The sequence below is a fragment of the Martinezella paranaensis genome (assembly GCF_014200235.1).
Classification (GTDB): Bacteria; Pseudomonadota; Alphaproteobacteria; order Rhizobiales; family Rhizobiaceae; genus Rhizobium; species Rhizobium paranaense.
In genome coordinates this window covers 1-55,738 of sequence record NZ_JACHBI010000001.1, presented here as the reverse complement: position 1 = coordinate 55,738, position 55,738 = coordinate 1, and the positions used below count along the sequence as shown (strand labels likewise).

At 59.5% G+C, this 55,738-nt stretch carries 59 protein-coding genes (1 of these 59 cut by a window edge); 9 read left to right on the top strand and 50 right to left on the bottom strand.

Annotation, left to right across the window (positions count from 1 at the left end; all coding sequences use genetic code 11):
* The 22 genes from GGD50_RS00295 to GGD50_RS00190 all read right to left on the bottom strand — a co-directional run.
* Positions 1-245: the 5' end (the start) of a WecB/TagA/CpsF family glycosyltransferase gene (locus GGD50_RS00295; RefSeq protein WP_107107017.1), read on the bottom strand. It extends 598 nt beyond the left edge of the window; the window shows 245 of its 843 coding nt (coding positions 1-245); its start codon is at positions 243-245; its stop codon lies off the left edge, out of view.
* 252 nt (positions 246-497) lie between these two features.
* Positions 498-1,037, bottom strand: coding sequence for a hypothetical protein (locus GGD50_RS00290; RefSeq protein ID WP_107107016.1), 540 nt, complete (start codon positions 1,035-1,037; stop codon positions 498-500).
* Positions 1,034-1,402 (bottom strand): hypothetical protein, encoded by a 369-nt coding sequence (locus tag GGD50_RS00285; RefSeq protein WP_028751231.1) that lies wholly within the window; start codon positions 1,400-1,402, stop codon positions 1,034-1,036. The genes GGD50_RS00290 and GGD50_RS00285 overlap by 4 nt, the downstream gene beginning before the upstream one ends.
* Positions 1,403-1,416: 14 nt before the next feature.
* Entirely contained in the window at positions 1,417-2,013 is a 597-nt protein-coding gene (locus tag GGD50_RS00280; protein WP_107107015.1) for a rod-binding protein, read from the bottom strand.
* A 185-nt stretch (positions 2,014-2,198) separates the two neighbouring features.
* Positions 2,199-2,618 (bottom strand): hypothetical protein, encoded by a 420-nt coding sequence (locus tag GGD50_RS00275; RefSeq protein WP_107107014.1) that lies wholly within the window; start codon positions 2,616-2,618, stop codon positions 2,199-2,201.
* 19 nt (positions 2,619-2,637) lie between these two features.
* Positions 2,638-3,390, bottom strand: coding sequence for a flagellar biosynthetic protein FliR (gene fliR / locus GGD50_RS00270; protein ID WP_107107013.1), 753 nt, complete (start codon positions 3,388-3,390; stop codon positions 2,638-2,640).
* Positions 3,387-5,474, bottom strand: a complete 2,088-nt coding sequence (flhA, locus tag GGD50_RS00265) for a flagellar biosynthesis protein FlhA (protein ID WP_107107012.1) — start codon at positions 5,472-5,474, stop codon at positions 3,387-3,389. The genes fliR and flhA overlap by 4 nt, the downstream gene beginning before the upstream one ends.
* A 118-nt stretch (positions 5,475-5,592) precedes the next feature.
* Positions 5,593-5,859, bottom strand: coding sequence for a flagellar biosynthesis protein FliQ (gene fliQ / locus GGD50_RS00260; protein ID WP_107107011.1), 267 nt, complete (start codon positions 5,857-5,859; stop codon positions 5,593-5,595).
* A gap of 30 nt (positions 5,860-5,889) precedes the next feature.
* Positions 5,890-6,399, bottom strand: a complete 510-nt coding sequence (gene flgD, locus GGD50_RS00255; protein WP_107107010.1) for a flagellar hook assembly protein FlgD — start codon at positions 6,397-6,399, stop codon at positions 5,890-5,892.
* A complete protein-coding gene (gene flbT / locus GGD50_RS00250; RefSeq protein WP_107107009.1) occupies positions 6,390-6,839 on the bottom strand; it encodes a flagellar biosynthesis repressor FlbT in 450 nt (149 codons plus the stop codon). The genes flgD and flbT overlap by 10 nt, the downstream gene beginning before the upstream one ends.
* The gene (flaF, locus tag GGD50_RS00245; RefSeq protein ID WP_107107008.1) at positions 6,836-7,183 is read right to left on the bottom strand and encodes a flagellar biosynthesis regulator FlaF; all 348 of its coding nucleotides are present in this window, start codon (positions 7,181-7,183) and stop codon (positions 6,836-6,838) included. Before flaF ends, flbT begins: the two co-directional genes overlap by 4 nt.
* Before the next feature lie 37 nt (positions 7,184-7,220).
* The gene (locus GGD50_RS00240; RefSeq protein WP_107107007.1) at positions 7,221-8,279 is read right to left on the bottom strand and encodes a flagellar hook-associated family protein; all 1,059 of its coding nucleotides are present in this window, start codon (positions 8,277-8,279) and stop codon (positions 7,221-7,223) included.
* A gap of 3 nt (positions 8,280-8,282) precedes the next feature.
* Positions 8,283-9,758, bottom strand: coding sequence for a flagellar hook-associated protein FlgK (flgK, locus tag GGD50_RS00235; RefSeq protein WP_107107006.1), 1,476 nt, complete (start codon positions 9,756-9,758; stop codon positions 8,283-8,285).
* 27 nt (positions 9,759-9,785) lie between these two features.
* Complete coding sequence (locus GGD50_RS00230) at positions 9,786-11,066, bottom strand: flagellar hook protein FlgE (RefSeq protein WP_107107005.1); 1,281 nt, start codon at positions 11,064-11,066, stop codon at positions 9,786-9,788.
* Positions 11,067-11,355: 289 nt separating this feature from the next.
* On the bottom strand, positions 11,356-12,027 hold the full coding sequence (rem, locus tag GGD50_RS00225) for a transcriptional activator Rem (RefSeq protein ID WP_104822015.1): 672 nt from the start codon (positions 12,025-12,027) through the stop codon (positions 11,356-11,358).
* A 280-nt stretch (positions 12,028-12,307) separates the two neighbouring features.
* Complete coding sequence (locus GGD50_RS00220; protein ID WP_107107004.1) at positions 12,308-12,934, bottom strand: transglycosylase SLT domain-containing protein; 627 nt, start codon at positions 12,932-12,934, stop codon at positions 12,308-12,310.
* Complete coding sequence (gene fliK, locus GGD50_RS00215; RefSeq protein ID WP_107107003.1) at positions 12,843-14,486, bottom strand: flagellar hook-length control protein FliK; 1,644 nt, start codon at positions 14,484-14,486, stop codon at positions 12,843-12,845. The genes GGD50_RS00220 and fliK overlap by 92 nt, the downstream gene beginning before the upstream one ends.
* Before the next feature lie 2 nt (positions 14,487-14,488).
* A complete protein-coding gene (motC, locus tag GGD50_RS00210) occupies positions 14,489-15,793 on the bottom strand; it encodes a chemotaxis protein MotC (RefSeq protein WP_107107002.1) in 1,305 nt (434 codons plus the stop codon).
* Positions 15,794-15,796: 3 nt separating this feature from the next.
* Positions 15,797-17,305, bottom strand: coding sequence for a MotB family protein (locus GGD50_RS00205; RefSeq protein ID WP_107107001.1), 1,509 nt, complete (start codon positions 17,303-17,305; stop codon positions 15,797-15,799).
* Positions 17,302-17,937: a hypothetical protein gene (locus GGD50_RS00200; RefSeq protein WP_107107000.1), complete on the bottom strand. Its 636-nt coding sequence runs from the start codon at positions 17,935-17,937 to the stop codon at positions 17,302-17,304. Before GGD50_RS00200 ends, GGD50_RS00205 begins: the two co-directional genes overlap by 4 nt.
* Before the next feature lie 250 nt (positions 17,938-18,187).
* On the bottom strand, positions 18,188-19,165 hold the full coding sequence (locus tag GGD50_RS00195) for a flagellin N-terminal helical domain-containing protein (protein ID WP_107106999.1): 978 nt from the start codon (positions 19,163-19,165) through the stop codon (positions 18,188-18,190).
* A gap of 257 nt (positions 19,166-19,422) precedes the next feature.
* Entirely contained in the window at positions 19,423-20,343 is a 921-nt protein-coding gene (locus tag GGD50_RS00190; RefSeq protein WP_107106998.1) for a flagellin N-terminal helical domain-containing protein, read from the bottom strand.
* Between the two features lie 322 nt (positions 20,344-20,665).
* Between GGD50_RS00190 and GGD50_RS00185 the strand changes: the two genes are divergently transcribed.
* On the top strand, positions 20,666-22,153 hold the full coding sequence (locus tag GGD50_RS00185) for a pyridoxal phosphate-dependent decarboxylase family protein (RefSeq protein WP_107106997.1): 1,488 nt from the start codon (positions 20,666-20,668) through the stop codon (positions 22,151-22,153).
* Positions 22,147-23,409 (top strand): ATP-grasp domain-containing protein, encoded by a 1,263-nt coding sequence (locus tag GGD50_RS00180; protein WP_107106996.1) that lies wholly within the window; start codon positions 22,147-22,149, stop codon positions 23,407-23,409. Before GGD50_RS00185 ends, GGD50_RS00180 begins: the two co-directional genes overlap by 7 nt.
* A 134-nt stretch (positions 23,410-23,543) precedes the next feature.
* On the opposite strand, the gene GGD50_RS00175 is transcribed toward GGD50_RS00180, so the two are convergent.
* Both GGD50_RS00175 and GGD50_RS00170 read right to left on the bottom strand, forming a co-directional pair.
* A complete protein-coding gene (locus GGD50_RS00175; protein WP_107106995.1) occupies positions 23,544-24,455 on the bottom strand; it encodes a flagellin N-terminal helical domain-containing protein in 912 nt (303 codons plus the stop codon).
* Positions 24,456-24,712: 257 nt separating this feature from the next.
* A complete protein-coding gene (locus tag GGD50_RS00170) occupies positions 24,713-25,624 on the bottom strand; it encodes a flagellin N-terminal helical domain-containing protein (protein WP_107106994.1) in 912 nt (303 codons plus the stop codon).
* 330 nt (positions 25,625-25,954) lie between these two features.
* Here GGD50_RS00170 and GGD50_RS00165 point away from each other — a divergent pair, with 330 nt between their 5' ends.
* Entirely contained in the window at positions 25,955-27,898 is a 1,944-nt protein-coding gene (locus tag GGD50_RS00165) for an O-linked N-acetylglucosamine transferase, SPINDLY family protein (RefSeq protein WP_107107056.1), read from the top strand.
* 110 nt (positions 27,899-28,008) lie between these two features.
* On the opposite strand, the gene fliP is transcribed toward GGD50_RS00165, so the two are convergent.
* The 13 genes from fliP to flgF form a co-directional block, all read right to left on the bottom strand.
* Positions 28,009-28,767, bottom strand: a complete 759-nt coding sequence (fliP, locus tag GGD50_RS00160) for a flagellar type III secretion system pore protein FliP (RefSeq protein WP_107106993.1) — start codon at positions 28,765-28,767, stop codon at positions 28,009-28,011.
* Entirely contained in the window at positions 28,764-29,255 is a 492-nt protein-coding gene (locus GGD50_RS00155; RefSeq protein WP_107106992.1) for a flagellar basal body-associated FliL family protein, read from the bottom strand. The genes fliP and GGD50_RS00155 overlap by 4 nt, the downstream gene beginning before the upstream one ends.
* A gap of 43 nt (positions 29,256-29,298) precedes the next feature.
* Complete coding sequence (flgH, locus tag GGD50_RS00150; RefSeq protein WP_107106991.1) at positions 29,299-30,012, bottom strand: flagellar basal body L-ring protein FlgH; 714 nt, start codon at positions 30,010-30,012, stop codon at positions 29,299-29,301.
* Positions 30,009-30,545, bottom strand: a complete 537-nt coding sequence (locus GGD50_RS00145) for a MotE family protein (RefSeq protein WP_107106990.1) — start codon at positions 30,543-30,545, stop codon at positions 30,009-30,011. The genes flgH and GGD50_RS00145 overlap by 4 nt, the downstream gene beginning before the upstream one ends.
* Positions 30,542-31,660: a flagellar basal body P-ring protein FlgI gene (locus GGD50_RS00140; protein ID WP_107106989.1), complete on the bottom strand. Its 1,119-nt coding sequence runs from the start codon at positions 31,658-31,660 to the stop codon at positions 30,542-30,544. The genes GGD50_RS00145 and GGD50_RS00140 overlap by 4 nt, the downstream gene beginning before the upstream one ends.
* Positions 31,657-32,142 carry a flagellar basal body P-ring formation chaperone FlgA gene (gene flgA / locus GGD50_RS00135; RefSeq protein ID WP_414124413.1) on the bottom strand — a complete coding sequence of 162 codons (486 nt, stop codon included), beginning with the start codon at positions 32,140-32,142 and terminating at the stop codon, positions 31,657-31,659. The genes GGD50_RS00140 and flgA overlap by 4 nt, the downstream gene beginning before the upstream one ends.
* 35 nt (positions 32,143-32,177) lie before the next feature.
* Positions 32,178-32,966, bottom strand: coding sequence for a flagellar basal-body rod protein FlgG (gene flgG / locus GGD50_RS00130; protein ID WP_107106987.1), 789 nt, complete (start codon positions 32,964-32,966; stop codon positions 32,178-32,180).
* Between the two features lie 97 nt (positions 32,967-33,063).
* Positions 33,064-33,414, bottom strand: coding sequence for a flagellar hook-basal body complex protein FliE (gene fliE / locus GGD50_RS00125; protein WP_107106986.1), 351 nt, complete (start codon positions 33,412-33,414; stop codon positions 33,064-33,066).
* A complete protein-coding gene (gene flgC, locus GGD50_RS00120) occupies positions 33,411-33,830 on the bottom strand; it encodes a flagellar basal body rod protein FlgC (RefSeq protein ID WP_107106985.1) in 420 nt (139 codons plus the stop codon). The genes fliE and flgC overlap by 4 nt, the downstream gene beginning before the upstream one ends.
* A 16-nt stretch (positions 33,831-33,846) precedes the next feature.
* A complete protein-coding gene (flgB, locus tag GGD50_RS00115; protein WP_107106984.1) occupies positions 33,847-34,239 on the bottom strand; it encodes a flagellar basal body rod protein FlgB in 393 nt (130 codons plus the stop codon).
* A gap of 117 nt (positions 34,240-34,356) precedes the next feature.
* Positions 34,357-34,923, bottom strand: coding sequence for a flagellar protein (locus GGD50_RS00110; RefSeq protein WP_210318705.1), 567 nt, complete (start codon positions 34,921-34,923; stop codon positions 34,357-34,359).
* Between the two features lie 79 nt (positions 34,924-35,002).
* Complete coding sequence (gene fliI / locus GGD50_RS00105; protein WP_107107055.1) at positions 35,003-36,394, bottom strand: flagellar protein export ATPase FliI; 1,392 nt, start codon at positions 36,392-36,394, stop codon at positions 35,003-35,005.
* Positions 36,395-36,406: 12 nt separating this feature from the next.
* Entirely contained in the window at positions 36,407-37,141 is a 735-nt protein-coding gene (gene flgF / locus GGD50_RS00100) for a flagellar basal-body rod protein FlgF (protein ID WP_107106982.1), read from the bottom strand.
* A 229-nt stretch (positions 37,142-37,370) separates the two neighbouring features.
* On the opposite strand from flgF, the gene motA reads away from it, so the two are divergent.
* From motA to GGD50_RS00070, 6 genes are all read left to right on the top strand, one after another.
* Complete coding sequence (motA, locus tag GGD50_RS00095) at positions 37,371-38,243, top strand: flagellar motor stator protein MotA (protein WP_107106981.1); 873 nt, start codon at positions 37,371-37,373, stop codon at positions 38,241-38,243.
* A 5-nt stretch (positions 38,244-38,248) separates the two neighbouring features.
* On the top strand, positions 38,249-39,193 hold the full coding sequence (locus tag GGD50_RS00090) for a FliM/FliN family flagellar motor switch protein (protein WP_107106980.1): 945 nt from the start codon (positions 38,249-38,251) through the stop codon (positions 39,191-39,193).
* 66 nt (positions 39,194-39,259) lie between these two features.
* Positions 39,260-39,796: a flagellar motor switch protein FliN gene (gene fliN, locus GGD50_RS00085; protein ID WP_107106979.1), complete on the top strand. Its 537-nt coding sequence runs from the start codon at positions 39,260-39,262 to the stop codon at positions 39,794-39,796.
* A 49-nt stretch (positions 39,797-39,845) separates the two neighbouring features.
* Positions 39,846-40,889: a flagellar motor switch protein FliG gene (gene fliG, locus GGD50_RS00080; protein WP_107106978.1), complete on the top strand. Its 1,044-nt coding sequence runs from the start codon at positions 39,846-39,848 to the stop codon at positions 40,887-40,889.
* 93 nt (positions 40,890-40,982) lie between these two features.
* A complete protein-coding gene (gene flhB, locus GGD50_RS00075; RefSeq protein ID WP_107106977.1) occupies positions 40,983-42,062 on the top strand; it encodes a flagellar biosynthesis protein FlhB in 1,080 nt (359 codons plus the stop codon).
* A 5-nt stretch (positions 42,063-42,067) separates the two neighbouring features.
* Positions 42,068-42,505 carry a hypothetical protein gene (locus GGD50_RS00070; protein WP_104821987.1) on the top strand — a complete coding sequence of 146 codons (438 nt, stop codon included), beginning with the start codon at positions 42,068-42,070 and terminating at the stop codon, positions 42,503-42,505.
* Between the two features lie 225 nt (positions 42,506-42,730).
* Here the strand turns inward: GGD50_RS00070 and visR are convergent, their stop codons facing one another.
* The 13 genes from visR to GGD50_RS00005 form a co-directional block, all read right to left on the bottom strand.
* Positions 42,731-43,477 (bottom strand): transcriptional regulator VisR, encoded by a 747-nt coding sequence (gene visR, locus GGD50_RS00065; RefSeq protein WP_107106976.1) that lies wholly within the window; start codon positions 43,475-43,477, stop codon positions 42,731-42,733.
* An 11-nt stretch (positions 43,478-43,488) separates the two neighbouring features.
* Positions 43,489-44,226, bottom strand: coding sequence for a transcriptional regulator VisN (gene visN, locus GGD50_RS00060; RefSeq protein WP_107106975.1), 738 nt, complete (start codon positions 44,224-44,226; stop codon positions 43,489-43,491).
* A gap of 540 nt (positions 44,227-44,766) precedes the next feature.
* The gene (gene fliF, locus GGD50_RS00055) at positions 44,767-46,446 is read right to left on the bottom strand and encodes a flagellar basal-body MS-ring/collar protein FliF (RefSeq protein ID WP_107106974.1); all 1,680 of its coding nucleotides are present in this window, start codon (positions 46,444-46,446) and stop codon (positions 44,767-44,769) included.
* 166 nt (positions 46,447-46,612) lie between these two features.
* A complete protein-coding gene (cheT, locus tag GGD50_RS00050; RefSeq protein ID WP_107106973.1) occupies positions 46,613-47,002 on the bottom strand; it encodes a chemotaxis protein CheT in 390 nt (129 codons plus the stop codon).
* 17 nt (positions 47,003-47,019) lie between these two features.
* Positions 47,020-47,574 (bottom strand): chemoreceptor glutamine deamidase CheD, encoded by a 555-nt coding sequence (gene cheD, locus GGD50_RS00045; protein ID WP_028751183.1) that lies wholly within the window; start codon positions 47,572-47,574, stop codon positions 47,020-47,022.
* Complete coding sequence (locus GGD50_RS00040) at positions 47,571-47,960, bottom strand: response regulator (protein ID WP_107106972.1); 390 nt, start codon at positions 47,958-47,960, stop codon at positions 47,571-47,573. The genes cheD and GGD50_RS00040 overlap by 4 nt, the downstream gene beginning before the upstream one ends.
* The gene (gene cheB, locus GGD50_RS00035) at positions 47,960-49,003 is read right to left on the bottom strand and encodes a protein-glutamate O-methylesterase CheB (protein ID WP_107106971.1); all 1,044 of its coding nucleotides are present in this window, start codon (positions 49,001-49,003) and stop codon (positions 47,960-47,962) included. Before cheB ends, GGD50_RS00040 begins: the two co-directional genes overlap by 1 nt.
* Positions 49,000-49,908, bottom strand: a complete 909-nt coding sequence (gene cheR, locus GGD50_RS00030) for a protein-glutamate O-methyltransferase CheR (RefSeq protein WP_107106970.1) — start codon at positions 49,906-49,908, stop codon at positions 49,000-49,002. Before cheR ends, cheB begins: the two co-directional genes overlap by 4 nt.
* Positions 49,905-50,372 (bottom strand): chemotaxis protein CheW, encoded by a 468-nt coding sequence (locus GGD50_RS00025; RefSeq protein WP_107106969.1) that lies wholly within the window; start codon positions 50,370-50,372, stop codon positions 49,905-49,907. Before GGD50_RS00025 ends, cheR begins: the two co-directional genes overlap by 4 nt.
* Before the next feature lie 4 nt (positions 50,373-50,376).
* Positions 50,377-52,677, bottom strand: coding sequence for a chemotaxis protein CheA (locus GGD50_RS00020; RefSeq protein ID WP_107106968.1), 2,301 nt, complete (start codon positions 52,675-52,677; stop codon positions 50,377-50,379).
* Between the two features lie 15 nt (positions 52,678-52,692).
* Positions 52,693-53,058: a chemotaxis response regulator CheY1 gene (cheY1, locus tag GGD50_RS00015; protein WP_028751177.1), complete on the bottom strand. Its 366-nt coding sequence runs from the start codon at positions 53,056-53,058 to the stop codon at positions 52,693-52,695.
* On the bottom strand, positions 53,055-53,351 hold the full coding sequence (locus tag GGD50_RS00010; RefSeq protein ID WP_107106967.1) for an STAS domain-containing protein: 297 nt from the start codon (positions 53,349-53,351) through the stop codon (positions 53,055-53,057). The genes cheY1 and GGD50_RS00010 overlap by 4 nt, the downstream gene beginning before the upstream one ends.
* A gap of 62 nt (positions 53,352-53,413) precedes the next feature.
* The gene (locus tag GGD50_RS00005; protein ID WP_107107054.1) at positions 53,414-55,060 is read right to left on the bottom strand and encodes a methyl-accepting chemotaxis protein; all 1,647 of its coding nucleotides are present in this window, start codon (positions 55,058-55,060) and stop codon (positions 53,414-53,416) included.
* Positions 55,061-55,738: the final 678 nt, after the last annotated feature.

Below are 55,738 nucleotides of genomic sequence, written 5' to 3'. Positions count from 1 at the left end.
GCGATATCCAGGCCGACGCCGTCGGGCAGGACAAGATTTTTCGCCAGCACATCGCGATATTTGGCGTCGCGCAGCATCATCAGCATGTTGTGGGCATTGACGAAGGAGATGACGGTCTGGCCGACCGGAAGCGACGCCAGCTCATTGATGAAGTTCAGCGCATCTTCCCAATCGAGGTCGCAGACCGGCAAGTCGAAAATCATTCGACGCGACGTCAGCACGGCAAAATTTGCGACCAGATTCACCCAAAACCTCCTGCCGCGAACGTTCCTACGCTCGACGCCGGCAAATTTCTCGACGCAAATCCTCCACCGCCTGTCCGTTCGGTGACATCGGACGCATCGCTAAGCATGCTTATAGCAAGGCGATCCCAAGCTTCCGTTAGGAAAATCGATCGGAATTGCGGGAGGAAAACAGGGATTTGTTAACGCTGTTTCGGGCGATAGACGCAGCAGGCCGCTCCATGAGGGGAGCGACCATCACTGTGGTCAATAGGTTTAATGCGCCTGTTTGGGCTCTGCGTCGGGCGCCGCATCGCCCTGGACGATCTTTACGGGCTTAACGGTTCTCTTGCCGGAGCCGTCGCCGCCGCTATTGATCTCGTCCTTGGAGAGGTAGTCGAGCTGTTCGACCAGAACGTCGGCAACATAATCGCCGCCGAGACGTTCGTTCATGTTCTTCTTGATATCGTTGCGGAAACTGACGACATCGAAGCTGGCGGTATGGCCAATGTCGATCGCCTTATTGCCCACCAGCAGGGAATAGAGCTGGTCCGTCGTCAATTCCGTCAACGGCGTTTGTATTTGAGCCACCTTGCCCTTCTCCATCATGAAGGAGATGCGCGTGATGAAATAGCCGCTCACCTGACCGTTGGCGATGACGGGCACGTTGATCGATTCGCCCTTGACGAATTCCTGCTGCGCCTTCTTGGCGTCGTCAGGATTGATCGCGGGCGCCGTCGCCATCTGCACCGAAAAATAGACAGAGGCCAGCGTTACGATGCAGACCCAGAGGCCGGTGAGGACGAGCTTGATCATCCGGCCTCACGGACGCGGAACTGCTCCTGCGAATAGGTGCCGTCCGCATCGGCGTTCTGCACCGCGTTCTTCAGGATATCGGCAACGGCACGCACGGCTTCGAGATGGGCTTCGACGCGGCGCGCGTTCAAGACCAGCTTCTTCTTCAGCCCGTGCAACTGCTCGATATGCGCGACCGCAAGCTCGGCCGGATTGGTATCGCGAAACAGCATCGACAATTCGTAGAGGCAGCGGCTCTTATGCGCGTTCGATACCTTGAGATCGAATTCCGGATCGGTGCCGATCCGGCTGTTCTCGTTATCGATGATCATCTCCAAGCGGCCAAGGACCGACTTGATGCGGTAGTCGTTCGAAATCACTTCCATGTCCATCCCCCAGGTCATACTTTCTTGGACGTCAGCGCATCTTGATTGGTGACGGTCGTATCGCTGTCACCATTGGTCTCAGCCGCCGCAAGCGTCTTGCGCTGGAAATCGGTAATTGCGCTCAGCGCCATCTTCTTGTCGTTCTCATTGGTTGCCGAGTTGACAGCGCCGGTGTTGCGCATCTTGTCGACCTGTTCCTTGTACATTTGCTCGGCAATGCCAACGCCGCCATTCTTGGCCAGCGTATTGCCGAGCTGTTCGGCCATCATGCCCTTCCAGATCTCGCCGGCGGAGCCCTTGCCGTAGAGTGTTTCGCTGTTTGGCAGCATGTTCTTCACGAAGTTCTGCAGCACCATCGCTTCGAACTTGTGATAGGCCTGCGGCACCTTTGTCTGTGCCGTATGCGTGTTGGCGTTGCTGAGGCCGGCCTTCGTCGCGGCGCTGTCCAGCGCACTCACGGTCGAGGCAAAACCATTGCCATTTTCCGCCAGGCTTGTGGCGGCAAAGGCAGCCCTGTTGGCCGCGAGCTTTTCCTGGGCTGCCTGAACGTCGGCCGGATTGGCGGCCTTGACGACATCCAGGACCAAATCACTCGGAGGCGAAATAGCCACGTCACGTTTCCTTTCACTAAAGCATGACCCTGCGACGCGTGAAGCAGCCATCGAGCAAGATTATGCCGAAATCGAGCGGTTAGAGCGTCATGGTTCATTTGAACGCATGAAGATCATCTAATCTTTTGAATCCGGAGCAAGGTGGCGATTCGGGGAGGAGCCATCTTGTTCTAAGATCGCGACGATTATGGTTTTTGAACCTTGCTGGAGGCTGGCGTTGCGCCTGCGAAGCGCTGATCGATGATGTCGTAGACGGCATTGTCGTCCGCCTCGCGCATTTCCAGCTCGCGAGCGTCCTTCATATGCTCTTCCAACCGGTCCGCCTTGGTGCGCTCTTGCAAGACTTTTGTCTCGATCAGCTTCTGGATGCCATCAAGCTGCTGATCCTTGAGCGTCAGGCGGCCATAGCGCCCGGCATAGTGCACCGAAAATGCCATATGGATCGGATCGGCCGAGCTGATCGCATCGATCAGCTTTTCCATCGACTGGCTGACCTCGTTGCGCTGGCGGGTAGTATCCGCAAGCTCGTTTTCCGCTATCCGCTCGAGATGGCGTTGCACGGCGACGAGGCGCTTCAGTTTTTCGGACCGGCTCTTTTCCGCCATGGCTTCGGCTTCGCCCTCGCTAATGCCCGTTGAAGACGCGGAGGAAAGCGCCGGAGAACTGGCTGACGATCGCCGCGATACTGAGATAGAGCATGAACAGCCCGCCCATCAGCAGATAGGGCGTGGAGATGAAATAGATCGGGATCTGCGGCGCGAGCTTATTGATGAAGCCGATCGAAATCTGGAACATCAGACCATAGAGCAGGAAGGGGCTCGTCAACCGCAGCATGATGAAAAAGGTGGCCTGCAGCGTATCCGCCACCGACACTAGCGAGGCGCGCGCATCGACATGGCCACCAAAAGGCAGGACCGAATAGGAATCGACCAGCGCCTGTAGGACGTGGTGGTGAAAGTCCAGGATGAACAGCATCATCAGGCCGCAGAAGCTGATCAAGCTCGTCAGCGTCGTCTCGTTCGTCTCTTCGATAACGTCCATACCGCCTGGCGCATTGAAACCGATCAACATCGATATGGCCGTGCCGGCAAATTGCAGCCCAAGCGTATAGAGCCGCGCAATCATGCCGTACATCAGGCCGATCACCGTTTCGGTGAAGATCAGACCGATATAGGTGCCGCTGCCTTTGGATACTTCCGGATAGATCGTGTTCCAGAGCAGCGGCAGGATCGCCATAGACAATGCCGCGGCCAGCAGCACCCGAACCTGCGGCGGCACACGGCCTGACGAAAACCCCGGTAGCACCATGATGCAGCCGCCAATGCGGCAGAAGGCGAGAAACAACGCCAAAATGGTGCCCTGGGGGTCTGTTATCATGAAATGGAACCTAGAATCTTGATCTCGATCCCCTTGGCCAATTCCACATGCGACAAGACCGGCAGAGTCGCGAACAGGCGTTCGATGATCATGCGCACATAGGAGCGTGTTTCCGGCGAGGTGACAAGCACGAAGGGCAAGCCGCGGTCCATGTATTCACGGATAACTTTGCCTGCCTGCTCGCTGAATTCTTCCAGATTGCGCGGATCGATGTCGAACTCGACGATTTCGCCCTTCTGGTCGCGCTTCAGTGCCTGATGGAAGATGAGATCCCACTTGCTGCCGAGACGGAGGACGCGCAGCACGCCATTGTCCGCGAGGTCGCCGCAGAGCTGCTGCGCCATGCGCACGCGCACATGCTCGACGATCTGCTCCGTCTTGCGCACATGCGGTGCGAGTTCCGCAACGGCTTCGAGAATGAGGTGCAGGTTGCGGATCGAGACACGCTCGGCAAGCAGCAGCTTCAGCACCGCCTGCAGCCCGGAATAGGACATGTGCGACGAGCAGATCTCATCGGCGAGCTTCTTGTATTCCGGATCGAGGCGCTCGATCAGGATCTTGACGTCCTTATAGGAGAGAAGTGCCGGCAGGTTGTTGCGGATGACTTCGCTCATATGCGTCAGCACGACGGAGACATTGTCGATCGGCTGGAAGCCTTCGCGCTTCAAATCCTCGGTGAAGGCTTCGAGGACGGAGACGGCGGGCATGCCGAAGGCGGGTTCGCGGATCTCATCGCCCGGCACGGTCGGCTTGCGGCCCGAACCGGTGACGACGAGCACCTCGCCGACACGCAGCATATTGGAAGCGACCGTCGTGCCGTGGATGCGGATCTGATAGGATTTGTCGGCAATGGCGATGTCGTCGGTGACCTTGATTTCCGGCACCACGAAACCGTATTGCGTCGCGAATTTCTTGCGCATTTTGCCAACGCGGAAGGCCAGCTCCTGATGCGCGCCGAGCAGCCGGGTGGAGACGATCTTGCCGAGCGCCAATTCGATTTCCGAGGTCGTCAGAACCGACTTGACCGAATCCTTCTCCATTTCCTTCGACTGCATCACCTTCTTTTCTTCCGCATCGCGGCGAAGCTTGTTTTCGGCTTCGACCTGCCGCGGAATGAACCAGGCGCCGCCCGCCATGAGGCCGCCGAGAATGAGGAAGGGAAGGAATGGCATGCCCGGCATGACGGCCAGGATGCCCATGAGGATCGCGGCGACAGCGAGCGCACGCGGATAGCCGCTCAACTGGTTGATAACGGCCTGGTCGGTGGAGCCGGCGGTGCCGCCGCGCGAAACGAGAAGGCCGGCGGCGAGCGAGACGATGAGCGCCGGCATCTGCGATACCAGACCGTCACCGACGGAAAGCTTGACGAAGACATCAGCCGCCTGGCCGATCTGCATGCCATGGCGGAAATAACCGATAATGATGCCGCCGAAGATGTTGATGCAGGTAATAAGCAGGCCGGCGACGGCATCACCGCGCACGAATTTCGAAGCACCGTCCATCGCGCCGAAGAAGGAGCTTTCCTCTTCCAGCTCGCGGCGGCGGCGCTGAGCCTCTTTTTCGTCGATCAGGCCGGCCGACAGATCGGCGTCGATCGCCATCTGCTTACCCGGGATGGCATCGAGGGTGAAGCGCGCGCCGACTTCGGCGATACGCGTCGCACCCTTGGTGATAACGATGAAATTGATGGTGATCAGGATCATGAAGACGATCAGACCGATCACGAAATCGCCGGACATTACCAGGCTGGAGAAACCCGCGATCACGCCGCCGGCCGCATCATGCCCTTCATAGCCGTGCGAAAGAATGACGCGTGTCGTCGCGATGTTCAGCGACAGACGCGTCATGGTCGCGATCAGCAGGATCGTCGGGAAGGACGAGAATTCCAGCGGCTTCTTGATCCACAGCGCCACCATCAGGATCAGCACCGAGAGCGCGATCGAGAAGGCCAGACCCATATCGATGAGGAATGGCGGGATCGGCAGGAACAGCACGCAGAGGATGACCATGATACCGAGGGCAAACCCGATATCACGCATGCTGGGATTGGCTTTGGGAAGTGCTATTGCGGGTGGTTGCGCCATCGACCGGTTCCGTCTCTTCATGAGAGGGGGCAAGCGGCTGACCCGTTTGCCCTATTCGGTCAAATCCTTAAAAGGCGAAGCTTGCGCGAGAATGGCCTCGCGCTGATCGCCCGCCGTCCTAAAACCCCGACTGAATTCGGGAAAAGACGAGGTTGGTGAAGATCGAAATCTGCGAGCCGACGAAGGGAGCCGTGATGCCGACGGTCACCATGACGGCAACGATCTTCGGAACGAAGGTCAATGTGGCTTCCTGCACCTGTGTCAGCGCCTGGATCAAGGCGATGACGAGGCCGACGAGCATGGCGGCGAGAACGGCCGGGCCCGAGGAAACGAGCACCGTCCAGATCGCCGCCTGGAAGATATCCAATGCATCGGCTTCATTCATAATATCTTCATCCTTTAGTTCAGCGGCTCCTCATGAGCCGCTGGTCGAGCTGCTACTGTCAGTCGAATCGCTGCTGCTAGTATCCGTCGTTGACGTCGGCGCATCAATGGTCGTGCCCGAAGGAGCAACAGTAACGCCGGCCTGCAGCAGCACTTTGTCGCCCGCGTCGGTTTCTGCGATGATACCGTCCGAATAGACGGTTACTTCCTTGATCGTACCGGTCACAGTGCCGTCGGCACTCATGATCTCCTTGCCGATATAGTCCGACGCATTCGAAATCCATTGGTTCTGCAACACCGTTTCCAGGTGCGAGTTCGTCTGGATCTGCTGTTCGACCTGAGAGAAGCTGGCGAGCTGCGAAATCTGCTGGCTGGCATCCATCGGGTCGGTCGGGTCCTGCGTCTTCATCTGGGCGATGAGGAGCTGGAGGAAGTCGTTATAATTCAGAGTGGCGCTTGTAGACGCCGCTGCAGCACTGCTCGAACTGCTACTGCTGGTACTACTGCTGCTGCTGAGCACACTGACCGGATCTACCGCCACGGAGCGATCTCCCGGCGGATGTGTTCGATCGTTGCCGCCGGCATCTCCTGGCTGTTAAGGATGTTGTCCTCGACCGGATAAAGCCCCCGGATTGCCTTCAGCGCATCGAAGGCGCGGCCCGTGGCAACGAGGCCGTCGATACGCTTCAGCTCGGCCAGCACTTCCTCGTTGCGGAAGCATGTGAGCAACATGACGATCGACTTGCGGAACATTGCCGTCGATTGTTCCTTGCCTTCCGGATTGATGAGGATCATCTGCGCGATGAAATAGAGCTGGCGCAGCGGCGTCGTCGCATCCTCCGGCTGGAGAACGTGGTTCTCGAGCAGGAAGGTCACATCATTCAGGAATTCCAGGGCGACCTTGCGGTCAACACGCAGCACGGCCCCGTTGATAAAAATTCTTTCCCCGGCTTTAAGCGATATGCGAAGCGTACTTTTCATTTAAGTCCATCCCTGATGATGGTGGTGACATCGATGATGCCTTGATAATTTTCCGACTGGCGCCTACGGATCCGATCGCATTCCTTCAAAATCCAGATTGCGATGGAGATCAGATTGGCACGCAGTTCGACGTTGAGCTGGTTCTCCGGGCTTTTCAGATCCTCAATAAAGCTGAGCCAGACGCGTCTTGTGTAGAACAACGCCTCGATCGCTTCGCGGCCGTACTTCCCCTTGTCACGGGCCGCTGAGAGAAGAGCTACCGACCGGTCCAGTACTTGCCGTTCTCTTTCTTTGGCGTCGGCCACCGCATCCTGCATGACTTCCGCATATGAGAACTGATACATTCATGCATCCTTCCTGGTCATTACATCCCTTTGATCATCAAAGGTAATTTACAAGGCTCAGCTGCTGTATCTTGGAGACGATAGTATAGGCCGTCTCAAGCTGAGTTTCGAGGCTATTGACTTTGGTCGAAGCCTCATAAGGATCGACTCCGGTAAGGTCCCCGATATTAGTGTTAATGATGTCTTTCTGAGCATTCAGCGATGTGTTCGCATCTGAGAGACGCGATTGCGACAGGCCGAGCTGGCTCGACTGGTCGTTGATCCCGTCGATCGCCTGACGCGTATAGCTGGTGGCCTGGTCGTTGACCGCGTTCAACGCGTCCTGGCTCAAGTTCAATGACGAGTCCATCAGCGAATTGACCACGGTGGTTGCGAGCGCCAGGTAGCGCATGCCGGGTTCATTGGCGTTGGTCGAGGAATCGATCACTTCCGAGTTGCTGATGCGGCTCGACATGTTCTGATCCGAAGCGGCCGACCAGCTTGCCCAGCTATCCGGCGCAGTAGCGCTGTCCGACGTGAACATCGGCTCGACCTGGGTGGTGATGAAATCCGTCATCTGGTCGCCGGTGAGCTGATCGACGGTCGTGCCGTTGTCGCTGGCGTATTGTGACAACGCCGCCTGGATAGACGTTGTTGCTTCGGAGGTGTAGTCGGTCATCGGCTGCACGTCGGTATTGGTGCCGGCAAAGAGATACTCACCGTTGACCATGGTATTGGCATCGGAAAGGAAGCTCGAAAGTGTCGCACTCGCCGTCTGCTGCGTCAGCGACACGCTGCTGCCATCGGTGTTGCCGCGCAACGCCACCAGTTGGTCCATCAGCTTCTGGGATTGGGACGACATATCGCTCAGGGCCGTCTGCGAGGACGACATGCGCTGGTCGGCGATCGAGTTGCTGCTCAGCAGGGAATCGATGCGCGTCACTTCCCGTGTGAGATTGACGCTGAGCGCGGTGTTGCTGCCCAGCGCGACACCGATATCGGCATAGACACCGGTCGTCGCTTCTGTCGAAGCATCCGTCATCTCATTCTGCGACTGACGGATCGTCTGGCGCATAGCGTTCTGAATGGCTGCGCTTGAAATGAAGGAAAGTTTCATGGCTTAGCTCGCAATATCCAGTACCGATTGAAGCATTTCGTTCACGGCGTTCAATATCTTCGTTCCCGCCTTGTAGGATTGCTCGATGTCCATCATCAGCGTCAGCTCTTCATCGAGGTTGACCCCGGTCTCGTTCGAATAGACTTCGGATGACCGAGACAGTGCCGCCGAGGTATTTTCCGCCGCCGTATTTGCCGAGCTGCGCTGATCTTCCAGCCAGCCGATAGAATCGGACGCGTAATTCATGATGCTGGCTGTCGTGTCGGAGCCGGCATCGGCGTCGAAGTCCATCTTCGTGTCAAAGCCGGTGACGTAGGAGTCGAGCAGCGTGGAATAGCCGCTGTCGCCACTGGAGTTGACGACATAGTCGGAACCGTTGATGCCGCCATCCCGCAAGAGGGTTGGATCGCCGCCTTCCGAGGTGATCAGTGCGGAATTGACCTCAATCGTACCGGCCATGCCGGAGACGGTGGTGGCATCGGTCGGCACCGTGCCGCCACTCCATGTGAAAAGGCCGGGCAACGGATCTTGAGTGGAGTCGGACTGGTTCTTTTCCGAAAACATCGACACAAGGCCGCGGGCGATTTCGTTGAGCTGCTTCTGGTAGGTCGGGGCAATGTCGTCGCGAACCTGAAGTGCTGCCTGAAGACTGCCCTGAGCCGTCGTGTCAGCGCCCTCGCCGGGATCGACTGCCACACCGTCGATATAAACATTGTTGCCGACGGTGCCATCCGTGTAGGAATTCGTCGGCGAGAAGGTCACCTGACGCGGTATCGTCTCGAACAGTGTCGTGCCGCCGCTGGTATAGAGCGCCATGTCGCCGTTCGATCGTGTTACCGTGGTGACACCGACGATCTGGGAAATCTGCTTCAGAACCGCATCGCGTTGGTCCGTTGCATCCGCCAGCGCGGAAGAGGTTGGACCGGCGGTCGCGGTCGCTGTCTTGACCGCATCATTCGCCTGCTCGAACTGCGAGAGCAGGCTGTTCAGCGAGTCTACATCCGAGCTGATTTCCTTGTCGGCATCGGTGCGAATTCCGTTGACGGCCGTGGTGGCGTTGTTCAGGGAATTTGCGAGATCCTGGGCAGCGTTGACGGCCGATTGCGCCGCGGTGGTGCTGGCCGGCGAACCAGCATAGGTCTGCATTGCCGTTTGCAGGGCGGCAAGGTAGGTGGCCGGCGCGATCTCGTTGTCGTTGCCGCCGATCGTTCCGGATTGAATATCCTCATAGCCCTTCAGCAGGCGTTGCTGAGCAGCATCGTCGGACGTGCTGCCCAGGAACGCTTTCTGCAAGGAAGGCTCGTCGGCGCGGGCGATCTTTACGACCTGTGCGCCAGTCATGTCCGTCGTCAACATCGCCTGGCGACGGGTATAATCCGTGTTGCCGGCATTGGCGATATTGTTCGATACGACACTGCTCTGCGTGCCGGTATTGTTGAATATCGCTTGAGCGTTATTGAGTGCTGTGGTGAGCGACATGGCTGGCTCGTTACCCTATCGTACTTATTAACGTTGCAGGTTGACCAGAACGTCCAGAAGGTCGGAACCGGCTTGGAACACCTTGGAGTTCGCGGTGTAGCTTTTCTGCGCCTCGATCATGGTCGTCAGTTCGGTCGCGAGGTCGACGTTGGACTCTTCCAGCGCGCCGGACTGAATATAGCCAAAGCCGCCAGTCTGCGGGAAACCGGTCACCGTAACGCCCGAGTCACCATTGGCCGAATAGACGTTGCCGCTCTCAAGCGTCAGATTGTCGGGGCTTGCCACCGTGGCGAGCGGGATACGATAGAGGGCCTTGGTGGAGCTGTCCTTATAGACTGCATTGACCGTGCCATCCTTACCGATGGTGACACTCGTCACCGGGTTCGGAGCCTGGCCGTTCATGCTGCCCGTCGCGTTGAAGTCGGTAGCGACCTGGGTGAAGCCCGTCATATCCATTGAGATGGTTTGCGTCGTCGATCCACTGGTGAAGCTGAGATCGAACGTTCCGCCGCTCGTCAAAGCGCCAGTGTCGTCAAAATCCAGCTCCGTGCTGCCGACGGGATCGCTGCTATAAAGAGCACTGCCCGATGTCGGATTGGAGACCAAGTCTGCTTGATTGTAGACCGTTACATCCCACGTATTGTCGGCTGTCTTGGTATAGTAGACGTCGAAGGTGGTGGCATTGCCCTGGCTGTCATAACCGGTGACCGAGACCTTGTTCGTGTCGTCGGTTACCGGCGCCAGATTTTCGGACGGCAGATGACCGGTGGAGCTGGTGGTCGCGATGGTGGCATTAGAATTGAGGTTGCCTTCCATCTCGCCGGTCGTCGTAGCGACCGCGGTCACGCCGTTCTGGCTGACATTGATCGGTTCCAGGCCGCTGAAGCCGTTGACGACCACAGAAGCCGTCCCGGACGAGCTAGCGGGATAGCCCATCAGCGTGAAGCCGGCGGAATTGACGAGGTTGCCCGAGGAGTCCGCAGAAAAGTCGCCGGAGCGGCTGAGGAACGTCTGTCCGGACGAGCTCTGGACGACGAAGAAGCCGTTGCCCTGGATTGCGAGGTCGGTGCTCGAGGTCGTGTAGGATATGGTGCCCTGCTGCGAGATCGCCTGATGCACCGACGTCTGGACGCCGCCGGAACTGTAGCTGCCGGCCGAGGAAGGCAGGACGAGGGAGGAAAAGCTCGCCGTTGATTCTTTGTAGGCGGTGGTATTGGCGTTGGCGATGTTGTCAGAAACAGTGCCCAAACGGTTCGCCTGGGCGTTCATCCCTGAAACCGCGGTTTTCATGCTGCCGAAAATGCTCATCTGGAATCCTCGTTTTCCTCGTAAGGCTGAGAGTATGGGGCGGGCCTTGCGTGAAGCTGTCTGAAAAGAGGAAAAGCCGGTCATCATGATGCAGCTTTTCGAAGATTGCTGCGACGCGTCAAAAAGAACGCTCAAGGGTCGCAGTGACGGTAAGAGTTGGCGCACCTTCTCATTCGAACACCGCCGTCGATGTTCGGGCCCGCGTATAATTCTGGGGAATTGGGAGAAATTCTGGGAGGGAATTACACGCGGGGTTCGAGCGTTGCTACGCCAAATCCCGATCGATGGATCAATTCCAATCGATGCAGTAGCCAAGGAAGCGCTTGGAATCGACGGGGTCGAAACCGAGCTTCTTGCGCAACTTCTTGCGCAGCTTGGAGATGTGGCTTTCAACGACGTTCTCTTCGACTTCCTCGTCGAAGATGCCGTAGATCGCGTTGAAGATCTGCGTCTTGGTCACCCGGCGGCCGCGGTTGGAAATCAAATATTCCAGGATGCGCCGTTCGCGCCGCGGAAGGGCGAAGACATCGCCGTTGATCTCCGGGTCACGGCCGTCCGCGAAAACGCGAATCGGGCCGATGTCGGTGTAGCTGGTGATCGCCTTCAGCCGCCGGCGGATCGCTGCCGCACGGGCAAGGATCTCGCGCGGATGCACCGGCTTACGGACGACATCGTCGACGCCGCAGTCGAAGAGCGCCAGCGTCGATTCCAGCGAGGGCTGATCGCTAACGGCAATAACCGGGGCGACAGAGCGGTCGCGAATTGCCCGCGGCAATTCGTGCACATGCTGTCCCTGTCCGATCAGAAATGCTTCGACGGCGGCAATATCGCCGTCTGCAGCGGTCGTGACCCATTCGCCGAATTCCCGGGGATCGAACCCCGTCGACGGGATGCCCTCGCGCCCAAAGAGAGAAGTGTAACCATCCTTAACGAGCTCTCGCTCATCAACCACTACGATCATTCGTCCGCCTCCGAATCAGTGTGGTGTTTCGATGGACTATGGGTACGAATCGGGCGAATCACGAACAACTGAAGGAAATGAGTGACGGGAATTAATAATTGATTAAGATTTAGGGTACGATTTGCACTATATGTAGTGGGTGCTCTTCGTTTTACACCGATAAAAATTTGGTTAGTTAGTATATTATGAATATATGTAATTCAGGCAATCTGCATGTTGTCAACCATGCCAAATAGGTTAGCGACGACGCACGAAAAGCCAAATGCAACTTTCGGTTATTTTAGTTTTGACAGAAGGTCGCCGCGTTGGGCGTCCATTTCCCATATCCGGTGGCGACCAGATTGGCGATGACACGACAGACATAGACCTTTTGGGCGGGGTCGTTGTTCGGTCCGGCATGGTATCTTGCTACCGCCATCGTCCAGGTCTCATGCCTGTCGTGGAGGTCGCGGAGGAACTTGGCGGCATATTCGACATTGCGATGCGGGTCGAACATATCGGCAACGGAGGCGAAGTTTTCGCCGTGAAAATACTGGTTAATCTGCATGCAGCCGATATCGATCAGCTTCGCTCCGCTCTGTCTCGCCGCCACAAAGGTCTGCAAGGCGGCGCCTTCCGAAGGCGGGAAAACCGGCTTGCCTTCGATATTGAGGGCGTAGGGATAGAGCGAGCCCTTGCGTCCGGTCTCCGTCAAACCGACCGAATAAAGAATCCCTTCCGGTATTCCGAATTTCGCTGCAGCCGACTGGATTTCGCGCTCGCACAGGCCGGCCGCGCCGTTGTCGGGCGGAGCACCATTCGCAGAAGCAAGGGCGTCAGAGGTAAACGTCGCCAGAGCGCAGACGCTGAGCAGTGCCAGCAGTGCTGTCTTCCATGCTGCGGTCGCCCGTGCTGCGATTGCCGTCATTGCCATTTGCCTGCTGCCCCGAATAGCTCTGCCCCTTTGGTCGCGCGTCCCCGCCCTGCCCCTGATTCAATAGGGATTGCTGTTGGGACTGTCCTTGCGAGCCGGATTGCCTGCCGCTATCCGATTGCTGATCCGCGTTCGAGGCCAGGGTCACAGTGATATTATCGACCTGATATCCCTGGGCGCGCAACGCGTCGATCATATGGCTCTGATCGGCATGGAGCTGCCGATAGGCCTCGCTGGTCTGCACTTTGAGATCGACACTCAACTGATCGCCAGAAAGCCGCATGGTAGCGGTGACCTGGCCGAGATCGTTGGGATGCAGTTGGATCTTGAGCGTATTGACGACCTTACCGGTGCTTGTCCAGCTCGCGGCGTTGGAGAGCGCCGAACTCGACTGCATCGCACCCGACCACTCCCCGTCTCCCGCCAGCGCGCTTGTGACGAGCGTCGCGCTGGAATTGGTGGCAAGGCCGAGGTAGCGGCGGGAATCGAGCACCGTAACGGTCTCCGCATTGCCGCCGCCCGATGCCTTGACGTCGACCTGTGCCGTATCGTCGCTGCCCTTGCTGATCGACATGTCGAGCGAGCCGCCGCGGCCATCGGCGCGCACCAGCCGGAAGGTCTGTGCGGTAGCGGTGGCATCGGTAGCAACAGAAGGTGTTGCGTCGGCGTCCGTGGCATTCGCCGATGCATCCTTGAGCGCCGTCACATCGCCAAGTTTTGGCAACGACTGATCCGAATCCGCCTGCGTCTTTGCGTCGGCGCCGGCAAACACATTCGCTACACTCTGCGGCGCAGCCGCAACCGCGTTGGCCGCCTGCGGCACATTCAGAAGCGACAGCGCGTCCGACACCGCGCCGCTGGCCTGAGCGCCTTGCGTTATCGTAGACTTACCATCGTCGTCGGTTGACGTCGTCTTGCCTGTCTTGCCAGGCGCCTGCGTCTTGCCGTCGCCATTACCTTGCATCGGCTGATTGCCGGCGATCGCGTCCGAGAATTGCTGCGCAATATCATCAAGCTGATCCGAGGTCTGCGCCTGAGCCAGAATATCGGTTGGGTCCGTATTGCCAGCCGGGTCGGCCGCCTGAGCCTGATCGGCGGATGTGGCATCTGCCGGGGCCTGCTTCTGCAGATCCATCAGCGATTTTGAAAGATTTGCTGCGTCCGCTCCCTGCGGGAACTTCGCACCGCCAGGCTGTTTGGAGCCTTTGGCCAGCTCAGCGAGGGCGGCAATATTGGCGGCGGACGGATCGATCATGCCGGCTCCGGTGCTGCTATCATCCGTGGGCGGAGTGGTCGCGGTCGGATCGCCTGCCGAAGTTTGCACCGTATCGGCATCGGTGTTGCTATCGGCGCCACCAGCGGTATCGGTTGTGTCCGCATCGCCCTGCGCGGACGCGTCGGATCTTCGCCCGTTGCCGCGCGAACTCGTCAGCGCATCCAGAAAACCTTTGCCGTCACCGTCATCCTGCTTGGCCGAACGCCCGCCCTTGGCAACAGCAACCAGATCGGCCCCAGATGGGGCACTGGCAATACCGATATCCATCATGATCAATGACTTTCCTGCTTCAACAGGCCGTCGATGGCGTCAAGCTTCGAGCGGCTCGTCGTGACGAATGCGTTGAATGAAGAGTCGGCCTCCTGCCTCCCTTCCTCCGGGGCGGGAGCCGCCTTTGCCGGGGCTCCCTCCTCAACACCCGCCGTGCCAGGGGGCTTGGCCCCAGGTGGTTTCGTCACAGCAGCATCGTGTTCAGTATTATCTTGATTAGGCAGATTAAGGGGTGAGACTTGCGTCAGGCTTGACGGGTCTGGCGCCCGCAGAATTTCGTCCGCCACCACCTTGGCGGCGTCGCGCAGGGCGCGATCCTGCACGTTCAATTCGCCGGCTGGCATCTGATCTATGTTGCGAACCGCGGTCCCCAGCTCAGGTGTCGATACACCGGCAACGCCGCCGTAGAAGCCCGCCAGAGCGCCGAATGCATCGCCGCCGTCGTTAGAGATCGCCTGGGCACGACCGGAAGCGAGGGCGGCAAGATCGGCCTTGCCGGCGATCGCGGCGCGACGCGCCATCCGCAGATAGATTTCCCGCTGCCTCGGCGGGTCCATGAAGGACAGGATGTCGACAATATCCTCTTGCTTGACCTCGGCGTTATGATCGACGACGAGCTGCACGAAAAGGTTGGCGAACTGGCTGGCATAGGGCGAATGCAGGAAGCGCCTCGTATAGCGCTGCGCATAGGCGAGCCCCTCCGGCACCATCCCACTATCGGTGCAAAGAGCAAGGGAACGACGCAGCGCCGATTCCTCGACAATGGTGCCGGGCGACGTCAAGCGCGCCCAGTCATAAAGCTTCAGCGCCGCCTTCGGGTTTTTGGAGGACATGACGTTGGCGGCAACGAGCGAAATATAGGGGCCGATTTTCTTGTCACGATATTCCCGGGCAATATCGCTGAGCGTATTGACCACCAGCAGCCCTTTGCCGTTCAGATATTTCCTCAATACATCGGCGACGCGATTGTCGAAATTGCCGTTGAGGTCGCGCGACATCAGAAATTCCAGCGTCGCAGGATTACCGCCGCTCATCGCGTAAATCAGCGCGGCGTCGACATTGCGGCTATCGTCGAAGGTGGATTTATCGGCGGTGCGCAGACGCTCGTCGATGGTCGCCAGCATGAAACGCTGCATCTCGCCGGCCGAACTGTCACCTGCCACCACGGAGTCCTGGATGAATTCGAGCGAGCGCAGCATCTTATAGGGCGGCAGGCTGTCCGCATCCTCAGCACCAGCGATCCCCGGCATTGACATGCCGAGGGTCAGAGCGAGCGCGAGGCGATGACGATGCTGAATGCGCGCCATGGACTATCCCTGTTTGCCTTGTGTCGGCTTGCCTTGGCCCTTACCCTGCTTGCCTTGGCTCGGCTTGGCCGGGACTGGCTTGACCGGCTCCTGATTTCCGCCATCGGTCTGGCTCTTGGCAGCCTGGTTCGAAGCGCCCTGAATCAGGATTTCGATGCGGCGGTTGGCGTCGTTGAAGGGATCGTCGGGCAGTTTCAGCCGGCGGTCGGCAAACCCCGAAACCTGCGCTATCCGTTTCTCGTCCAGCCCGCCGTTAGTGAGCATGTAGTAGGCGCTCTGAGCGCGGTCGAGCGACAGGCGCCAATTGTCATTGTGGCCATCGACCATATAGGGGCGCCCGTCGGTGTGGCCGCGGATCAGGATCGACCCTTTGCGGTCCGCGAGGACCTTGCCGATCTTCGCCATCGCCAGCACCATCTCCTGGCGTGGAACGGCCGAGCCGATGTTGAACATCGGATCGTTGGTCTGATCGGAAATCGTCACGAGAAGCCCGCCCTCAGCCGGCGTGACCTGCAGACCCTCGGCGAGCTGACCGGCGACGCCGCTGATCTGCTTCTCGATCGCCTGCTGCAGGTCTTTGGCATCCTGCTGCTGATCCTTCGTCGGGGCGGCGTCCTTGTTCTGCGCCGCTGCGGTGCTGTCTTCGGTCGTCGAAGCATCGCTTTGCTCGGCGGCGGTAGCGGCGGCTGCACTGGCGCTCTGTTGGTTCGCGGTTTGCTTCGTAGCCTGCTTGTTCTGCTGGTCCTTGGCCGGGGTCTGCTGATCCGTCGGCGCCTGTTGATCGCTCAGAGTCGGCTGGTCTTCAGGAGTCTGTGGCTGAGTAGCCGGCTGACCGGTATCGGCGGCAGTCGCCTTGGAAAGGGCAATCACTTCGCCCTTCGGCGACTGGTCGGATTTTGCGGATTGCTCTTCGTTGGCCTTCTTCGAGGCACTCGAGACCTGAACCTGCTTGGTCCAGAAATCCGGATCGAAGGGATCGCGATAGGCCTGGCCGCCATCCGCACCTGTGGCGGGACCGGATTGGGCAGCGCCCCCCTCGCCCTTGGCGCTGACATTGGCCTGCTGACCGACCTGCTGAGCGATTTCGGCCAGAACCGAATAGGGATTCTCGAAGAAATCGGCTTCGGAATAATTCGTCTGATCGCCCGACGTCGAGGTTTGGTCCTCGCCGGTCTTGGCGGACTTGCCGTCGTTCGGATTGTCTTCCTTGTTCTTCGACTTCGCCTGGTTCTGTTGCCCGTCCGCCTTATCGACAGGCTTCTTCAGCCCCTTTTCGGTCGGCTTTTCGTCGGCGAGCTTGATCGGATTGAAATAGGAGGCAACGGAGGCCTTCGTCTCTTCGTTTGCGGCATTCACCAGCCACATCACCAGAAAGAAGGCCATCATTGCCGTCATGAAGTCGGCATAGGCGATCTTCCATGCGCCGCCATGACCACCTTCATGATCACCGCCGCCATGCCGCTTGACGATGATGATTTCGTGTTTGCCCTGATTGTGATCGCCGTCGCTCATTTCAGAATCTCTTTCAGACTAGCGGCCCAGGCAGACATACGGGTCACGAGAACGCTTTCTCCGATCGTTACGGTGAGATCGACATCGCGCGCCTCGATGTGGCGCAGCAAAACGCCGTTTTGGCCGAGACTGTCATGCAGGCTCTCGAAGAGATGGCGGGGACCACTGACCGTAATCGGGCCGGCCGCGCCATCAAGAATCGCTGCCTCCACGCGTTCAGCGAGATCGGCGACAGCCCTGGTCGTCAGCTCCTCGGTCATGATCGGCGCAAGTGCTGCGGCAGCCTCCGCGCTGATCGCCTGCCCAAGTATCGTGGCGACCTTTGTCAATCCGTTGACGATCTTCTCCGCGGCGCGCTCTTCATATCGGGTGCGCAAGGCGTCCATCTCGCCTCGGTGCGTTTCGGCGATGGTCTCCAACTCGGTCTGGTGCTTTTGCGTCAATTCCTGCGTTGCGGCTTCGTGCCCCTGCGCATAGGCTTCGCGACGTTCCGCCTCGATATCGATCGGCTGTACAACCGGAGCTTCCGGGAAATCGAACGTCTCTTCGAACGACATGTCCGGCACGACTGGAGACGGGGGCGGCGATTCGGCGCTGAAATCCTTGAGATAGCGGGAGAGTGTCGGGCTCATGCTGACATCCTCCCCTTTTCATCCGCAGAAGACCGCGAGCTGATTTCTCGACAGGTCCCTTGAATTCCCATGCTCAAAACGTCGATCATCACGCTTCCGGTTTCCGTCCTGCGGCAGCGCTTTCCGGACGTGACGCCGAACGTCACCGGAAAATAGCGCAGCCATGCCATTGCGATGGACCGTAGGGGGTCAAACTTGTGCGAGGATGAATGCGGCGGGCGCGAGCCTCTCGGCCGCGCCAACCCGGAATTTACTTTGCCTGCAGCAGGATCAGCATCTTGCTCGACATGGTATTGGCGATCGACAATGCCTGAATGCCCATCTGCTGTGCCGTCTGTAGTGCGCTCTGACGCGCGGATGCCTCTTCCATGTTGGTATCGACGAGATTGCCGACGCTGGTCTTGAGGGCATCGCTGAGCTTGGAAATGTAGTCGGACTGGTCGTCGATACGGGATTTCATCACACCCAGCGTCGAATCCGCTGACGTCACCGATTTCAGGATCGAGTTCGTCACATTGATCATATCGGTGAGCTGATCGTCCGTCGTGCTTTCGGAAATGGAAATTTCCGTGCCGTCGGAGGGAGCCGTGCCGGAATCCGCAGCGAGGAGATAATAGTTGCGGGATGTCGACGTTGAACCTGATGTATCGAACGCGCTGGCGTCGATGTCCTTCGTCAGCAGTCCGCGGCTCGCATCGGCGGTATCGATCATCAGCGTTTGCGAACTATCGTAATTGATCGTCACGAGATTGACTTGGCCATCCGAACCACGCGTGAAATTGCTGATGACGGATTGCTTGGTATCTGGCTGCGAAGCGGTGTTGTAGAGCCAGTTCTCACCGGAGAAGGACGCGGATTGCGTGACCGACTGCAATTGGTTCTTGAGCTGTTGAATGTCCGCATTGACCGCGGTCTTATCGGTGCCCGGCTCCTTGGCCGAAACCAGTTTGGCCTGGATCTGGGTCACGAGATCGACGACCGAATCCATGGCGGTGGAGGCGGTATCGACTTTCGAGGCGCCGAGGCCGAGCGCGTCGCTGATGGTGGAAAGACTGCTCTGGTCCGACTGCATCGTCTTCGACATCGACCAATAGGTCGGATCGTCACTCGCGTTCTCGACGCGATACCCGGACGAAACCTGTTCCTGCACGACACCAAGATCTTTGTTGACGCCGCGCAAAACGGTCAGCGCGGCCAAAGAGGAGGGGTTCGTCGTCAGACTGCTCATCGGAAAATCCGTAATTCTATTGGAAACGGCAGACCGGACGATCCGGCAGCAACGAACGGCTTCATGCCAGCCAGCGGAAGAGATCCCAACGCGGCCCGTCGCTAGATAAAGCCCTGACGGTTCCGACGAAAAAGGCCGGACACCGGGGCTTTGCGCAAATACTGCAAATCAGTACCCCGGAAGGCTAACAAAAGCTTATGCGCGGCGGCAAGAGAGAAATGCCGCCGCGCTTTCCTAACGTAAGCTCCGGTCAAGGCTCACTTGAAGAGCGCCAGAACGTTCTGCGCGCTGTTGTTTGCGATCTGCAGCGACTGGATCGCCAATTGCTGCTGTGTCTGCAGCGCCGAGAGCTTGCTTGATTCTTCTTCCATATTCGCATCGACGAGCTTGCCGACGCCGGAGTCGATCGTGTCGCTCAGGGTTGAAACGAAGCTAGTCTGCAGGTCGATGCGGGTCGACAGCGAGCCGAGCTGCGAAGCGGTGCTCGTCATCGTGTTGAGGGCCGACTGCACCAGGTTCATCGCCAGGGAAATGTCGCCGCTCGTCATGTTGGTAATGTCGAGGCTGAAGACGGAATAGGCCGTGCCGTTGATATCCTGTGTGGTGCCGAGGATACCGGAGCTCGTGTCGATCGTGCCGTCGGAATTGGCGCCGAACATCACGTTGCCTGCCGATCCCGTATCAAACGTGTAGCTGGTGCTGTTGACCGCGACCGTACCGTCGTTGTTGCGGACAAAGGAGGACACGACCGATGCGGAGGCGCCGTTGGCTCCGATCATCCAATTCTGCCCGGAGAACGAAGCGGACTGCGCGATGCTCTCAAGCTGCTCCTGGAGCTGCGAAATCTCCTCCTGAACGTCAGCCTTGTCGACGCTGTTTTCCGTTGCCGCGACAAGCTTGTCCTTGATCTGCTCGACGACGCTGATGGAATTGTCCATTGCCGTATAGGCGGTGTCGACCTTGGCAGCACCGAGACCCAGAGCATCAGAGACAGCCGAAAGCGCGCTGTTGTCGGAACGCATGGTGGTCGCGATCGACCAATAGGCGGCGTTGTCGGAGGCCTTGGCAACACGATAGCCGGAGGAGACGCGGTTTTGGGTATTTTCCAAATTGTTGTTGATCGAGCGCAGAGTCTGGAGAGCAGACATTGCAGCATCGTTGGTCAAAATACTGGTCATGGAGAGGTGCCCCTTGTGGCTGAAATTAGAAGGGACATTCCGGTCTTCGGCCGGGAACGGCAGTCAGCGTCATGCCTGTTAACCGGCTCTTAGGAGAAGTTAACCAACCGTTGCGTTAGCCGCAGATGACAACATTAGGCTTAATAAAAAGTTAACAAGGAAACCGGAAAGTTAACAAAATCATATATCCCGGAAGAGGCGAGCCGCGCGTCAGGTCAGCCTCGCGCCACCTTGGGCGGCATAAGATTGTCACGATCGGACGACTGTCCCGCCGCAAACGGCGTGATCGCGACGTCGACAATTCAGCCAATGCGGGATCGGCATGTTAAGTTTACAAGACGGCGGATTGCCGGGGGATGGACCTCCTCAACGGACAAGCCTCGACCCCGACGACTGGCAAACCCTGCGCAAACAGGGTCACCAGATGCTGGACGATATGCTCGACCATCTGGAAACGCTCTCCGAGAAGCCCGTCTGGCAACCGGCGCCGTCACCCGCACGCGCCCTGTTTGACGCACCGCTGCCGGTCGAACCGACGGATTTGGCGGATGCCCACGCCATATTCCGCGACAACATCCTTCCCTATGGCAGCGGCAATATCCACCCGGGATTCATGGGCTGGGTGCAGGGCGGCGGAACGGCCGCTGGTATGTTGGCGGAGATGCTGGCTGGCGGTCTGAATGCCAATCTCGGCGGGCGCGATCATATGCCGATCGAGGTCGAGCGTCAGATCATCCGATGGACCCGGCAAATATTTTCATTTCCTGAGACCGCCGGCGGCCTGTTCCTGACTGGCGCCTCGCAAGCCAATTTCGTCGCCGTCCTGCTCGCGCTAAGCAGAAAGCTTGGTGCGGATGTCCGCGCAAAAGGCTTGCCGAATGGGTCACGGCTGGTCGCCTATACATCGAGCGAAGTGCATGGTTGCGTGCCGCGCGCCTTCGAGATGTCGGGGATCGGCAGCGAGCAGCTCAGGCGCATCCAGGTCAATGCGGCCGGGCAGATCGATATTGCGGCTCTCGAACGTGCCATCCTGCGCGATAAGAACGAAGGACACACACCGTTCCTGGTCATCGGAACCGCGGGGACGGTGAATACAGGAGCGATCGACGACCTCAGTGCCTTGCGCGGTATCGCTGACGCCAATGACCTGCATTTTCACGTCGATGGCGCGCTCGGGGCACTGGGCATCCTGTCCGATGATCTGGCGCATCTGTTCACCGGCATCCAGTCCTGCGATTCGCTTGCGTTCGATTTCCATAAATGGGGCCAGGTGCCCTACGACGCAGGCTTCCTCCTCGTGCGGGACAGCGCATGGCAGCGTCAGAGGTTTGCTTCGGATGCAGCCTATCTCAGCCGCGCGGCCTCCGGTCTGGCCGGCGGCGACTGGTGGCCTTGCGACTACGGCCCGGACCTGTCCCGCGGCTTCCGCGCGCTCAAAACCTGGTTCACCCTCAAGACCTATGGCGTCAAGGCATTGGGCGATTCGATGGCTGCCAACTGTGCCCTGGCGCGCGGCCTGGCAGGCCGGATCGAACAGGAACCCGCCTTGCGGCTCCTCGCGCCGGTTGCGCTCAACATCGTTTGCTTTGCCTATGTCGGCGCCGGCGACGACGTGCCGCCGCAGGTCAATGCAAGGATTATCGAACATCTCCACGCCGAGGGGCGCGTTGCCCCTTCCCTAACTCACTTCAACGGACAACCGGCAATCCGCGCCGCGATCGTGAACCATCGCACGCGGCAGGCGGATATCGATGCGCTGATTGACGGCGTTCTCAAACTCGGTTCTCGACAGGATTTGCTCCCATGCTGATGACATCCGGCCTCGTGGCCGACCGCGCCTCTGACGAAATCGGTGGCGCTGGCCGAATTCTGGGCATGCAGAGGATCGTGTCGCTCATCTATGCCGGCGCGGATGTGACGCCGCTCTGGAACGAGCTGATGCAACGCGTTGGAGCCGATGGCACGGATGCGGCGGCGATTTTCGACCTAGCGACGATCCTGCAAACGCTTAACCGCGCCGAGGAGGCGCAACAGGTCCTGCGGGGCGCCGTCGATCTCAGCCGCAACTTTTGCATCGTCCATGGAAATGGACAGGGACCACGGCTGCTGGCCTTCGTGACACCGGGCAACTTCATGGCGAACACGCCGCTGGATTTCCTACTGGCGGATAGCGACTGTGTTCTTTGGCTGCACTATGTGGATCCTGAAACGACCGCGCTCGCGGATTTGCCGGAGCATGACGTGGCGTTCATGGCGATCGGCGAATCCACGGAAAACGGCCCCGTGCTTGAACGGATGCAGAAGGTGCTGGCCGATTTTAACGGCCCGATCATGAACAACGATCCGGAACTGATCAGCAGGCTGACGCGCGATGGTGTCAGCGGCATGCTGGCCAATGAGCCCTCCATCCTGTCGCCGAGCACGTATCGCGTGCCACGAGCAGATCTTGTCGCCATCGGTGCGGGCACGAAGACCCTGGATGATTGCGCACCGGGGCTCTCCTTTCCGCTGGTCGTTCGCCCGATCAGCACCCATGCCGGCAACGGAATGGAACGCATCGCCGATATCATAGAACTTTCCGCATGGATTGCCACGCAGCCGGCTCCCGAGCTTTACGTCGCGCCCTTCATCGATTTCCGCGGGCCGGACGGCCTCTACAACAAGCAACGCATCGTATTCATCGACGGTAAGGCCTTTGCCAGCCATATGGCACTCTCCGAGCATTGGATCGTGCATTATCTGAGCGCCGGCATGGCGGAGAGCCCGGCGAAGCGCGCTGTCGAACAGGCTTGGATGGAGAATTTCGATACGGATTTCGCGATCCGCCACAAGGAGAGTTTCGCGGCTCTCTATCGGCACATAGGGCTTGATTATTTCGGTATCGATTGCGCCGAACTTCCAGACGGGCGTCTGCTGGTTTTCGAACTCGACGTGGCAATGGTCGTCCACAACATGGATAGCGCGACCGTCTACCCCTACAAGCAGGTTGCCATGCGCAAGTTGTTTGATGGCTTCATCGATGCCGTGCAGAACAGGAAGACCGGCGTAACGACGGACGCCTCCTGAGCAAGCCGAGCTGCTCGCGAAAGCAGCAAGAATACGATAGAGGCTACCCTGAAAAGCATAACCGCGCCTCTTGGGAGGCGCGGTTAAATTGTTGTTTCGGAATTTCAGTCGGCGCCAGGCGCCGGCTCTTCCTATTAACGGAACAGCGACAGGATGTTCTGCGAAGAGGAGTTGGCGATCGAGAGCGACTGAACAGCGAGCTGCTGCTGCGTCTGCAGAGCAGAGAGCTTGCTCGATTCCTGTTCCATGTCGGCATCGACGAGCTTGCCGACGCCCGATTCGATCGAGTCCTTCAGCGACGAAGCAAAGCTCGTCTGCAGGTCGATACGGGTCGAAATGGAGCCGAGGCGCGAACCCATGCTGGTCATGGAGTTCAGAGCGGTCTGAACCATGTTGAGGGCGCTGGAGATCTGGCCGCCGGTCATGCCGGTGATGTCGAGGCTGAAGACCGAGGCATTGACCGTGCTGTCCACGGTGCCGAGAATGCCGGACGTGGTGTCGATCGTGCCGGAATTCGAGCCGAACAGAACGTTGCCCGTTGCGCCGGTGTCGAATGCGTAGGACGTGGTGCTGACCGAAACGGTGCCGTTGGTGCCGCGGATGAACGAGGAAACGACCGAGGCGGAGTCGTTGGCGGCAGCCACGACCCAGTTTTCGCCGTTGAACGAAGCGGACTGAGCGACGCTCTCCAACTGCTGCTGGAGCTGACCGATTTCTTCCTGGACCTGACCCTTGTCAACCGAGCCTTCCATGGCGGTTACAAGCTTGGACTTGATCTGGCTGACGATGTCGAGGGCGCTCGTGACAGCGGTCGTTGCCGTGTCGACCTTAGCGGCACCGAGGCCGAGGGCGTCGGAGACGGCGCCGATAGCGCTGTCGTCAGACTTCATGGTGGTGCCGATCGACCAATAGGCGGCGTTGTCGGAAGCCTTGGAGATGCGCAGGCCGGAGGAAACAGCATTCTGAGTGGACTGCAAGTCGCTGTTGATGCCGCGCAGCGTCTGCAGGGCGGACATTGCAGCGTTGTTGGTAAGGATGCTCGTCATAATATTTTGCCCCTTTGGCAGCGGTTAATTAAGGGACATTCCGGACCTAAAAACCGGTAACGGCACTCAGCATCATGCCTGTTAACCCAATCTGTTAAGGTTAACTCGCCGTTTCAATGGTGTTAGAAAACAGCAATATGGTTAAGAAAACCTGAACCGAGGCCAATCCAAAAATATAAAAAAAACCGCGCCTTAGGAAGGCGCGGTTAACTTGGTGTTTAGAAATTTCGGCTGGCGTCTGGCGCCAGTCCTTCTTCTTAACGGAACAGCGACAGGATCGACTGCGAGGAGGAGTTCGCGATCGAGAGCGACTGGATAGCGAGCTGCTGCTGTGTCTGCAGAGCAGAGAGCTTGCTCGATTCCTGCTCCATGTTGGCATCGACGAGCTTGCCAACGCCCGATTCGATCGAGTCGGAGAGCGACGAAGCGAAGCTCGTCTGCAGGTCGATACGGCTGGAGATCGAGCCGAGCTTCGAACCCATGCTGGTCATGGAGTTCAGAGCGGTCTGAACCATGTTGAGGGCGCTGGAGATCTGGCCCGAGGTCATGTTGGAAATGTCCAGGCTGAAGACCGAAGCGCCAACCGTGGAGTCCGTGGTGCCAAGGATACCCGAAGAGGTATCGATCGAACCGCTGTTCGAGCCGAACAGAACGTTGCCCGTTGCACCGGTGTTGAATGCGTAGGACGTGGTGCTGACCGAAACGGTGCCGTTGGTGCCGCGGATGAAGGACGAAACGACCGAGGCCGAGTCGCCGCTTGCAGCCATGACCCAGTTTTCGCCGTTGAACGAAGCGGACTGAGCAACGCTCTGGAGCTGCTGCTGGAGCTGGCCGATTTCTTCCTGGACCTGGCCCTTGTCAACCGAGCCTTCCATGGCGGTGACGAGCTTGTCCTTGATCTGGCCGACGATGTCGATCGAGCTGGTGACGGCGGTAGATGCCGTGTCGACCTTGGCAGCACCGAGGCCGAGGGCGTCGGAGACGGCGCCCATAGCGCTGTCGTCGGACTTCATCGAGGTGGCGATCGACCAATAGGCGGCGTTATCGGAAGCCTTGGAGATGCGCAGGCCGGAAGAAACGGCTTCCTGCGTGTTCTGCAGGTTGCTGCTGATGCCGCGCAGAGTCTGCAGAGCGGCCATAGCGGAGTTGTTGGTTACAATGCTGGTCATAAGTGTGTCCCCTGGAAACTGAATACGAAAAGGAGGACATACCGGACTTCAAATACCGGCGATGACGGAGCGGCTTCATGCTCCTCGGTCCCATTTCCTAGAGGACCAAACCCGTCATGTCGCAGGTAAACTCGCATGCATTGCTTGCGAATTCCTTAAACGCGGAACTCCCAAAAGCGGCCAACCGTAACGTAGCTAACGATACGTAAAGGAGCGTTCAACATTGCTTCGGTTTCAGGCAAGCTACGCGCGCGATTATCCCACGAATCCATGATGACGGACTTCGGCCATTGCCGGAGACTGGTCAAAGTTCGCTCGGAGTTCTCGCTCGTGAATACGAAAAACGCCTATGTGACAGCGTCCAACCTCTATCAAAAGGGGCAATATACGCGCGCGCTCGAAACACTGAACGAGCTGCTCAATACCGACACATCGCCAAAGACCTACGCGCTGCTGGCAAAAACGCTCTTGAAACTCGGCTTCAGATCGGACGCGGCGAGATCGTTTGAGCTGGCAGGCAGACAAAAGCCGTATCGCGAAGACTATCTGCGGGAAGCCTTGCTGTTGCATTTTGCGACAGGCAACGAAGACGCGACGCTCTCGATCGGAAGCCTGATCCTGCCCCAGGCGTTCAAGGATCCGGAACTCGCCTTTGCCCTTACCAGCATCTTTCTAAGCCGACAGCAAAGGGACCTGCTGGCCGGCTTCAAGAGCGTCCTCGTTGAAGGACCGGAGCTCCGGCATCGGCTGCTGGCCTCGAAACTGTTGACCGATGATCTTTACGACGACGGCAACCGGCACATCGTTGCCACCCTGTTCAAGAAGCATCCCGACAATATCATCTTTCGCACGCTCCATTTGATCTTTGCTCGCGAATTGTCCGATCTTGCGACGGTGGACAAACATATGGGGCCGATCCTGACATCCGTAGCTGCGGGCAGCCTCGACTATGTCAGGCCGGACAATCCATTCTTCCATCTGCACTGGTGCGGCGACGAAGCAATCAACAAGTTCGCTGTGCACGACACGATGCCGCTGCCGGCCGGACACGCCGAAGCGCGCCGCAAGGCGCCGCATACTTGGGCCGGCAAGATTCGCATCGGCTATCTCTCATCGGACTTCTGGCCGGGCCATGCGACGATGAAGCTCCTGCAGCGGACATTGGAACTGCACGACAGGGACAAGTTCGAGATTACCCTCTTCGACCACTCGTCCCTGTCATCTCAGCGCGAGGAAGAATTCGACTATTCGAGATGGGGCACCATGGTCGATATCCGCAGCCACTCCGATCAGGCAGCGGCGGAGGCGATCCGCGCCCGTGGGATCGACATCCTGGTCGATCTCAAGGGACATACCAAGGATAGCCGCGTCCGTATCCTCAATCACAAGGCAGCGCCGATCCAGACGGCCTGGCTCGGCTTTCCGGGCTCGGCCGTCAACATCGACCTCGACTACATCATCGGCGACCCCTACGTGTTGCCGGATTATTCCAAGCCGCATTTCCATGAGAAGTTCTGCCGTCTGCCCGAATGCTATCAGCCGAACGATCCGATGTATCGTCCGAAGGCACGGCCGACCACTCGAGCGGAGCATGGATTGCCGGAAGATGCCTTCGTCTTTGCCTCGTTCAACGGCAACCGCAAGATCACCTCTCAAATGGTCGATGTCTGGTGCAACATACTGAAGCGCACCAAGAACAGCGTGCTCTGGCTGCTTTGCAACGGTCCGCGCGCCGAGGCCAACCTTTGGTCACGCCTGGAGGCGCGCGGCGTCAACCGCAAGCGCATCGTCTTCACCACCCGTATCCGCTATGAGGATCACATCGACCGCCAGCAATTGGCCGATCTCGGTCTCGATACCTTCCCGGTGAACGGCCATACGACGACCTCGGAACAGCTCTGGGGCGGTTTGCCGGTGTTGACGATGAAGGGCACGAACTTCGCCTCGCGCGTCAGCGAAAGCCTGCTCGCCGCCATCGGCGTACCGGAGCTGGTGGCCGCTGATGTCCAGGCCTACGAAGATATGGCCGTGGAACTTGCCAGGCAGCCGGAGCGCATTGCCGCGCTCAAGGAAACGCTGACCGTCAACCGCTATATCAAGCCGCTCTTCGATGCCGAACGCATCACCCGTCACCTCGAGACCGCCTACGAAATGATGGTCGAACGCGCCAGGAAGGGTCTCGGCCCGGATCACATGGACGTACCGGCCCTGCCGGTGCGCACCGAGCCGTTCCTGGTCGAAGATCAGAGTGCTGCGGCGATCGCCGCGGAATAAGCATCTCGCGTCATCGGAAGCTCCGCTCCCGATGACGGTCCGCCCAGTGGCAAGCGATTAAAGCATCCCGCTTTCAGGTGGAATCACCCGCAAGCGCAACGCACGGCGCTCTAGTGGAAAGATCGTACAAGGCTGCCGACCAGCAGATTCCAGCCGTCGATCAGCACGAAGAAAAGGATCTTGAAAGGCAGCGAGATCGATGTCGGCGGCAGCATCATCATGCCCATCGCCATGACGATGGTCGAGACGATCAGGTCGATGACCAGAAACGGCAGAACGACCAGGAAGCCGATTTCAAAACCACGGCGGATTTCCGAGATCATGAAGGCCGGGATCAGCACGCGGTAATCGATCTTGTTGTCGATCACCACCGTCTGCCCCCGCTCCTGCGCCAGATCGACGAAGAGCTTGATGTCCTTTTCGCGCGTGTTGTTCGACATGAAGGTACGGAAAGGCTCGGCGATGCGCTGGACGGCATCGGCCTCCGAAATCTGATTGGCAAGCAGCGGCTGCGCGCCATCCTTCCAGGCCTGATCGAAGGTCGGCGACATGACATAGAAGGTCATGAACAGCGCGAGGCTCAGCAGGATCATGTTCGACGGCGTGGTCGCGAGGCCCATGCCCGAACGCAGGATCGAGAAGGCGATGATGAAGCGCGGAAAGCTCGTCACCATGATGAGGATGCCGGGCGCGATCGACAGGATCGTCAACAGCCCGAAGGTGCGAATGATCCAAGCCGCGACCGACCCGTTCACCGGGACATTCAAGAGATCCGTCGGGAGCTGAGATGGCAATTGCTGCGCCATCGCCATTTCAGGCGAAAACGCAGCAGCAGCTAATATAAGTAAAGCAAGTAATAATCGACTCATTCGATCACGAAAGTTCTGAACATAACTTTCGATACCCGCCCTTCCGAGCGAAGGTCAACACGTTCCTGAATGTCATCCCGAAGATATTGGAAGCCACGCGGACCTTCGACCTGCTGCAGCGAAACGGTACGGACGTAGGCGAGGATATCCTCGTGGATGGCTTCCGCGAGCTGCTGGTCCGGCTTATCCTTGAACATCAGCGCGATTTCCAGCCGGATCCAGTTTTGGGAGGGATAGGCAAGATTGGTCGTGATCGGTTCGAGTTGGACGATGCCGTTCGCGCCCGCGGCAGCCGCAGCCTGCTTTTCACCTGTCGGCGCCTGCGGCGCGGCCTGTACCGCGGCCGTCGCCGTCTTGATCTGCGGCGCCACCATGTGGCCGAGGAACCAGCCGCCGCCGGCGCCGAGAGCCGTCAGGATCACCAGACCGATAATCATCATGATCAGCGGCGATCCCTTGCTTTTTTCCGATGCCTCTGCCGCTGCCATGTCTCTATCCGCCTGTTATCAAATAATACGTGCTGCCCGGCCGTCAGAGCGGCGACAGCAGATCGACCGCCTGCTGACCGCGCGGCGGCTGTTGCACTTCCGTCAGACGGCCACGGCCGCCGTAGGAGATGCGCGCTTCGGCGATCTTGTCATAGGAGATCGTGTTGTCCGCGGTGACGTCCTGCGGCCGGACGATACCAGCGACGTTCAGGATACGAATCTCCTGGTTCATCCGCACTTCCTGCGAACCGCTGATCATCAGGTTGCCGTTTTCAAGGACGCCGGTGACGACAGCGGCGACAAGCAGGGTAATCTGCTCGGACCGCTGCATCTTGCCCTTACCGTCGGTGCTGGTGTCGGAACCGGAGGTCGCGTCGGCATTGGTGCTCGGCTGCCAGCCAAAGATCTTGGCCGTGATGTTCCAGTTCATGTCGCTCTTGTTCGTGCGACTGCGATTGGTCTCGTTATCCCAGTTCGCCTTGTCGTTGATCGAGATATTGACCGTCAGGATGTCGCCGACATTGAGAGCACGCGCATCCTTGAAAAGGGCCGCCTGCGAATCGTTCCAGAGCGAGTAACCCTGCGCGACTTGATGCGGCCGCTTCGGATACTGCAGCATCTGCGGCGTCTGCGCATATTGCAGGCCGCTGCCGATCGGGCTCATGGCTGGCGCCCTACCGATTTCCTTCATTGCCTGCGACTGACAACCGGCAAGGAAAACGACGAGTGCGCAGGTGGCCGTAAGACGCATGTTCATGAGGGGTCCTTCGACTTCGATGTATTCGGATCGGACGCGCTGGAGATGATGTTGGTGACAACAGCCGCCTTCTGCGCATCCATCTCCGCCAGAATGAGACTCGACTGGCGGGCTGAGAGTTTCATGATGATGGCGGCCGCAACGGTCACCTTGACCTGATCAAGACTTGCCGCCGCCGCATCGGGCTTCATATTTTTGTAGATGTCGACTAGGCCGGAATCCGCGGTCTTCAGGAAATCGTCGCGCCGCTTCAGCCAGTCTTCGTATTCGGCCTTGCGCTTGTCCATCGTGGCAATGCGCTGGTCGACATCGGCCTGCAGCTTCTCAAGCTCCTGCTTCTGCAGCAGATAGCGCTGGTCGCGGGCCGGATCGGCGATGTTCGTGCAGAACTGCTTGATCTCGTCCTGGCTGGACGCCGGATCGGCGACCGGCTTCGGCGCTTCCTGCGCCGCCGCTGCCGAGACCGACAGCAGCAATGCCGTCGCGACGCATCCGGAGGTCAGCAATTTCCTGGCGATGGTGATCGTTGTCATTGCAGCACGAGCTCCGCTTGCAGGGCGCCGGCCGATTTGATGCCTTGCAGGATGGCGATGATGCCGTCCGGCTTGACGCCGATATTGTTCAGCCCGGAGACCAGCGTCTTCAGATCAGGTCCTTCAAGCACGGCGACACGGCCTCCGCTCTTGCTGGCGGTGATGTCCGTCTGATCCTGAACGGCCGTCTGACCGTTCGAGAAGGGTTCCGGCTGGACTATCTGCGGGTTTTCACTGACCTGGACCGTCAAGGTGCCGTAGCTGACCGCGACCGGCGAGACGCGGACATCGGCGCCGATGACGATCGTTCCGGTGCGTTCGTTGATGACGACCTTGGCGGGCGTGTCGGTCTGGACGTCGAGATTTTCGATATCCGCCATCAGCCGCGTCAGGTCGGCCATTTTCGGCTTCTCGATCGCGACCTCCTGGGAATCCTTGGCCTCGGCGATCGGAGCGCCGAAATGCGAGGTCGCCCAGGCATTCACCGTATCGGCGATGCGGATCGAGGTCGAGAAATCCGGATTGCGCAATTGCAGGACGAGATTGACGGAATCCTTGAAACGCGATGGCAGTTCGCGTTCGATGATGGCGCCGCCCGGCACTCGGCCGGCGGTGGTGGTGCCTTCGGTGACGCTGGCCGCAGCCCCTTGGGCCTGGAAGCCCGAGACGATGACCGAGCCCTGCGCCACGGCGTAGATCTGCCCGTCGGCGCCGCTGAGCGAGGTCATGATCAGCGTGCCGCCGCGAAGCGAGGTCGCATCGCCGAGCGAGCTGACCGTGACGTCGATGCGGCTGCCGGGGCTTGCGAATGGCGGCAGATTGGTCGTCACCATGACGGCAGCGGTATTCTTGGCGGCGGACTGGCCGCCCTGCGTCGAAATGCCGAGATTCTGCAGCATCGCGCGCATGGACTGTTCGGTAAACGGCGAGGAACGCAAGCCGTCGCCGGTCCCCTGGAGACCGACGATCAGGCCGTAGCCGATCAACTGGTTGTCACGGCCGGCCTGCAGCGAGGCTATGTCCTTGATGCGCGATTGCATCGCCAGGGCCGGATCGGCGATGATCAGGCTGGGCAATGCCAGCAAAACCCTGAGGAAATTACGAAGGCTTCTCATTTTGCGACCACTCGGATCGTACCGTTTTCGAGAACAGTGCCGCTGACAATAATGCCGGAGTCCAGATTGCGGGCTCGTACGCTATCGCCGACCGCGCCGTCATCCAGCGGTGTTCCAGCAGCGGTGATCGTCATGCTGCCCATGCTCATCACCAGACGGATATTGGAGCCACGCGTCACGGCGAAGGGCTGACGCAGGGCGGAAATGGAAATCGTGCGGCCCGGAAGAAGCGTCCGCTTCGACACCAACCCCGTGACATCGCGAAGCCGCTTGGCATAGTCGCCCGTGAGGTTGGGATTGGTGACCTCGACCTCTTCGAGCTGACCACTGCTGATGATATCGCCCGGATAAATCGTCTCGGTCGGCACGACGGCGGTCCCCAGGCTGGTGGCGTCGTTGCCGGTTGCGCCGGCGGGAGCGGCCGACACGAACACGACGGAGAGGCTCGCTGCGGCGAACCAGGCCATTGCTAAGCTTTTCATCCGGCGAAACCTCATGTTCGGCCCCCGTCCTCTCGTTACTTCAGATCTTTACTGACGATCTGCGCCATGTCGTCGGCGGTGGTGATGACCTTGGAATTCATCTCATAAGCGCGCTGCGCGGAGATCAGGTCGGTGATTTCCTTGACCGCATCGACGTTCGACGATTCCAGATAGCCCTGCTTCATGTAGGCAAAGCCGTTCTGGTTCGGATCGGAGACGACGGGATCGCCGGAGGCAGGCGTCTGCGTGAAGAGGTTGCTGCCCATCGGCTGCAAGCCCGCTTCGTTGACAAAGTTGGCGATCTGCAACTGGCCGAGAACGGTCGGCGTCGTCGCGGTGCCGATCGTTGCCGAGACCTGACCGGATTCGTTGATGGTGATGTTGGTGGCGTTGGTCGGGATCGTGATCCCCGGCTGCAGCACGTTGCCGTCAGCGGTCACGATCTGGCCGGTATCGCTCTTGTTGAACGAGCCGGCGCGGGTGTAGGCCGTCGTGCCGTCGGGCATCTGAATCTGGAACCAGCCGCGGCCGACCAGCGCGACGTCGAGATCGTTCTGGGTCTGCGACAGTTCGCCCTGGATCTGAATGTTGCGCACGGCTGTCGTCTGCACGCCGAGACCGATATTGGCGCCTTCCGGCACCACGGCCTGGTTCGGCCGGTTGGAAATGCCCTTGGCGCGTTCGGTCTGGTACAGAAGGTCCGAGAACTCGGCGCGGGAACGCTTGTAACCCGTCGTATTGATGTTCGCGATGTTGTTCGCGATCACTTCGAGGTTGGTCTGCTGGGCGTCCATGCCCGTCGCGGCAATAGCGAGCGCTCTCATGTCTTCGTCCTTCGAGCTAGAGCGTGATCCCGAAAGCCGCAAAGCGGCTTTGCACAAGATCGCGCCAAATCAAATAATGGGAGCGAGGCCACCCGCCCTAAATCTGCATTTTCGTAATATCGAGAAAGGCCGAAACGACCTTGTCGCGCAGCGCGATCGCCGTCTGCAGCGTCTGATCCGCCTGCATGACCTTGTCGACCACTTCGCGGGTGCTCATCGTGCCCTTGATACCGGCGAAGGAGGCGTTTTCAGCTTCCTTCAGCGTGTTGACCGTGTCTTTCGCCACGTTGGACATGACCGAGGCAAAGCTGGTTCCGGTCACGTTGCCGATTGTTGAGCCAAGCGTCGATGCCAGGCTGTTGGACGAAGAGGAGCTTTGGTCCGTAGTGATGCTGCCGAGACCGCGGACTGCCGAAAGGGAGGAAATATTCTTGATAGCGTCAATCATTGTGCATTCTTCAAGAGATCGATGGTGGAGTTGATGAGATCGCGCGACTGCTTGATCGTTTGCAGATTGGCCTCGTAGGAGCGATTGGCTTCGCGCATATCGGCCATTTCAACGAGAACGTTGACGTTGGGCATCTTGACATAACCCTTCGGGTCCGCCGCCGGATTGTCTGGGTCGTATTCCTGGATGAACTTGCTGGTGTCCTCGCCCAACTTCTTCACCCCAACCGTGGTCAGGTTGTTGGCGCGATCGAGCTCGGCGCCGAACGTCACGGTCTTGCGGCGATAGGGATCGGAACCGGGGGTGTCGCCCGTCGAACGGGCGTTGGCGATATTTTCGGAAACAACACGCAGGCGGGTCGATTGGGCCTCCAGGCCGGAGCCCGCAATCTTCAACGCAGCTGATAAAGGGTCCATAACATCTTCACTTCATCTATTGTTTTACGGTCATCAACATCATGCGATGAAAGGAGCTGACCAGCGCAGTGTTCAAACCGTACTGGCGCTGGATGTCGCCGGATTTGGCGAGTTCGTCTTCCAGACCGACGGTGTTACCCGACTCCTGGACGCCGATTTCCTGATTGAGCGACGCTTCCTCGACGTTGACGTCGCCGCTCTGGCTGAATTCATTGCCCGAAAAATGCGCCGGATTGGTCTTCGCCATGGCGACGTTCTGGTTGTCGAGAACGGCTTGAAACGGCGTGACATCCTTGGCGTGGTACTTCGGGGTATTGGCATTGGCGATATTGCCGGCAACGACCTCTTGGCGAACCTGGAGCCACTCGGATTGCCGCGAGGCCAAGTCAAAGAGCTGAATCGGTTGCATGGGCTTCTCTCCGTTCTTACAGCAGGACCCTAGAGGAATAATCTTGCGTGGGACTTGCGGGGAATGCGTTCTTGCTAAAGTCTTTACTAAGTCTGATACGCAGGCGATTGCGGGTTCTTAGTTGTGGCCGTAAACATCACCCGTGGAGGTGATGATGACCCACTTTCCGTCGCGCTGTTCGATCGTCGCCAGACGGCTGTTATCGGGCAGGATCGAGCCGACGCGCACGACATACATGCCGGTGTCATCCTCAATCAGCGCCCGGCCGTTTGCGACATGCAGCAAATGGAACGGTGACTTGCCGGGGAACGGCTGATCTTCGGCCGGCTGGCCCTTATCGTCCTCGCGCCCGACGTTGCTAATCGTCGCCGTCGTCAACGGATCGGGAGCGATAACCTTCGGCTCGTTCGGGTTCTTGTTGACCATGGCCAGCGGCGAGACGTTGACGATCTCGCGTCCCGGCCAGTTCGGCAGATCGCGGGTACGATCGCCCTCGGCGACGTGAATGCCGAACTTGTCGGGGTTCAGGAACACGTACCAGGGGAAGAAAGCCGAGATGCCAGCGAGCAACAGACCGGTGCCGGCCAAGGCCTTATCGGTGAAGGTCCGCTTTTTTACCGGCCTCAGCGGAGCGACCGGTTCGTCTGCGTCGGATTCTCTCACGTTCGGCCTCTCTCTCGGCATGGTCCGAAAGGCGCGAAGCGGTTTCGGACAGGATGATGCGAAATCAAATGGCAGGAGCGAACGACATTTCGCGGAAACATCATTTTGCTCTCGGCGGCTGGATGGACGCGGCCGAGCCGTTTTTCAACGCGGTCGCAAGATCGGTGAAGGCGTCAGCCGAGGGGCGTTCGCCGGGAGTCTGTTTCAGAATGTCGTAGATGATCGGCACCTGGCGGACGGCCATGTCGAGATCCGCGTCGCTGCCCTGGCGGTATCCGCCAATCAGGCGCAGGTCGCGGGTTTCCTCATAGCGGTGCACGAGTGCCTTCAGGCGCGAAACCAGCTTTTCCTGATCCGGCGTCCAGGCCTTGCGCGCCAGACGCGACACCGAGGCCAACGGATCGATCGGCGGATAACGTCCCTCTTCCGCCAGGCTGCGCTGCAGCACGATATGGCCGTCGAGAATGCCACGGGTGGAATCGGCGATCGGGTCGTTGTGATTGTCGCCGTCAACGAGGATGGAGATGATCGCGGTGATCGTGCCGGTTCCTTCCGGCCCCGGACCTGCACGCTCCAGGAGGCGTGGCAGCTCGGTGAAGACGGAGGCGGGATAACCGCGCGCGATCGGCGGTTCGCCGGACGCGGTCGCAACCTCGCGGATGGCATGGGCGAAGCGGGTGACGCTATCGACGATCAACAGCACGTTGTCGCCCTGATCGCGGAAATGCTCGGCGATGGTGATGGCCGACAACGGCGCCATCTTACGCAGCATCGGGCTCTCGTCGCTGGTCGCGACGATGGCGATCGACTTCTGCATGTGGGGACCGAGCGTGTCCTCGATGAATTCGCGGACTTCGCGGCCACGTTCGCCCACCAGCGCGATCACCACCTTGTCGAAAGCATTGGCGCGCGCCAGCATCGACAGCAGCGTCGACTTGCCGACGCCGGAACCGGCGAAAATGCCGAGACGCTGGCCAAGGCAGAGCGGAGAGAAGATGTCGATGGCGCGCACGCCAGTCTTGAAACCCGTCTCAACGCGTTTGCGCGTCATCGAGGGCGGCGCCGTATTGGAGATCGAGCGCGACTCCATGCCGGCCGTCAGCGGTCCCAGGCCATCGATCGGCTCGCCCAGCGAGTTGATCGTGCGCCCGCACCAGCTATCGGATGGAGCGATACGGAAGGCGCCTTTGCGGATGACCGTGTCGTGGATGCCGATCGGCTCGCCCGGCTCGATCGGGCAGACATAGGTCAGCTCCGGCTCGACGCGGACGACTTCACCGAGATGGATGCCGGTCGAGGAACGGTGGGCGACGAACTCACCAAGGCGCACATGCCTGGAAAGGCCTGCGACGGTGTAGTGGCCGGCCGCGATGGTGCGCACATGGCCACCATCGGCAACCGTGTTTTCCGCCATCAAATATTGATCCGCCAAGGCGGCCATACGCGAGAATCTCGGCGACATCGCGCCTTCAGGCATCCCATCCTCGAACATCATCCGACCCTCTTACTGGCTGCCGCCGAGGGTCTTGATCGCATCCGAGAGCGTGCCTTCGCTGCTGTTCGTCAACGTCGAGATATTGTCGAAGGCACGGCTGACTTCGATAAGCTGGGTCATTTCCCGCATGCCGTTGACGTTGGAGTTTTCGAGATACCCCTGGGCGATACCGACATTGGAGCGGTCGACAACAGACTGCGGCGTATCGGTCGGCAACACGCCGCTATTGTCATAGCGCAGGAAGCCCTTGCTGATATCAGAGCTGTAGAGCCCGATCTTGCCGACTGGCTTGCCGTTTTGCGCGATCGTGCCGTCCGCAGACACACTCGGTGCGCCGCCGCCGGGATCAAGCTGGATCGGTGCGCCGCCGGGGTCCAGTACTGGATAGCCGCGGGTGGAGACCAGGGCGCCGCTCTCGCTCATGGTAAATCGGCCGTCGCGCGTCAGAACCAGGCCTGCCGGCGTGTTGACGCCGAACCAGGCGTCACCCTTGACCGCAAAATCGAAGAGATTGCCGGTGTTTTGCAATTCGCCGTTGTCGGTGGAGAGATAGTCGTTGCCTTGCGAGACGAAGGCGACCTTGGCGTTGAGCTTGTTTTCGGTATTGCTAAGAACTTGATTGAACTTGACCTCGGTGCCACGAAAACCCGTGGTATTCACGTTGGCCATGTTATCGGCGATCGTCGTCAGACGCCGCTCGAGCGCCATCTGCGATGACAGCGCCACATAAATACCAGACTGCATTTTCAACGCCCTCCGGACATTGGAGAATAACGGGAAAGGAAACGCCAGATATTGCGGCGCTCCTACATTTCGTTAGCCGGGCGTGGATGCCCTTACCCGATACTCTGCCTGCATTGGCTTGTGCGAAGCTGACACGACGAAAAGCTTGTTGCGGTGCACGCCGAACAGCCTCACGCAAGGCAAGTCCCCTACTTGATCTGAGGAAGCAACGTTCAGGTGTGGACTGGCGATGAATATTATTATCGGATTTGTAGTGACCTGCGGCTGCATCATTGGCAGCTTCATGGCGATGGGTGGGCATGTGGACGCGCTGTTCCAGCCCTTCGAATTTGTCATCATCGCGGGCGCGGGCATCGGCGGCTTCATCATGGCCAATCCGATGAAGGTCGTGAAGGATTCCGGCAAGGCGCTGGGCGAAGCCTTCAAGCACTCGGTTCCGAAGGAGCGCAATTATCTGGACACGCTCGGCGTGCTCTATGCGCTGATGCGGGACCTGCGCACCAAGTCGCGCAACGAAATCGAAGCCCACATCGACAACCCGGACGAATCCGTGATCTTCCAGGCCGCCCCGACGGTGCTGAAGAACAAGGAACTGACGGCCTTCATCTGCGACTATGTGCGCCTCATCATCATTGGCAACGCCCGCTCGCATGAGATCGAGGCGCTGATGGACGAAGAGATCAACACCATCCTGCACGACAAGATGAAGCCCTATCACGCCATCACGATCATGGGCGATTCCTTCCCGGCCATCGGTATCGTCGCCGCCGTTCTCGGCGTCATCAAGGCCATGAGCCACATCAACGATTCGCCCGAAGTGCTCGGCCACCTCATCGGCTCGGCACTGGTCGGCACCTTCCTCGGTATTCTCCTTTCCTACTCCGTCTGCGCCCCCCTCGTGTCGCAGATCAAGGTCGTGCGCAGCAAGCAGCATCGCCTCTACGTGATCGTGAAGCAGACGTTGCTCGCCTACATGAACGGCTCCGTACCGCAGGTGGCGCTCGAATATGGCCGTAAGACCATCTCCTCCTACGAACGTCCGTCGATCGACGCCGTCGAGCAGGAAATGATGAACCCCGGCGGTGAGAGCAAGGCGGCCTGACGATCATGAGCCAGGAATCACAAGCCAAGGTACAGACGATGGATCGCGCCCTCTTCGCCAAGCTGACCGGCGGCCTCGGCGACCAGGCAACCATTGGAAAGCTCGCCGCTGCCTTCGGTCAGGTCTACAGCGAATTCCTCCCCGACTTCATCAAGACCGAAAGCGGTCTCGATGTGTCCGTCGCCTATGCCGGCTGCCAGTCGGGATTGATGAACGATCTCATCGCCGGCCTCGGCGGCAACTGCGCGCTTGTGAACGGTTCCCTGCGCAACTGGGCGCCGAAATTCGTTCTCGGCTGCGGCACAGGCTTCATCATGACCATGATGGAGCACTTGCTGGGCGCGCTGCCGGAGACGATCGAAGCGCCCGTCGCGCGGCCGCTTTCGATCATCGAGCTCGACCTTGCCGTCATGGTCTTCGACAAGATCGCCAATGTGCTGCGCTCGGCCGTCAACGCATCCGGTGGTTTCGAACCCAATCTGGACGCGCCGTTTAACGTCGAGAACCGCCCGAAGCCCGCTGCCGACCAGGCTGACGAATTCGCCGCTGCCATCACGATGACGATTGCGCTCGGCAAGACCGTCTCGGAAATCATCGTCATCATCCCGCAGCAGGTTCTGCTGCGCACCGTGGTCAGCGTGCCCAAGGCGAAGAACCCATCCGCGGCGTCGGAAGCATGGACGGAGCAGCTCAGCGAACAGGTGCGTCGCTCGCAGGTGACGCTGGAAGCGCGCATCCGGCTGCAATCGCTGACGCTGAACACGATTTCCAGGCTCGCCGTCGGCGACGTCATTCCCTTCATGGACACGGATGATGTCCGCGTCGAGGTCAGCGCCAACAGCAAGGACCTCTACATCTGCGAATTCGGCCGCTCGGGCGAAAATTATACGGTGCGCGTCAAGGACAATGTGAATTCCGACGACGAGCTTCTTCGACACCTGATGAATTGACCGGCTGGCGGGTGGCCTCTCCACCCACGGCAGCTTGAGGCAAGTTTCAACTGGAATAGTGATTTCATGGTTAGGAAGACGACACAGAAAAGCAGCGAGGAATCGCTGGAAGTTGAAAACAGCGACGCCGCACTGGATGAGGCCATCGACGGCCTGCGCGGCGTGCTGAAGAAAGACACCGACGGCGGCATGCCGGATTTCGATGCCGATGCATTCGGCGCCGAGCCGGGCACGGATCTTTCGGCCTTCGGTGGCGATTTCGGAGACGACAACGCAGGCTCCGCTTTCGGCGGCGGCGATTTCGGCGGTTCCTCCTTCGCCGAACCGGCCGCTCCGGGCAGCGCGCTGACCGCCAATCTCGACCTGATCATGGATATCCCGATCGATGTTCAGATCGTGCTTGGCAGCAGCCGCATGCAGGTCTCCGGCCTGATGAACCTGACCGAAGGCGCGATCATCGCCCTCGACAAGAAGATCGGCGAGCCCGTCGAAATCACCGTCAATGGCCGCAGAATCGGCCGGGGCGAAATTACCGTGCTGGAACATGATGACACCCGCTTCGGTATCAAGCTCATTGAAGTATCGAATACGAAAAAAGCCTGAACCCGGTTCAGAATAAGCCCACTCCCTGTTTGGGACGGAGACGAAGACCATGATGGACTTTGACGATTTCAGCGGTGCGCTCACCGAGAAACCGTTAACTCAGGCTGAAAAGGCCGCAGCCGTTCTTCTTGCCATGGGAAAGCAGGTGGCGGGACGGCTGCTGAAGTATTTCACGCAGCATGAATTGCAGCTTATCATTGCCTCGGCGCAGTCGCTGAGGCTTATTCCGCCGGACGAGCTGGCGCAGCTCGTCGCGGAATTCGAGGATCTCTTCACCGAAGGCGCGGGTCTGATGGACAACGCCAAAGCAATCGAGAGCATCCTCGAGGAGGGCCTGACACCCGACGAGGTCGACAGCCTTCTCGGCCGGCGCACGGCCTTCCAGGCTTACGAGACCTCGATTTGGGACCGCCTCGGCGAGGCGGATCCGACCTTCGTCGCGAAGTTCTTCCTACGTGAGCATCCGCAAACCATCGCCTATGTGCTGTCGATGATGCCGTCCTCTTTCGGCGCCAAGGTTCTGCTGCAACTGCCGGAGGCGCAACGCGCCGACATCATGAACCGCACCGTCAATCTCAAGGATGTCAGCCCGAAAGCGGCTCAGATCATCGAAAACCGCGTGCTGGGGCTGATGGCGGAAATCGATGCCGAACGCAATGCTGCCGGTTCGACGAAGGTGGCGGAGCTGATGAACGAGCTGGACAAGCCCCAGGTCGACACGCTGCTCACCTCGCTGGAAACACTCAACAAGGAATCGGTCGACAAGGTACGCCCGAAGATCTTCCTCTTCGACGACCTCACGCTCATGCCGCAGCCGAGCCGCGTCATGCTGCTCAACGACATCGCGGCCGACATCCTCACCATGGCGCTGCGCGGCTCCTCGGCGGAGATTCGCGAGATCGTGCTCAGCTCGATCAGCCCGCGCCAGCGCCGCATGATCGAATCCGATCTGCAGATGAGCAATACGGGCATCAACCCGCGCGAAATCGCTATCGCGCGGCGCGCGATCGCCCAGGAAGCCATCCGGCTTTCCAACTCCGGCCAGATCGAACTCAAGGCAAAAGACAAGACGCCTGTGGAAGAAGCCGCGTGACCTCAGCGCGACTCACCTAAATCGTCTTAGACTATTCAAAACAAGGCCGTGCATGACGCACGGCCTCTTTCCGTTTCATGAAGGACGGCTGCTTTGGCTGACGAAGACAAGGACAGTAAAACAGAGAAACCGACGGAGAAAAAACTCCGCGACACTATGGAGAAGGGCAATGTCCCTCACTCCAAAGAAGCAACGCTCTTCGCGTCGATGCTTGCAACCGTCATCTACGTCACCTTCTTCCTGCCAGGGCGCATGGGGCGCATGGGCGAGGTGCTGCGCGATCTCTTCGAAAAACCCGATCAGTGGCGGCTCGATACAGGGCCGGACGTCATTTCCCTGTTCATCCGTATCGGCTGGGAAGTCGGCAACCTCTTGCTGCCCGCCGTCGTGCTGTTCTTCGTCTTCGGCATCGGCTCCTCGCTGTTCCAGAACCTGCCGACACCCGTTCTCGACCGCATCCAGCCACAGTTTTCCCGCATATCGCCGGTCGCCGGCTGGAGCCGCATCTTCAGCACATCGGGTTTCGTGGAATTCGGCAAGTCGCTTGCCAAGATCTTCGTGGTCGGCGTCATCATGTTCTTCGTGCTGCGCGGCCAATTCTTCCATGCAATCGATTCGCTGGTTTCCGATCCGCAGACGATCTTTGTGCGGCTGTCGACCATCATCCAGAGAATTCTGACCATCGTGCTGCTGGCAACCGCCATCGTCGCCATCGGCGACGTGCTCTGGACCCGTTTCCATTGGGTCGATCAGTTGAAAATGACGAAGCAGGAGGTCAAGGAAGAATTCAAGCAATCCCAGGGCGACCCGATCGTCAAATCGCGCCAGCGCTCGATTGCCCGCGACCGTGCCCGCCGGCGCATGATGAAGCAGGTGCCGCGCGCCACTTTGGTGATTGCCAACCCGACTCACTTCGCCGTAGCGTTGCGTTATGTGCGCGAGGAAAACGACGCACCCATCGTCGTCGCCAAGGGACAGGACCTCATCGCCCTCAAAATCAGAGAGATTGCCGAGGCAAACGGCATTCCCGTCTTCGAAGATCCGCCACTCGCGCGCTCCATGTTTGCGCAAGTCTCGGTAGATAGTGTCATCCCGTCAGTGTTTTACAAGGCCGTCGCAGAACTGATTCATAGGATCTATGCCGCGCAGTCGAATAGAAAACGGGTACGATAAATCGAATGAAAAAATCCCCCTACTCTGCCCAACGTGAACAAATTCTGGCCGAAGCCATCAGCCCGGTCGCCAGCGAATTGCGGCTCCTCGACGCGGCCGATCTGATTTCGCTGCTGCGCTTCGAGCGCTATGGCAATCTCGCCGACCTCGTGGCTTCGGCGGCTGAGCTTTATTTCCATCCGGGCACTGTCAATTTCGGCCTCGGGGGCGACTACAAGCTCGAATGGGGTGGGCCGGCGGAAGTCACCATCGACCTCGAAATCAAACCGCGCGGCGTCACCGTCTATGCCAAGCTGGCGCTCGCGGAACATCATGCCGGCATCGAGATCAACCACATCGCCTTCGATAAAGCCTCGGCCGATCCGGACGAGAACACCGCGCTCCTCGCCCGCAGCCTGCGGGACGCCCGCTACGCGATCGGCGGAACGACGCGCGCAGCCTGAAGAAGGCTCAAACCATCCCAAATTTCATGATGAATGTCCGCTGAGGTAGCTCAGCATTGGTGCGGTTCGGCCTTTCAAGGAGGCGCAGAACCGCACCATCTTTTTGCTTTTCCAAAATTCCAGGGAAGATCCTGTCCGTTATGGGATCACCTGGCGGCGGATAAGATGCTTTGGATTCAAAAGACCGGAACCGGCCCTTATGCGTCCCCGTGAACGCCCGCCGGCTTAGCTGATATAGCCGAAGCGGATGGCTTTCGCGATTGCCTGAATGCGGTTGACGCTGTCGAGCTTGATCGTCGCCGAACCGAGATAGGCGTTGACGGTATGCACCGACAATCCCAGCTTTTCGGCTATTTCCTCACTGATCCGGCCATCGCCGGCAAGCTGCAGACAGGCGATCTCGCGCTCGCTCAGCGCTTCGGCGGCCGGCGATCGGCGTTCGTCCAGTGACAGGAGATCCATCATGATCTGGCAGCTACGGCCATGCAGCTCGACGATCATATCGCTCGTGAGATCCATGAATTTCGCGGCGAACACGACATAGCCGTTGCCAACCGATCCCAGACGCACCGGAAAAGCGACGCCGGCAAAGGGCAGGAGATGCGGCTTCAGACGCTGCGTGAAAGAGGCAAAGTCGGGCGTCTCGGCCGTGCTGTCGCTATCACGGCCGTTCCACATCAGCGGCAGCAACGACTTTTCGATATGCTCGATCATCGCCTCCCCATAGGCTTCGACGAAGGCCTTATTGACGACGGTGTTGGTCGAGCCCCAGTTTTCCAACTCACAGACCAGGCGCTGCTTGCTCGGCAGGCCGGAGCCGCTAAGGCGATAAACCGCAAAATTCTGCGCGTCGATCAACTTCTGCATCGACACCAGTTTCGGGAAGAGATCAGACCGGCTCGATATCCGATGCGAACGGCCGAGCCTTGCTTCGCTTGGCGTGTCCGTCGTCCTAACCGGCTGATATCGCATTCAATAGGCTTTCAAACGAGGTTGTTTCTGACAGCAAAGGCGATCGCTTCCGATCGCGTCTTGGTCGCGGTCTTGCGCATGACGCTGGTGATATAGTTGTTGATGGTGTTTCTGGAGATGCCGAGGATCATGGCGATCTCGTCGCTCGTCTTGCCCTCTGCAATCCAGAACAAGCATTCAAGCTCACGCTCGGTGAGATCGAAATCACGCTCGGACTTGCCCTCCGCGCAGCGCGTGAAGCTCGCGAAGTAACCCGACAGCAGTCCCACGTCACGCAGCCGCTCGGGCGACAGCAGCAGGCCATCACGGGCAAGCAGCATCAGCGAAAAGCGTGTGCGCCCCACATTGAAGGTCAGCGAGCAATATTGGCGGCTGACGCCTTCCGGCAACTCAACATCGTCAGGCAGGTAAGCAAAATTCGGCTGGAACAGCGACATGCATTTCTCAAGCTCGCCGGTGCGGCCGTAGCCGCTGGTGAGTTCGGAAGCAAGACGCCGGACAAGATCGAAAGGCCAATCGGAGGACACGACGAAATCGAGGCCGCTCTCCTGGATCAGGTCGCAGCGGGCCAGCAGATAATGGGAGGCGCCGACATAGTCGGTGAGCAGACGCAGGCCGGATTGGAGATAGGCCGGGCCGGCAATGGCGCTCAATTGCTGAATGAGCTGATCGCGCGACATCGCATTGGCGGACGCGGCCAATCGCATATCCTTCTCGCCCTTGCTCCCCTGCAATATCTGCATGTCCATTTTTTGCATTTCCTGCCGCTGTCAGGCGCTCAAACGCCAACGAGAGCATTGCTCGGTCTGGACCCGGCACATAAACCTCGAAGATAGCGTCGATCTTCAAAAAGGCGTCTGCGCCAACTCAATTTGCTACTGCATCCATACGAGTCCCTGCGGACGCACGGCGCAGTAAGCGCGCTAATATATAAATTCGGTTTCGGCAAATCGCATTGGCGCGAATCGCTGAAATCATGATCAACTGACTATAGACTGATTTCCCCGCGCACCGGCATCTCCAAAATAGTCTGAATTTACCAAAACACGGATTTTATGATCTGATTCGCGTCGCTTCGACGCAACTACGAATAGATATGATGATTGTAAGTCGATTCCTTCTACCCAGCAACGAAATTTCCGATCAGACCACAGCTTGCAACCACATCCCATCACTCGATTTCGTTATGCTGAATTGAAGCAGATATTTATCAAAACCCAGAGTTTATGCGATCAAGCTGTACTCTTCCGATAACGTGAAAAGACCGGGAGCGTCTCCCGGTCTTTCTATCAGGCGGCGGCGTTGTCGACTGCCCATTTTCTGAGGATCTTGGCGGCGCGTTCCTCGCTGATTTCCACCATGCGCGAGAGGCGGCGTTCCGGCCCTTCCTTGACGCGGCGATTGAAGGTGCCGCCGTCTTCGCCCATCGTCAGCAGATCGTCGGTGCTGTCGAAGCCGAAGTCCGAGCCGAAGCCGTCCATCAGCGCGGCACCCGGTCCGCCGACCGCAGGAGCGAAATCCGGCAGTTCCAGGCCCGCCGCTTCCGGCAGAGCCGCGCCAGCCACACCGCCGCCGAGCGAGCGGATCAGCGGACGGAAGCCCATCCAGACGATGAGGAAGGCAACCGCGACGAAGGCAGCCGAGTTGATGATGCCGGCCATATTGCGGCTCAGCATGCCCATGATGTCGAAGCTCGAGGATGTGTCATCGAGCAACTGGTTGTCGAGGAAGTCCATCGCATTGACGGTCACCACGTCGCCACGGCCAGTGTCCACGCCGGCGGCGGTCGTGACAATCTTCTGCATCTCGGCGATATAGGCGTCGACCTTCGCCTGATCGGCCGGCTGACCGACCATCTGGGCGATGCGACCCTTGTTGACCACAACGGCCACCGAGAGTTTCTCAACCCTGTAGCTGTTGCGGGTCGTCGCCGTCGTCTTGCTGTTGATTTCGTAGTTGGTCTGTTCTTCGCGCTTGTCGGACTGGTCGTTCGATGTCGGCCCGCTGCCGCCGGACTGCGGCGCAGCCTGCGGAATGTTCTGCTCGACGGTTGCCGCCGTATCCGACTGGCGCTGCTGCGACTTCTGCGCTTCCTTGGTGGTACGGACCGAGCGCTCGACCTTCGATTCCGGATCGTAGGTAGTTTCCTGCACCTGCTGGCTGTCGGTATTGAGCTGCGCCGTCACGCTGGAGCGGAAATTGTCCATGCCGAGGAAGGGAGCGAGCGCCTTGTTGATATTCGATTCGACCTCGTCCTGGACGTTCTGCACGATGCCGAGATTGCGGTTCAGCGCGCCATTGCTCGGATCGTCGCCAGAGGCGAGCAATTGGCCGGTGGAATCGAGAATCGTGACGTCGTCGACCTCAAGGCCGGGAACGGCAGAGGCAACGAGATGGCGGATGGCCTGGGCCGACTTGCGCGCCGATTCGGCGTTCGCTCGGATCATGACGGAAGCCGTCGGCTTCTGGTCCGCCTTACGGAAGTTGCCGACATCCTGCATGACGATGTGGACGCGTGCTGCGCTAATGCCCGTGATCGAGGTGATCGTGCGGGAGATTTCGCCTTCGAGCGCACGGACGCGGGTCACTTCCTGCATGAAGGAGGTCAGGCCGAGAGAGCCGACATTGTCGAAGAGTTCATAGCCGGCATTGGTGCTGTTCGGCAGGCCGCGCTCGGCGAGAAGCAAACGCGCCTTGCCGGTCATGCCAGCCGGCACGGTCAAGCTGGTGCCGTCCGTGCCCACCTGGAAACCGATATTGGCTTCGGCAAGCGCGATGCTGATCTGGTTCAGATCGGTCGCGTCCAGGCCCACATAGAGCGTTTCCTGGGCGGGTTTATTGACGTAGAGGGCTGCAAACAGAATCAGCGCCATGGAAACGACGCCGACGCCCGCCATGATCAGCAGGCGTGTCCTCCCCAGGTTCTGCAGATTCCTGAACAAGGGAACTAATTGATTTAACAGATTCATTCTGTTCTCGCACGATTCGTCAAAGACCTTGATGGCTTTGTGCCCTGCAGCGAAGATAGAAATCGAAACTTGTGCGAGCGTTTCGTCCGGGCCGGAAAAAATGAAAACGTCTAAAAATTTATCCGAGATAATATAGGAAAAACAATATCAGGCGCGGCGCTTCCGATCAGAAGAAATCGAAGTCGCCGGCGGCCTTGGCCAAGGGTTGCGAATGTCCGTGGCGACCGGCGCCGCCGAGAGCCTTCTGCATTTCGGCGAGCTTGACCAGGCTCAGCGCGGTAGCAACATCGACCATCCAGCCCTCCGGCATGCCGCCGGTGATGGTGTCGATGAACTCGGCAATGCCCCGCGTCTTCTGCACAGCGAGATCGATGCCCTGCATGACCTTCATCGAGTCTGGCGAATCCAGCACGTTGACGCCGCCGAGATCGAGCAGTTGCGGTTCGATGCGTTCGATCAGATAGGCGACATCGTGCAATTCCGAGACGATGCGCATGAGGATGGCGGGGAGCGCCTCCTGCATGTCGGATACTTCGGCACGCGGGATCGTGGTCATCAGGTAGTCCTCGTTGATCAGAAAAATTCGATCGTGTTGTCGACCGGCTTCGGGGCTGCAACGGGGCGCTGTTCCAGAGCCACGGTCTTCTGCGTTTCGGCGCCGGTCAACGGGTATTGCCGGGCACGGCCGGAGATCGGCCAATATTCGATCTTGCGTCCATGCTCGCCGCCTGTGCTGGAGCCAACCACCGGAATGCCTTCGTCCCTCAGGAACTGCATGGCGAAGGCGGCATTCTGTTCGCCGACATTAGAGAAAGTGGCAATCGTCTTCGCACCGCCAAAGACCTTGGCTTCCAGCCGGTCACGACGCGCGCCCTGCTTCAGGAGACCGTTGATCAGAAGCTCCATCAGATGCACGCCGTAACGCGTCGCGTCGCCACCACTCGTCGGCGAAGCGGCCGTTCCCGGCAGCAGGAAATGGTTCATGCCGCCGACGCCCGCGATCGGATCACGCAAGCACGCCGCCACACACGAGCCGAGAATGGTCGACAGCACCACGTCCGGATCGTTGATGACCTTGTACTCGCCCTGAATGATGTGCACGCGACGGGCAGCACCCTCAACGATCATTTCAATGCTCCGAACACGGCCTCGATAGCCGCTTTCATCTTTTCAATGGTGAAGGGCTTGGCGAGAACGTTGTTGGCGCCGAGCTGGGCGGCCTTCTGCACCAGCGCACGGTCGCCCTGCGCCGTGAGGATGATGAAGGCCGCTTTCTTCGTCGTTGGATTGGTGCGCACGGCCTGCAGCAGGCCGAGACCATCCATCTTCGGCATGTTGAAGTCGGAGATCACCAGATGATGCGGCTGCTGCTCCATGATCTTCATGCCCTGCTCGCCGTCACCGGCAGAGGTAATTTGCTTGAAGCCCAGTTGCGTCAGCGCATCGCTCAACAACAGACGGCTGGTGACCTGGTCGTCGACGATCAGAACTTTGATCTTCTCCGCTATAGACATTATTCGCTTCCTTCCTTACGGGCGGCTGTTACTTTCAATATTTCCTCGCCAATGGCGTTCAGCGGAACCTGCTGTTCGACTGCACCGAGTTCGAACGCGACCCTCGGCATTCCGTAGACCACGCAGGTCTTTTCGTTCTGGCCGATCGTGCGAGCGCCGGCATGGCGCATCTTGAGAAGACCGGCGGCGCCATCGCGTCCCATGCCAGTCAGGATCACGCCGACCGCGTTGCGGCCGGCGAGCTCGGCGACCGAATCGAAGAGCACATCGACAGAAGGACGATGGCCGTTGACAGGCCCGCGATCGACCAAGCGGCAATGGGGCGCCGATGCGTTGGCGACCTGCAAGTGTCGATCGCCGCCGGGCGCCAGGTAGATCTTGCCGATTTCCAGCCGCGCGCCATCGGTCGCCTCCTGCACCACGGGTGCGCAGAGGCGGTTGAGCCGTTCAGCAAAGCTTCGGGTAAAGGTTGGCGGCATGTGTTGGGTAATGACCGTCGGCGGGCAATTGGCCGGGAATTTCTGCAGGACCGCGATCAGTGCTTCGACGCCGCCGGTGGACGAACCAATCGCAACGATCTTGCGACCGACGCGGAAATCCGCGACCGCTGGGGGCGGAGCATGCTCGGCGGCGGGCTTGCTATATTGCCGCTGCGAACGAGCGGCCGCCTTCACCTTTTCCGCCAGATCGCCGAAAGGACGCGGCTCGCCCGGAGCAGGCTTGCCGACGCAATCGAACGCGCCGATTTCAAGGGCTGCTAGGGTCGCCTCGGCACCACGATGCGTCATGGTCGAGACCATGATGACCGGCATGGGCCGCAGCGTCATGATCTTTTCGAGAAAATCGAGGCCGTTCATGTTCGGCATCTCGATATCGAGCGTCACGACATCGGGATTGAGCGCCTTGATCGCCGCACGCGCTTCCATTGCATCGCCGGCCTGGCCGATGACATCGACCTCCGGATCGGAGCGCAGAACAGCGGTGATCAGGCCACGCATCGTGGCAGAGTCGTCAACGACAAGAACACGGGCGGGGGCGCTCATGCTTTCCTCCCGTTTGAATTGGCAAGACGGCGGTAGGTGGTGATGCCGATATTGTCGAAGATGTGCTTGGCTTCACCCGACACGCGCTCGGAATGGCCGATGTAGAGGTGGCCGTTCTCCGGCAGCAGGCCGGCGAAGCGCGACCAGATCTTCGTCTGCGTCGGTTCGTCGAAATAGATGACGACGTTGCGGCAGAAGATAACATCGAACATGCCCTTGAACGGCCATTGTGCCATCAGGTTCAGCTCGTTGAAGGTGATCAGCCGCTTGACGCGATCGTCGATCTGGAACTTGCGGCGGCCCTGGATGTTGACTTCCTGGAACCATTGCTTGCGCATGACGGGCGAAACCGTTTCGAGCGACGTCTCGTCATAGGCGCCCGCACGGGCAAGGCCGAGGATCTTCGGATCGATATCGGTCGCCAGAATCTTAAAATCGAAATCGGCGGCGTTCGGCAACAGCGACAGAACTGTGAGCGCTATGGAATAGGGCTCCTGCCCGTCGGAACAGGCTGCCGACCAGATGCGAACGCGACCACCGCTTTTGGCGCGGGCCAGAAGGCCGGGGAGAACCTCGTCGCGCAGATGATCGAAATGATGATTCTCGCGGAAGAAGCGGGTGAAATTCGTCGTCAGATGCGACAGCATCTCGCGCCGTGCCGCTGCCCCCGCCGGCGAGGCGACCAGCACGCAATAATCGCGAAAGCCCGGCAGGCCCAGTGCGCGGATATGCTTCGACAGCCGCGAATAGACCAGCGAGGCTTTGGTCTCGTTGAGAGAAATTCCGGCGTCCGAATAGATCATGGCGGCAATTTCGGAAAGATCGCGCCGCGTTAGCGGATATTCGCCGCTGGCCAGCACCTCGTCCGGGGAAGCCCTGAAATCTGTTGCTCCCATCATACTCATGCAGCTTCGCTTTCGCTGTCCGGGAACAGTGTTTCGAGTTCGATAAGGCAGATCATACGGCGGTCGATCGCCAGAATGCCGCGTGCAAACTGCCGCTCATAGTCGGAAGAAATTTCCGGCGTCGGCTGAATATTGTCGTCGGTCACCGTCAGAATATCGGACACGGCGTCGACCAGCAGGCCGACGACCTTGCGCTTGACCTGCGCCACGATAATCACATGGCGTGCGGTCGGCTCGGCGCGCTTCATGCCGAGGCGGGCCGAGAGATCGACGATCGGCAAGACGGCGCCGCGCAGGTTGATAATGCCAAGGACATGGGCCGGCGAATGCGGCATGGCCGTCGCCGGCGTCCAGCCGCGGATTTCACGAACCGACATGATATCGACGCAGAATTCCTGATCGCCGATGCGGAAGGCGATCAGCTCACGGGCACCCTGGGTCATGTTCTTGACGGCGTATGACATAGGCCTAACCCGCTGCTGCGTACGACATCTCGGCCTTCAGCGACTGCCCGCGGGAGGCGCCGACTACAGCATCAACGTCGAGGATGAGAGCGACGCGCCCATCGCCAAGGATGGTCGCAGCGGCGATGCCGGGCACATGCGTGTAGTTCGCTTCGAGGCTCTTGATGACGACCTGGCGCTGGCCCTGGATGGCATCGACCATCAGAGCGCGCTGGCCGCCGCCTTCCGATTCCACAAGCAGCGCGACACCGTCGACCGGATTGGCCTGCGTGGCGCGGAAGTTCAGGATGCGGCCGACATCGACCAGCGGGCAGAAGCTGTTGCGGATCGAGATCAGGCGGTGGTTGGCGCCGAAGGAATGGATCGCGGCGGCTTCCGGCTGCAGGGTCTCGACGATGGCGGTGAGTGGCACGACCAGCGTCTGGCCGGCCACCGTCACCACCATGCCGTCGAGGACGGCCAGCGTCAGCGGCAGGCTCATGGTGAAGACCGAGCCATGTCCCGGCTTGGAGCTGATATTGATGCGGCCACCGAGCGCCTGGATCGAGCGCTTGACGACGTCCATGCCGACGCCGCGGCCGGAAATGTCGGAGATCTTATCGGCCGTCGAGAAGCCCGGCAGGAAGATCAGGTTGTCGATCTCCTCGTCCGAGAGGTTGGCATCGGCAGGGATGAGATCGTTGTCGATCGCCTTCTGACGCACCTTCTCGCGGTTGATGCCGGCGCCGTCGTCGGCGAGTTCGATCAGGATGCGGCCGGACCGGTGCTTTGCCGTCAGGCGAACCGTGCCTTCCGGGTTCTTGCCGAGCGCCGTGCGCTTTTCCGGGGTTTCGACACCGTGGTCGACGGCGTTGCGGATCATGTGGGTGAGCGGCTCGGCCAGCTTATCGATGACCGTCTTGTCGACTTCGGTGTTTTCACCCTCGGTGATCAGGCGGATCGACTTGCCGGTCATGTCGGCGATTTCACGGACGATACGCGACATGCGCTGGAAGACCGGCTTCACCGGCTGCGCGCGGATCGCCATGACGCTGTCCTGGATCTCGCGGGTGAGCTGCTGCAGCTCTTCGAGGCCCATGTTGATCGAGGATGCGCCATTGTTGTCATTCTCGATGACGCTCTGCGACAGCATCGCCTGGTTGATGACAAGCTCGCCGACGAGGTTGATCAGACGGTCGACACGGTCGAGATCGACGCGGATGGTCTGACCGGCGGCGGCGGCATTGTTCTGCGCGGCAGCATTGGCAGCGGCAGCAGCGGCGGCTGCCGCTGCTTCCTTCTTTTCGACACGAGCTGCAGCAGAGGCAAGCTGCGTGACATTGCTTGCCGTTTCGGCGGCTGCAACGGCGGCGGCGGCATCGCTTTTCGGCTGCGGCGCTTCGGCGGTTTCCACAGCCGGCTCATCGCTGTCGAGAACGGAGAGATCGAAGGGCACGGGGACCATCGGCAATTCTTCATCGGTACCAGCAGCGGCGTCTTCGACCAGCCGGATATCGAGCTCGCAATCCCATTCGGCAAATTCGAAGACGGTGCGGATGGCGTCTTCACCCTTGTCCGTCTTGATCGAGATCGTCCACTTGAAGTAGGCGCCTTCGGGATCAAGCTGATCGAGGCCCGGCAGGGCGTCCGTGTTGCAATGGATGCTCATCTCGCCGACGCGCGAGAGATCGCGCAGCAGCAGCGTGGCGTCGTTGCCTTTGGCGTAGAGATCGGAGCGCGGCTTGAAGCTGACTTCGTATTCCGGCATGCCCGCAGACGCTTCGTCGCCACCGAAATCATCGTCGAAGCTGAAGGGGATCGGCTGAAAACCGCTGTCATCCGTGGGAGCGGGCGCGGCTTTGACGGGGGTCGGAGCTGGGGCGAGTGCAGCGGCCTTTGCCGGCTTCGGCGCGGCTTCGGCGGCTGCCGATGCCGAGGGCAATTCGCCGTGGGCCAAAGCTTCCAGTTCCTTGACCAGGCCCCTGCTGCGGGCCTGATCGACACTGCCGCCATCGCGGGCGGCGTTGGTCAGGTCCGCCAGAACGTCGGCGGCCTTGAGCATGACCTTCAGGACATCCTGGGTCGGCTCCAGCTTGTTGGATCGAACACAATCGAGCGTCGTCTCGAAGACGTGGGCAAAGGCGACAAGGTCATCCAGACCGAAGGCCCCTGCCCCACCCTTGATGGAATGAACGGCACGGAAGACGGCGTTGACGGTTTCCGGATCCCGGTCGCCATCATTCATTTTCAGGAGACCGGATTCCAGTTCGGCGAGCTGCTCCTCGCACTCCTGGAAGAAAATCTCTTTGATTTCGTTCATATCCATAGGAACAGATCCTGTTTAAGCGGTTACACGCTCGATGGCATCGATCAGTTTGGCGGGATCGAAGGGCTTGACGATCCAGCCCGTCGCACCGGCCTGACGGGCACGGTTCTTCTTTTCGGCGTCGCTTTCGGTCGTCAGCACCAGGATCGGGATGGCCCGGTACTTGTCGTTGCGGCGCACGCCCTCGATGAAGCCGAAGCCATCAAGGCGCGGCATGTTGATGTCCGTGACGATGACGTCGGGATTGGCTTCTTCCAAAACCTCGAGACCCTCGACTCCGTCTTCGGCCTGGATGGTCTCGAAGCCGGCGTTGTTGAGGGTGACGAGAAGCATGTTTCGAATGGTCCGTGAATCATCCACGGTCAGCACTTTTTTCTTCATTGCCGGATCTCCTTGGCAAGCAGGTGATCGATGTCGACGCCGATCAACTGCATCGTTTTTTGAAATGCGTCCGACACCTTCGAAAAGGTGAAGGACAGCTTGTCTTCATTCCAAGTCTTGGCGGCGGCCATGATGACCTGGACGCACAAGGCCCCGATCCTCTCGACGCCGGACGCATCGATCACGACATTGCTGCCGCGCAGTCCCACCAACTTGCCGCGAAGCGTCGAGGCTTCGTTGAGGTCCAGCACCGCGGCCAGACTGATTGTCTTTTCGCCCTTCCTGCTCGGCATCGCTTTATTCCTTGTTGCCTAAAATCGGGTCCCACAGCCCGCATGCGCATAAAATAGAGATGTCAGTATGCATTCCGTTCGCCCCCGAACCCGGCCCTGCGAAGCGGAAAATCGAATTCGGCGGCACTCCCCTCGTCACGCCCGGCAAGCCCTTCGTCGCGCTGAGCGATCGGCAAGCGTTGCGGGGCATTCACCGGGCGCGGCACCGCCGCATGGCGACGCTCGCGCTCCAGGCGGAATTCGCGGATCGTCTGGCCAAGTTCCAGGATGACGGTATGAAGATGATCGGCGCCCTCATTCGAGCGACGGGCAAGGCTTTCGGTGGCAGCGGCGCGTTCGCCGAAGCCGCCGATATCCGTCGTCACTGTGCGCAAGCCGGCTGCCTGTTCATCGGTGGCGGCGGCGATGCCGGAAATAGCATCGTTGATATCGGTCACCTGACGGACGATGCCGCCGATCGCTTCCTGCGTGCGGCCGACCATCTGCACGCCGGCATCGACCTGCGCCTTGGTGCCCGTCACCAGCACCTTGATCTCGCGAGCCGCATCGGCGGAGCGTTGGGCAAGCGCGCGGACTTCCTGCGCGACGACGGCAAAGCCGCGGCCGCTATCGCCGGCGCGCGCGGCTTCGATACCGGCGTTGAGCGCCAGCAAATTGGTCTGGAAAGCGATCTCGTCAATGACGCCGATGATCTGGCCGATCTTTTCCGCCGACGTCTCGATATCGGCCATGGCGGAAATCGCCTGGCCGACGACCCGGCCGCTGTCTTCGGCAGCAACACGGGTGGAGGCGGCGGCGCGCTCGGCCGACCGAGTGGTCGCGGCATTGCTGCGAACCTGATCGGCCAGTTCGGCGAGCTGCCTTGCCGACAAGGCAAGCCCTTGGGATTGCTCCATGGAATTTTGAGCGAGGGAACGGGAATCGCGTGCGAGCGCATCCGTCGCCGCATCGGCGGCCTGCACCCTGCCGGACAGTGCCGCAAATTGCTCCTGGATGTCGTCCAGAGCGGCATTCAGCGTCTGCGCCAGTTCTGCATAGGCTTCTGGACCATCAGCAGGCAGGCGGGCGGTCAGATCGCGTTCCGCAAGGCTGCGAATGACATCGGCAAAGAGTCCGGCAGCTTCGGCATGATCGGAGCTACGCTGTTCGGCAAGCGCCCGCTGATGGTTGAGCCGCAGCTCGTTGAAACGCAGCGACACGGCGATTTCGACATCAACCATGACGAGGCGGACGGCAGCCGTGATCAGTTCGCTCAGCTCACGGGCGCGGCGCTTGGTGCCGGGCAGGATGGCGCGGCCGCCCATCTCCTCGACGATCCCAGAGAGAAGATGCTCCAGCACCACGCCGTGACCGGCGACGTGCCAGCGCGGGTCGAGCCCCATCTTGCTTTCGGTATCGGAGAGAACCTTGACGCGCTCGGCATAGAGGCTGTCAAAACGGGCATCCGTCAACACGCCCCAGTGCGAGGATTGCAGGTCCTGCAGCCGTTCGAGCTGGCTTTCACTGTTAAAATTACGGGAGGCGTCCGGAAAAGTCTGGAGGCGGTGGAAGAGATCGCGCAGGCCGGCTTTCAGATGCGCGTCGAACATCGGCCGGTTGCGGCGCACGATTTCGCATTGCTCGGCATCGAGACCAGCAAAACGCAAACGGTCGCGAAGGCTGCCCGCCTGCGCCCGTCCTGCCTGATCTGATGGCGAATCCTGCGCCAAAATCGTCCCCACCGAACTGCCGGGCGTAGAAACGCCGGCGAAACCACTGAATGATCCGGTTCAGACGCGATGAAGAGACGAGGACAGGTGCACGCCGCCTCCGGTTTATTGACCGGGACGCTGAAGCTCGCTCGTTCATCAAGGCCTGTTCGGACCGTTTGATGACATTGATACCGGATCTGACCCGGTACGACGGGGCGGCTTCATGCCTGGTGAGAACGAGTGACAGTTTTCCCATTCCGACGTGCTAGTCCAATGTTTATGGTTAATTCCTTGCTTGAAGGTTAATAAGACCCGGTAGCTATCCCGTTTTGATTTAAACTATCTCGGTTCGATTTCCGTTGGCGGTCGTTTTGAGTAAAAACCGCAATATCCGCAAGTCACGGGCAAGCTTCATATTCTAAATTGCTAAGTAGAGACACTTTCGATGTCGATACGGAGAGAGCAATGATTGTTCTTGGTTTGACTGCTTCGCTGACGGCCGGCATGACGCTTGCTGCCTTCGTGTTCCTAAGCCTCATCGATGAGGCTCGCAGCAAAATCGCTCCGCGCGTCCTCTGAGAATCCTGCCTCAAACGCCTTTATACCAAAGCTCGATGATTAGAACTCATTGGCCCATTTCCTGCGTCCGATTGACATGATGCGCCAAGGCTGGCGTTGAAGCTTGCGCCATGCATC

What these genes read in the sequence shown, in the direction of transcription:
- GGD50_RS00290 (WP_107107016.1), bottom strand. Translation starts at nt 1,037, where the DNA reads ATGATCAAGCTCGTCCTCACCGGCCTCTGGGTCTGCATCGTAACGCTG.
- GGD50_RS00285 (WP_028751231.1), bottom strand. Translation starts at nt 1,402, where the DNA reads ATGGAAGTGATTTCGAACGACTACCGCATCAAGTCGGTCCTTGGCCGC.
- GGD50_RS00275 (WP_107107014.1), bottom strand. Translation starts at nt 2,618, where the DNA reads ATGGCGGAAAAGAGCCGGTCCGAAAAACTGAAGCGCCTCGTCGCCGTG.
- fliR (WP_107107013.1), bottom strand. Translation starts at nt 3,390, where the DNA reads ATGATAACAGACCCCCAGGGCACCATTTTGGCGTTGTTTCTCGCCTTC.
- flhA (WP_107107012.1), bottom strand. Translation starts at nt 5,474, where the DNA reads ATGGCGCAACCACCCGCAATAGCACTTCCCAAAGCCAATCCCAGCATG.
- fliQ (WP_107107011.1), bottom strand. Translation starts at nt 5,859, where the DNA reads ATGAATGAAGCCGATGCATTGGATATCTTCCAGGCGGCGATCTGGACG.
- flbT (WP_107107009.1), bottom strand. Translation starts at nt 6,839, where the DNA reads ATGAAAAGTACGCTTCGCATATCGCTTAAAGCCGGGGAAAGAATTTTT.
- flaF (WP_107107008.1), bottom strand. Translation starts at nt 7,183, where the DNA reads ATGTATCAGTTCTCATATGCGGAAGTCATGCAGGATGCGGTGGCCGAC.
- GGD50_RS00240 (WP_107107007.1), bottom strand. Translation starts at nt 8,279, where the DNA reads ATGAAACTTTCCTTCATTTCAAGCGCAGCCATTCAGAACGCTATGCGC.
- flgK (WP_107107006.1), bottom strand. Translation starts at nt 9,758, where the DNA reads ATGTCGCTCACCACAGCACTCAATAACGCTCAAGCGATATTCAACAAT.
- GGD50_RS00230 (WP_107107005.1), bottom strand. Translation starts at nt 11,066, where the DNA reads ATGAGCATTTTCGGCAGCATGAAAACCGCGGTTTCAGGGATGAACGCC.
- rem (WP_104822015.1), bottom strand. Translation starts at nt 12,027, where the DNA reads ATGATCGTAGTGGTTGATGAGCGAGAGCTCGTTAAGGATGGTTACACT.
- GGD50_RS00220 (WP_107107004.1), bottom strand. Translation starts at nt 12,934, where the DNA reads ATGACGGCAATCGCAGCACGGGCGACCGCAGCATGGAAGACAGCACTG.
- fliK (WP_107107003.1), bottom strand. Translation starts at nt 14,486, where the DNA reads ATGATGGATATCGGTATTGCCAGTGCCCCATCTGGGGCCGATCTGGTT.
- motC (WP_107107002.1), bottom strand. Translation starts at nt 15,793, where the DNA reads ATGGCGCGCATTCAGCATCGTCATCGCCTCGCGCTCGCTCTGACCCTC.
- GGD50_RS00205 (WP_107107001.1), bottom strand. Translation starts at nt 17,305, where the DNA reads ATGAGCGACGGCGATCACAATCAGGGCAAACACGAAATCATCATCGTC.
- GGD50_RS00200 (WP_107107000.1), bottom strand. Translation starts at nt 17,937, where the DNA reads ATGAGCCCGACACTCTCCCGCTATCTCAAGGATTTCAGCGCCGAATCG.
- GGD50_RS00195 (WP_107106999.1), bottom strand. Translation starts at nt 19,165, where the DNA reads ATGAGCAGTCTGACGACGAACCCCTCCTCTTTGGCCGCGCTGACCGTT.
- GGD50_RS00190 (WP_107106998.1), bottom strand. Translation starts at nt 20,343, where the DNA reads ATGACCAGTATTTTGACCAACGATGCTGCAATGTCTGCTCTCCAGACT.
- GGD50_RS00185 (WP_107106997.1), top strand. Translation starts at nt 20,666, where the DNA reads ATGTTAAGTTTACAAGACGGCGGATTGCCGGGGGATGGACCTCCTCAA.
- GGD50_RS00180 (WP_107106996.1), top strand. Translation starts at nt 22,147, where the DNA reads ATGCTGATGACATCCGGCCTCGTGGCCGACCGCGCCTCTGACGAAATC.
- GGD50_RS00175 (WP_107106995.1), bottom strand. Translation starts at nt 24,455, where the DNA reads ATGACGAGCATCCTTACCAACAACGCTGCAATGTCCGCCCTGCAGACG.
- GGD50_RS00170 (WP_107106994.1), bottom strand. Translation starts at nt 25,624, where the DNA reads ATGACCAGCATTGTAACCAACAACTCCGCTATGGCCGCTCTGCAGACT.
- fliP (WP_107106993.1), bottom strand. Translation starts at nt 28,767, where the DNA reads ATGAGTCGATTATTACTTGCTTTACTTATATTAGCTGCTGCTGCGTTT.
- GGD50_RS00155 (WP_107106992.1), bottom strand. Translation starts at nt 29,255, where the DNA reads ATGGCAGCGGCAGAGGCATCGGAAAAAAGCAAGGGATCGCCGCTGATC.
- flgH (WP_107106991.1), bottom strand. Translation starts at nt 30,012, where the DNA reads ATGAACATGCGTCTTACGGCCACCTGCGCACTCGTCGTTTTCCTTGCC.
- GGD50_RS00145 (WP_107106990.1), bottom strand. Translation starts at nt 30,545, where the DNA reads ATGACAACGATCACCATCGCCAGGAAATTGCTGACCTCCGGATGCGTC.
- GGD50_RS00140 (WP_107106989.1), bottom strand. Translation starts at nt 31,660, where the DNA reads ATGAGAAGCCTTCGTAATTTCCTCAGGGTTTTGCTGGCATTGCCCAGC.
- flgA (WP_414124413.1), bottom strand. Translation starts at nt 32,142, where the DNA reads ATGAAAAGCTTAGCAATGGCCTGGTTCGCCGCAGCGAGCCTCTCCGTC.
- flgG (WP_107106987.1), bottom strand. Translation starts at nt 32,966, where the DNA reads ATGAGAGCGCTCGCTATTGCCGCGACGGGCATGGACGCCCAGCAGACC.
- fliE (WP_107106986.1), bottom strand. Translation starts at nt 33,414, where the DNA reads ATGATTGACGCTATCAAGAATATTTCCTCCCTTTCGGCAGTCCGCGGT.
- flgC (WP_107106985.1), bottom strand. Translation starts at nt 33,830, where the DNA reads ATGGACCCTTTATCAGCTGCGTTGAAGATTGCGGGCTCCGGCCTGGAG.
- flgB (WP_107106984.1), bottom strand. Translation starts at nt 34,239, where the DNA reads ATGCAACCGATTCAGCTCTTTGACTTGGCCTCGCGGCAATCCGAGTGG.
- GGD50_RS00110 (WP_210318705.1), bottom strand. Translation starts at nt 34,923, where the DNA reads ATGCCGAGAGAGAGGCCGAACGTGAGAGAATCCGACGCAGACGAACCG.
- fliI (WP_107107055.1), bottom strand. Translation starts at nt 36,394, where the DNA reads ATGTTCGAGGATGGGATGCCTGAAGGCGCGATGTCGCCGAGATTCTCG.
- flgF (WP_107106982.1), bottom strand. Translation starts at nt 37,141, where the DNA reads ATGCAGTCTGGTATTTATGTGGCGCTGTCATCGCAGATGGCGCTCGAG.
- motA (WP_107106981.1), top strand. Translation starts at nt 37,371, where the DNA reads ATGAATATTATTATCGGATTTGTAGTGACCTGCGGCTGCATCATTGGC.
- GGD50_RS00090 (WP_107106980.1), top strand. Translation starts at nt 38,249, where the DNA reads ATGAGCCAGGAATCACAAGCCAAGGTACAGACGATGGATCGCGCCCTC.
- fliN (WP_107106979.1), top strand. Translation starts at nt 39,260, where the DNA reads ATGGTTAGGAAGACGACACAGAAAAGCAGCGAGGAATCGCTGGAAGTT.
- fliG (WP_107106978.1), top strand. Translation starts at nt 39,846, where the DNA reads ATGATGGACTTTGACGATTTCAGCGGTGCGCTCACCGAGAAACCGTTA.
- GGD50_RS00070 (WP_104821987.1), top strand. Translation starts at nt 42,068, where the DNA reads ATGAAAAAATCCCCCTACTCTGCCCAACGTGAACAAATTCTGGCCGAA.
- visR (WP_107106976.1), bottom strand. Translation starts at nt 43,477, where the DNA reads ATGCGATATCAGCCGGTTAGGACGACGGACACGCCAAGCGAAGCAAGG.
- visN (WP_107106975.1), bottom strand. Translation starts at nt 44,226, where the DNA reads ATGGACATGCAGATATTGCAGGGGAGCAAGGGCGAGAAGGATATGCGA.
- fliF (WP_107106974.1), bottom strand. Translation starts at nt 46,446, where the DNA reads ATGAATCTGTTAAATCAATTAGTTCCCTTGTTCAGGAATCTGCAGAAC.
- cheT (WP_107106973.1), bottom strand. Translation starts at nt 47,002, where the DNA reads ATGACCACGATCCCGCGTGCCGAAGTATCCGACATGCAGGAGGCGCTC.
- cheD (WP_028751183.1), bottom strand. Translation starts at nt 47,574, where the DNA reads ATGATCGTTGAGGGTGCTGCCCGTCGCGTGCACATCATTCAGGGCGAG.
- GGD50_RS00040 (WP_107106972.1), bottom strand. Translation starts at nt 47,960, where the DNA reads ATGTCTATAGCGGAGAAGATCAAAGTTCTGATCGTCGACGACCAGGTC.
- cheB (WP_107106971.1), bottom strand. Translation starts at nt 49,003, where the DNA reads ATGAGCGCCCCCGCCCGTGTTCTTGTCGTTGACGACTCTGCCACGATG.
- cheR (WP_107106970.1), bottom strand. Translation starts at nt 49,908, where the DNA reads ATGAGTATGATGGGAGCAACAGATTTCAGGGCTTCCCCGGACGAGGTG.
- GGD50_RS00025 (WP_107106969.1), bottom strand. Translation starts at nt 50,372, where the DNA reads ATGTCATACGCCGTCAAGAACATGACCCAGGGTGCCCGTGAGCTGATC.
- GGD50_RS00020 (WP_107106968.1), bottom strand. Translation starts at nt 52,677, where the DNA reads ATGGATATGAACGAAATCAAAGAGATTTTCTTCCAGGAGTGCGAGGAG.
- cheY1 (WP_028751177.1), bottom strand. Translation starts at nt 53,058, where the DNA reads ATGAAGAAAAAAGTGCTGACCGTGGATGATTCACGGACCATTCGAAAC.
- GGD50_RS00010 (WP_107106967.1), bottom strand. Translation starts at nt 53,351, where the DNA reads ATGCCGAGCAGGAAGGGCGAAAAGACAATCAGTCTGGCCGCGGTGCTG.